Source organism: Flavobacterium sp. SP2, from assembly GCF_057626655.1.
The window spans coordinates 115,343-173,013 of record NZ_JBVHBT010000003.1 but is presented as its reverse complement, the minus strand read 5'-3'; the positions used below and the strand labels follow the sequence as shown (position 1 = coordinate 173,013).

At 32.9% G+C, this 57,671-nt stretch carries 55 protein-coding genes and 1 tRNA gene (2 of these 56 running past the window's edge); 26 read left to right on the top strand and 30 right to left on the bottom strand.

Going from position 1 to position 57,671, the window contains the following annotated elements:
- The 3 genes in view from ACZ098_RS08705 to ACZ098_RS08695 are tightly spaced (at most 8 nt apart) and all read right to left on the bottom strand, a layout consistent with a single transcriptional unit that may run on beyond the window.
- Positions 1 to 163: the 5' portion of an aspartate kinase gene (locus ACZ098_RS08705; protein ID WP_487311368.1), read on the bottom strand. The gene continues 1,091 nt to the left of window position 1, outside the view; 163 of the gene's 1,254 nt are visible here — the first part of the coding sequence; its start codon is at positions 161 to 163; its stop codon lies off the left edge, out of view.
- An 8-nt stretch (positions 164 to 171) separates the two neighbouring features.
- Positions 172 to 645 (bottom strand): N-acetyltransferase family protein, encoded by a 474-nt coding sequence (locus tag ACZ098_RS08700; protein WP_487311367.1) that lies wholly within the window; start codon positions 643 to 645, stop codon positions 172 to 174.
- Entirely contained in the window at positions 645 to 1,493 is an 849-nt protein-coding gene (locus tag ACZ098_RS08695; protein WP_487311366.1) for a M48 family metallopeptidase, read from the bottom strand. The genes ACZ098_RS08700 and ACZ098_RS08695 overlap by 1 nt, the downstream gene beginning before the upstream one ends.
- A 123-nt stretch (positions 1,494 to 1,616) precedes the next feature.
- Between ACZ098_RS08695 and fbp the strand changes: the two genes are divergently transcribed.
- Positions 1,617 to 2,621 (top strand): class 1 fructose-bisphosphatase, encoded by a 1,005-nt coding sequence (fbp, locus tag ACZ098_RS08690; RefSeq protein ID WP_487311365.1) that lies wholly within the window; start codon positions 1,617 to 1,619, stop codon positions 2,619 to 2,621.
- A 54-nt stretch (positions 2,622 to 2,675) separates the two neighbouring features.
- Here the strand turns inward: fbp and ACZ098_RS08685 are convergent, their stop codons facing one another.
- Positions 2,676 to 3,107 (bottom strand): tellurite resistance TerB family protein, encoded by a 432-nt coding sequence (locus tag ACZ098_RS08685; protein ID WP_487311364.1) that lies wholly within the window; start codon positions 3,105 to 3,107, stop codon positions 2,676 to 2,678.
- 157 nt (positions 3,108 to 3,264) lie between these two features.
- Between ACZ098_RS08685 and ACZ098_RS08680 the strand changes: the two genes are divergently transcribed.
- The 6 genes from ACZ098_RS08680 to ACZ098_RS08655 all read left to right on the top strand — a co-directional run bounded on the left by ACZ098_RS08680 (position 3,265) and on the right by ACZ098_RS08655 (position 8,456).
- A complete protein-coding gene (locus tag ACZ098_RS08680; protein WP_487311528.1) occupies positions 3,265 to 3,879 on the top strand; it encodes a HupE/UreJ family protein in 615 nt (204 codons plus the stop codon).
- A 183-nt stretch (positions 3,880 to 4,062) separates the two neighbouring features.
- Positions 4,063 to 4,491, top strand: a complete 429-nt coding sequence (locus tag ACZ098_RS08675; RefSeq protein WP_487311363.1) for a deoxycytidylate deaminase — start codon at positions 4,063 to 4,065, stop codon at positions 4,489 to 4,491.
- A 9-nt stretch (positions 4,492 to 4,500) separates the two neighbouring features.
- Complete coding sequence (locus ACZ098_RS08670) at positions 4,501 to 5,604, top strand: helix-turn-helix domain-containing protein (protein WP_487311362.1); 1,104 nt, start codon at positions 4,501 to 4,503, stop codon at positions 5,602 to 5,604.
- 96 nt (positions 5,605 to 5,700) lie between these two features.
- Positions 5,701 to 6,207, top strand: coding sequence for a hypothetical protein (locus ACZ098_RS08665; protein ID WP_487311361.1), 507 nt, complete (start codon positions 5,701 to 5,703; stop codon positions 6,205 to 6,207).
- Between the two features lie 73 nt (positions 6,208 to 6,280).
- Positions 6,281 to 6,799 carry a hypothetical protein gene (locus tag ACZ098_RS08660; protein ID WP_487311360.1) on the top strand — a complete coding sequence of 173 codons (519 nt, stop codon included), beginning with the start codon at positions 6,281 to 6,283 and terminating at the stop codon, positions 6,797 to 6,799.
- A gap of 79 nt (positions 6,800 to 6,878) precedes the next feature.
- A complete protein-coding gene (locus ACZ098_RS08655; protein ID WP_487311359.1) occupies positions 6,879 to 8,456 on the top strand; it encodes a S41 family peptidase in 1,578 nt (525 codons plus the stop codon).
- A gap of 203 nt (positions 8,457 to 8,659) precedes the next feature.
- On the opposite strand, the gene ACZ098_RS08650 is transcribed toward ACZ098_RS08655, so the two are convergent.
- From ACZ098_RS08650 to ACZ098_RS08640, 3 genes are read right to left on the bottom strand one after another with little or no spacing between them, the layout of a single operon-like run.
- On the bottom strand, positions 8,660 to 9,268 hold the full coding sequence (locus ACZ098_RS08650) for an FAD-dependent oxidoreductase (protein WP_487311358.1): 609 nt from the start codon (positions 9,266 to 9,268) through the stop codon (positions 8,660 to 8,662).
- A gap of 26 nt (positions 9,269 to 9,294) precedes the next feature.
- Entirely contained in the window at positions 9,295 to 9,492 is a 198-nt protein-coding gene (locus ACZ098_RS08645; RefSeq protein WP_487311357.1) for a hypothetical protein, read from the bottom strand.
- 38 nt (positions 9,493 to 9,530) lie between these two features.
- Positions 9,531 to 10,109 (bottom strand): MarC family protein, encoded by a 579-nt coding sequence (locus ACZ098_RS08640; RefSeq protein WP_487311356.1) that lies wholly within the window; start codon positions 10,107 to 10,109, stop codon positions 9,531 to 9,533.
- Positions 10,110 to 10,280: 171 nt separating this feature from the next.
- Between ACZ098_RS08640 and ACZ098_RS08635 the strand changes: the two genes are divergently transcribed.
- The 4 genes from ACZ098_RS08635 (at position 10,281) to ACZ098_RS08620 (ending at position 13,076) form a co-directional block, all read left to right on the top strand.
- The gene (locus ACZ098_RS08635; protein WP_487311355.1) at positions 10,281 to 10,853 is read left to right on the top strand and encodes a DUF3109 family protein; all 573 of its coding nucleotides are present in this window, start codon (positions 10,281 to 10,283) and stop codon (positions 10,851 to 10,853) included.
- A 780-nt stretch (positions 10,854 to 11,633) separates the two neighbouring features.
- On the top strand, positions 11,634 to 12,116 hold the full coding sequence (locus tag ACZ098_RS08630; RefSeq protein ID WP_487311354.1) for a glycosyl-4,4'-diaponeurosporenoate acyltransferase CrtO family protein: 483 nt from the start codon (positions 11,634 to 11,636) through the stop codon (positions 12,114 to 12,116).
- A gap of 129 nt (positions 12,117 to 12,245) precedes the next feature.
- Positions 12,246 to 12,443 (top strand): hypothetical protein, encoded by a 198-nt coding sequence (locus tag ACZ098_RS08625; RefSeq protein WP_487311353.1) that lies wholly within the window; start codon positions 12,246 to 12,248, stop codon positions 12,441 to 12,443.
- Between the two features lie 66 nt (positions 12,444 to 12,509).
- Positions 12,510 to 13,076 carry a hypothetical protein gene (locus ACZ098_RS08620; protein ID WP_487311352.1) on the top strand — a complete coding sequence of 189 codons (567 nt, stop codon included), beginning with the start codon at positions 12,510 to 12,512 and terminating at the stop codon, positions 13,074 to 13,076.
- 367 nt (positions 13,077 to 13,443) lie between these two features.
- Here the strand turns inward: ACZ098_RS08620 and ACZ098_RS08615 are convergent.
- Positions 13,444 to 13,517: transfer RNA gene (locus ACZ098_RS08615), tRNA-Ala, on the bottom strand.
- A gap of 106 nt (positions 13,518 to 13,623) precedes the next feature.
- Between ACZ098_RS08615 and ACZ098_RS08610 the strand changes: the two genes are divergently transcribed.
- The 3 genes from ACZ098_RS08610 (at position 13,624) to ACZ098_RS08600 (ending at position 15,941) form a co-directional block, all read left to right on the top strand.
- Entirely contained in the window at positions 13,624 to 14,391 is a 768-nt protein-coding gene (locus ACZ098_RS08610) for an enoyl-CoA hydratase/isomerase family protein (RefSeq protein ID WP_487311351.1), read from the top strand.
- Positions 14,392 to 14,418: 27 nt separating this feature from the next.
- The gene (locus ACZ098_RS08605; protein ID WP_487311350.1) at positions 14,419 to 14,868 is read left to right on the top strand and encodes a 6-pyruvoyl trahydropterin synthase family protein; all 450 of its coding nucleotides are present in this window, start codon (positions 14,419 to 14,421) and stop codon (positions 14,866 to 14,868) included.
- Positions 14,869 to 15,176: 308 nt separating this feature from the next.
- Positions 15,177 to 15,941: a UDP-2,3-diacylglucosamine diphosphatase gene (locus ACZ098_RS08600; protein ID WP_487311349.1), complete on the top strand. Its 765-nt coding sequence runs from the start codon at positions 15,177 to 15,179 to the stop codon at positions 15,939 to 15,941.
- A gap of 3 nt (positions 15,942 to 15,944) precedes the next feature.
- Here the strand turns inward: ACZ098_RS08600 and ACZ098_RS08595 are convergent, their stop codons facing one another.
- The 6 genes from ACZ098_RS08595 to ACZ098_RS08570 all read right to left on the bottom strand — a co-directional run bounded on the left by ACZ098_RS08595 (position 15,945) and on the right by ACZ098_RS08570 (position 22,915).
- The gene (locus ACZ098_RS08595) at positions 15,945 to 17,726 is read right to left on the bottom strand and encodes an alpha-amylase family glycosyl hydrolase (protein ID WP_487311348.1); all 1,782 of its coding nucleotides are present in this window, start codon (positions 17,724 to 17,726) and stop codon (positions 15,945 to 15,947) included.
- 159 nt (positions 17,727 to 17,885) lie between these two features.
- Complete coding sequence (locus tag ACZ098_RS08590) at positions 17,886 to 19,154, bottom strand: MFS transporter (protein ID WP_487311347.1); 1,269 nt, start codon at positions 19,152 to 19,154, stop codon at positions 17,886 to 17,888.
- A 3-nt stretch (positions 19,155 to 19,157) separates the two neighbouring features.
- Positions 19,158 to 20,849, bottom strand: a complete 1,692-nt coding sequence (gene recJ, locus ACZ098_RS08585; protein WP_487311346.1) for a single-stranded-DNA-specific exonuclease RecJ — start codon at positions 20,847 to 20,849, stop codon at positions 19,158 to 19,160.
- Positions 20,850 to 20,920: 71 nt separating this feature from the next.
- Positions 20,921 to 21,271, bottom strand: a complete 351-nt coding sequence (locus ACZ098_RS08580) for a HopJ type III effector protein (protein ID WP_487311345.1) — start codon at positions 21,269 to 21,271, stop codon at positions 20,921 to 20,923.
- A complete protein-coding gene (gene rsmI / locus ACZ098_RS08575; protein WP_487311344.1) occupies positions 21,261 to 21,965 on the bottom strand; it encodes a 16S rRNA (cytidine(1402)-2'-O)-methyltransferase in 705 nt (234 codons plus the stop codon). The genes ACZ098_RS08580 and rsmI overlap by 11 nt, the downstream gene beginning before the upstream one ends.
- Positions 21,965 to 22,915 carry a hypothetical protein gene (locus ACZ098_RS08570; protein WP_487311343.1) on the bottom strand — a complete coding sequence of 317 codons (951 nt, stop codon included), beginning with the start codon at positions 22,913 to 22,915 and terminating at the stop codon, positions 21,965 to 21,967. The genes rsmI and ACZ098_RS08570 overlap by 1 nt, the downstream gene beginning before the upstream one ends.
- Before the next feature lie 203 nt (positions 22,916 to 23,118).
- On the opposite strand from ACZ098_RS08570, the gene ACZ098_RS08565 reads away from it, so the two are divergent.
- From ACZ098_RS08565 to ACZ098_RS08540, 6 genes are all read left to right on the top strand, one after another.
- Entirely contained in the window at positions 23,119 to 23,745 is a 627-nt protein-coding gene (locus ACZ098_RS08565; RefSeq protein WP_487311342.1) for a thymidine kinase, read from the top strand.
- A 61-nt stretch (positions 23,746 to 23,806) separates the two neighbouring features.
- Positions 23,807 to 24,067, top strand: coding sequence for a DUF6364 family protein (locus tag ACZ098_RS08560; RefSeq protein ID WP_487311341.1), 261 nt, complete (start codon positions 23,807 to 23,809; stop codon positions 24,065 to 24,067).
- Positions 24,064 to 24,474, top strand: a complete 411-nt coding sequence (locus ACZ098_RS08555) for a type II toxin-antitoxin system VapC family toxin (protein ID WP_487311340.1) — start codon at positions 24,064 to 24,066, stop codon at positions 24,472 to 24,474. Before ACZ098_RS08560 ends, ACZ098_RS08555 begins: the two co-directional genes overlap by 4 nt.
- 10 nt (positions 24,475 to 24,484) lie before the next feature.
- The gene (locus ACZ098_RS08550) at positions 24,485 to 26,956 is read left to right on the top strand and encodes a bifunctional UDP-N-acetylmuramoyl-tripeptide:D-alanyl-D-alanine ligase/alanine racemase (protein ID WP_487311339.1); all 2,472 of its coding nucleotides are present in this window, start codon (positions 24,485 to 24,487) and stop codon (positions 26,954 to 26,956) included.
- A 78-nt stretch (positions 26,957 to 27,034) separates the two neighbouring features.
- Positions 27,035 to 27,412: a large conductance mechanosensitive channel protein MscL gene (gene mscL / locus ACZ098_RS08545; RefSeq protein WP_487311338.1), complete on the top strand. Its 378-nt coding sequence runs from the start codon at positions 27,035 to 27,037 to the stop codon at positions 27,410 to 27,412.
- A gap of 162 nt (positions 27,413 to 27,574) precedes the next feature.
- Entirely contained in the window at positions 27,575 to 28,564 is a 990-nt protein-coding gene (locus ACZ098_RS08540) for an aspartate-semialdehyde dehydrogenase (RefSeq protein ID WP_487311337.1), read from the top strand.
- Positions 28,565 to 28,617: 53 nt separating this feature from the next.
- Here ACZ098_RS08540 and ACZ098_RS08535 read toward each other — a convergent pair whose 3' ends face one another.
- From ACZ098_RS08535 to ACZ098_RS08525, 3 genes are all read right to left on the bottom strand, one after another.
- Positions 28,618 to 29,286: a response regulator gene (locus tag ACZ098_RS08535; protein WP_487311336.1), complete on the bottom strand. Its 669-nt coding sequence runs from the start codon at positions 29,284 to 29,286 to the stop codon at positions 28,618 to 28,620.
- A gap of 4 nt (positions 29,287 to 29,290) precedes the next feature.
- The gene (locus tag ACZ098_RS08530; RefSeq protein WP_487311335.1) at positions 29,291 to 31,333 is read right to left on the bottom strand and encodes a tetratricopeptide repeat-containing sensor histidine kinase; all 2,043 of its coding nucleotides are present in this window, start codon (positions 31,331 to 31,333) and stop codon (positions 29,291 to 29,293) included.
- Between the two features lie 694 nt (positions 31,334 to 32,027).
- The gene (locus ACZ098_RS08525; RefSeq protein WP_487311334.1) at positions 32,028 to 33,020 is read right to left on the bottom strand and encodes a LytR/AlgR family response regulator transcription factor; all 993 of its coding nucleotides are present in this window, start codon (positions 33,018 to 33,020) and stop codon (positions 32,028 to 32,030) included.
- Positions 33,021 to 33,618: 598 nt separating this feature from the next.
- Here ACZ098_RS08525 and ACZ098_RS08520 point away from each other — a divergent pair.
- Complete coding sequence (locus ACZ098_RS08520; protein ID WP_487311333.1) at positions 33,619 to 33,936, top strand: ArsR/SmtB family transcription factor; 318 nt, start codon at positions 33,619 to 33,621, stop codon at positions 33,934 to 33,936.
- A 74-nt stretch (positions 33,937 to 34,010) separates the two neighbouring features.
- On the opposite strand, the gene ACZ098_RS08515 is transcribed toward ACZ098_RS08520, so the two are convergent.
- A complete protein-coding gene (locus ACZ098_RS08515) occupies positions 34,011 to 35,555 on the bottom strand; it encodes a glycine--tRNA ligase (RefSeq protein ID WP_487311332.1) in 1,545 nt (514 codons plus the stop codon).
- Positions 35,556 to 35,690: 135 nt separating this feature from the next.
- Between ACZ098_RS08515 and ACZ098_RS08510 the strand changes: the two genes are divergently transcribed.
- A complete protein-coding gene (locus ACZ098_RS08510; protein WP_487311331.1) occupies positions 35,691 to 36,374 on the top strand; it encodes a ComF family protein in 684 nt (227 codons plus the stop codon).
- Between the two features lie 81 nt (positions 36,375 to 36,455).
- On the top strand, positions 36,456 to 38,054 hold the full coding sequence (locus ACZ098_RS08505; protein ID WP_487311330.1) for an Ig-like domain-containing domain: 1,599 nt from the start codon (positions 36,456 to 36,458) through the stop codon (positions 38,052 to 38,054).
- A 60-nt stretch (positions 38,055 to 38,114) separates the two neighbouring features.
- Here the strand turns inward: ACZ098_RS08505 and ACZ098_RS08500 are convergent, their stop codons facing one another.
- The 8 genes from ACZ098_RS08500 to ACZ098_RS08465 all read right to left on the bottom strand — a co-directional run bounded on the left by ACZ098_RS08500 (position 38,115) and on the right by ACZ098_RS08465 (position 48,471).
- Positions 38,115 to 38,885 (bottom strand): nitrilase family protein, encoded by a 771-nt coding sequence (locus ACZ098_RS08500; RefSeq protein ID WP_487311329.1) that lies wholly within the window; start codon positions 38,883 to 38,885, stop codon positions 38,115 to 38,117.
- 45 nt (positions 38,886 to 38,930) lie between these two features.
- On the bottom strand, positions 38,931 to 39,809 hold the full coding sequence (locus ACZ098_RS08495; RefSeq protein WP_487311328.1) for a hypothetical protein: 879 nt from the start codon (positions 39,807 to 39,809) through the stop codon (positions 38,931 to 38,933).
- A 40-nt stretch (positions 39,810 to 39,849) separates the two neighbouring features.
- Positions 39,850 to 42,690 carry a GH92 family glycosyl hydrolase gene (locus ACZ098_RS08490; RefSeq protein ID WP_487311327.1) on the bottom strand — a complete coding sequence of 947 codons (2,841 nt, stop codon included), beginning with the start codon at positions 42,688 to 42,690 and terminating at the stop codon, positions 39,850 to 39,852.
- 84 nt (positions 42,691 to 42,774) lie between these two features.
- The gene (locus ACZ098_RS08485; protein WP_487311326.1) at positions 42,775 to 43,521 is read right to left on the bottom strand and encodes a succinate dehydrogenase/fumarate reductase iron-sulfur subunit; all 747 of its coding nucleotides are present in this window, start codon (positions 43,519 to 43,521) and stop codon (positions 42,775 to 42,777) included.
- 50 nt (positions 43,522 to 43,571) lie between these two features.
- Entirely contained in the window at positions 43,572 to 45,572 is a 2,001-nt protein-coding gene (locus ACZ098_RS08480; protein ID WP_487311325.1) for a fumarate reductase/succinate dehydrogenase flavoprotein subunit, read from the bottom strand.
- Positions 45,573 to 45,576: 4 nt separating this feature from the next.
- Positions 45,577 to 46,410 carry a succinate dehydrogenase cytochrome b subunit gene (locus ACZ098_RS08475; RefSeq protein ID WP_487311324.1) on the bottom strand — a complete coding sequence of 278 codons (834 nt, stop codon included), beginning with the start codon at positions 46,408 to 46,410 and terminating at the stop codon, positions 45,577 to 45,579.
- Between the two features lie 161 nt (positions 46,411 to 46,571).
- Positions 46,572 to 47,444, bottom strand: coding sequence for a hypothetical protein (locus tag ACZ098_RS08470; protein ID WP_487311323.1), 873 nt, complete (start codon positions 47,442 to 47,444; stop codon positions 46,572 to 46,574).
- 175 nt (positions 47,445 to 47,619) lie between these two features.
- Positions 47,620 to 48,471 carry a ChaN family lipoprotein gene (locus ACZ098_RS08465; RefSeq protein WP_487311322.1) on the bottom strand — a complete coding sequence of 284 codons (852 nt, stop codon included), beginning with the start codon at positions 48,469 to 48,471 and terminating at the stop codon, positions 47,620 to 47,622.
- A 77-nt stretch (positions 48,472 to 48,548) separates the two neighbouring features.
- Here ACZ098_RS08465 and ACZ098_RS08460 point away from each other — a divergent pair, with 77 nt between their 5' ends.
- From ACZ098_RS08460 to ACZ098_RS08450, 3 genes are all read left to right on the top strand, one after another.
- Positions 48,549 to 49,145, top strand: coding sequence for a Crp/Fnr family transcriptional regulator (locus ACZ098_RS08460; RefSeq protein ID WP_487311321.1), 597 nt, complete (start codon positions 48,549 to 48,551; stop codon positions 49,143 to 49,145).
- 238 nt (positions 49,146 to 49,383) lie between these two features.
- The gene (locus tag ACZ098_RS08455; RefSeq protein WP_487311320.1) at positions 49,384 to 50,676 is read left to right on the top strand and encodes an aminopeptidase P family protein; all 1,293 of its coding nucleotides are present in this window, start codon (positions 49,384 to 49,386) and stop codon (positions 50,674 to 50,676) included.
- A gap of 189 nt (positions 50,677 to 50,865) precedes the next feature.
- Entirely contained in the window at positions 50,866 to 51,648 is a 783-nt protein-coding gene (locus ACZ098_RS08450; RefSeq protein ID WP_487311319.1) for an alpha/beta fold hydrolase, read from the top strand.
- Here ACZ098_RS08450 and ACZ098_RS08445 read toward each other — a convergent pair.
- The 4 genes from ACZ098_RS08445 to kbl form a co-directional block, all read right to left on the bottom strand.
- The gene (locus tag ACZ098_RS08445) at positions 51,645 to 52,319 is read right to left on the bottom strand and encodes an ATP-binding cassette domain-containing protein (protein ID WP_487311318.1); all 675 of its coding nucleotides are present in this window, start codon (positions 52,317 to 52,319) and stop codon (positions 51,645 to 51,647) included. The genes ACZ098_RS08450 and ACZ098_RS08445 overlap by 4 nt on opposite strands.
- 337 nt (positions 52,320 to 52,656) lie before the next feature.
- Entirely contained in the window at positions 52,657 to 55,419 is a 2,763-nt protein-coding gene (locus ACZ098_RS08440; RefSeq protein WP_487311317.1) for a PD-(D/E)XK nuclease family protein, read from the bottom strand.
- A 63-nt stretch (positions 55,420 to 55,482) separates the two neighbouring features.
- Entirely contained in the window at positions 55,483 to 56,886 is a 1,404-nt protein-coding gene (locus tag ACZ098_RS08435) for an OmpA family protein (RefSeq protein ID WP_487311316.1), read from the bottom strand.
- Positions 56,887 to 57,016: 130 nt separating this feature from the next.
- A protein-coding gene (kbl, locus tag ACZ098_RS08430; protein ID WP_487311315.1) for a glycine C-acetyltransferase crosses the window boundary here: on the bottom strand, positions 57,017 to 57,671 show its 3' portion. It continues 536 nt past the right edge of the window; 655 of the gene's 1,191 nt are visible here — the last part of the coding sequence; its start codon lies beyond the right edge, outside the window; it ends in the stop codon at positions 57,017 to 57,019.

Here is a 57,671-nt window from a genome sequence, read left to right as displayed (position 1 = left end):
CAAAATAGTTTTTAATCACAACTTCCAAAGCGTTGGTTGTTTTTCCCATTGCCGAAATTACCATCAAAACCTCATCATGACCAACTGTTTTTAAAACCTGTAATACATTTTTAATACCATCGGCATCTTTTACCGATGCACCACCAAATTTGAATACTTTCATTTTGTTACTTATCTATTTTTTAAAAATTCGTTAATTCCGTGTTCATCCATTTGAACCACATCCCAATCAGCAAGAATTTTGGCGCCTGTTTTTTTATAAAAATCGATGGCTGGTGTATTCCAATCAAGAACATTCCACTCAATTCTTCTTACATTGTCACGTTTTCCTTGCTTTATGATTTCAGAATACAAAGCAAAACCAGCGCCAGTTCCACGAGAAGATTCTTTTACAATTAAATCTTCTAGGTGAATTGTTTTACCTTTCCAAGTAGAATAACGGTAGTAATAGAGTGCAATTCCTATCACTTCGTCATTTACTTGCGCTACAAAAGTATAAAACAAAGGTTTCTCTCCAAATCCGTCTCGTACTAAATCTTCAACTGTAACAACAACAGCTTCTGGCTCTTTTTCAAACGTTGCTAACTCTTGAATCAGTTCTAGCACTTTGGGCATATCATTGGCTGTAGCCTTTCGTATAATCATTATTTCTTTTTCTTTTTTACAACCTTTTTAGCCACAACAACTTTGTTTACAATTGGTTTTTGAACATACGGTTTGTACAATTTATCGGCTTCAGCACGTTTTTTAGCTTTCTCAGCTCGCTCTTTCGGATCGGGATGCGAACTCATCATTTTAGTTAAAAAATCGGCAGTAGTGCCGCCACTTTTAGAAGCTAACAATTCGAATGCTGATGCAACCGCATTGACATCATAACCGTTTCTTTTCATAAAATCATAGGAGAAATCGTCGGCTTCGGATTCTTGTTTTCTGCTGTGTTTACTATCAATCATTGCGCTTCCTAATTGACCGAGCTGACTGTCGGTAAGTGTTGCAATTTTATTAGATTGTGACGAAACTGCACCAATTAAAGCCTCTTTTCGCAATGCCGCTTTCATAGCATCTTTAGTATCTTCGTTAGCCACGTGACCAATTTCATGACCAATTACTGCCAACAATTGATTGTCGTCCATAATATCCATCAAACCTGAATATACTCGAACACTTCCATCTGCTGTTGCAAATGCATTGACATCTTTGGTCAGATATACTTTATAGTTCAACGTTAAACCATTTTCGCTTTTATGTTTTCCAAATACTCTATTTAGTCGCACTGTGTATCCATCAGTCGCACTTGCAACCGTATTGGTTGAATCCATTTTTCGTACCGCATCTTTAGACAACTTGGCTGCATCTTCGTTAGAGAAAGTAAAACTTGCTACACCATTTTGCAAAGCTCCAAGGGCTTTTTCTCCTAAATTGATTTGCGCATTTGCAGTAGAAATCCCTAAAAAAAAGAGGCAAATACTTACTATTTTAAAATTAATTTTCATGATTTTAAGCTCGTTTTAAGTTAACGCAAATATAAAATAAGTTTGCTAAAAAGTTGTACTTCAAAACAAGCTTCTTTTAATAAAAAAAACGATATTTGCACGATTAACTACAACGATTTCGTAATGGAAACACGCAACACTACATTAGGTGAATTTATCATCGAAAACCAAAATGCTTTTCAGTATTCTTCAGGTGAATTGTCACGCATCATCAACTCAATCAGATTGGCCGCAAAAGTGGTAAATTACAAAGTAAACAAAGCGGGTTTAGTTGACATAGTTGGCGCTGCAGGCGAACAAAACATTCAAGGTGAAGACCAACAAAAGCTCGATGTTTATGCCAATGAAGTTTTTATACAAACATTAATCAATCGAGAAATTGTATGCGGTATAGCGTCCGAAGAAAACGATGATTTTATAACCGTTGCCGGTTCAGATAAGAGTCATAATAATAAATATGTCGTTTTGATGGATCCTTTGGATGGTTCGTCCAATATTGATGTGAACGTTTCGGTTGGAACTATTTTTTCGGTTTTCAGAAGAGTAACACCAATTGGAACTCCAGTACAAAGTGAAGATTTTCTTCAAAAAGGTATTCATCAAGTTGCTGCTGGATATGTAATCTATGGCACTTCAACTATGTTGGTTTACACAACGGGTCATGGTGTAAATGGTTTTACCCTAAATCCTGCAATCGGTACATTTTATCTTTCGCATCCTAACATGCAATTCTCTAAAGATGGAACTATTTACTCTATAAACGAGGGTAATTATGTTCATTTCCCGCAAGGTGTAAAAAATTATTTAAAATACTGTCAGTTGGAAGAAGGCGACCGACCATACACATCAAGGTACATTGGAAGCTTGGTTTCTGACATTCATCGAAACATGATCAAAGGTGGCATTTATATCTATCCAACAAGTTCTAAAGCGCCCAACGGTAAACTAAGATTATTATACGAATGCAATCCGATGGCTTTTATTGCCGAACAAGCAGGCGGAAAAGCTAGCGATGGTTTCACGAGAATCATGGAAATCGAACCTACTGAACTGCACCAACGCGTTCCGTTTTTCTGCGGAAGCTACAACATGGTCGAAAAAGCAGAAGAATTCATGAAAGCAGAATAAGTAAAAAAGGCTCGAAATCAAAATTTCGAGCCTTTTTCTATATTACAAATTTGATTATTTATTCATATGTGTCATTTCGTATACAAATGTATCCGAATCTACCCCCAACATTAGTAATGACAAGGCTTTATCAACAATAAAAGGTACATTTCCAGGTGTAAAACCTAACGCCAGTGCAAACTTGGTAAGTACTTCTTTTTGTTTTGGTCCAAGAACGTGATCTACATACACCATTCTAGACAAATCATACAAACGCTCCAAACGTTGCGAATGCAAATACGGCGGATTGATTGGATATTTCTTCGGATTTTCAAGAATCTCTTCATACTCTGCAGTCGATATTTCCAATCGTACCGCAAGTTTATCTAAAAACTCTTTTTCCTCACTACTCAAATCACCATCAGAAAGTGCCACACGCACAATTGCCGAAAAATGACTTTTATTTCTACTTTTAAATTCGCTATCAAATAAATCTGAAAATGACATAATTATGATTTTTATTCTGCAAATATAAATTTATTTCACCGGTAAATCAAGTACTCAATTCTAGAATTTCATTTTTTAATACATGATAACCAATTTGAACAAGCCAATACTAAACATTTTTAAAATACTGAAATAAATTGTAAATTTACCAACCCAAATCAAGCTAAACAGGTATACAATGCAAGAATTCTGGATATTTTTTAAAATCGGACTTAACCACGTGTTAGACATTCATGGTTACGACCACGTACTTTTTTTAATAGCATTAACGGTACCGTATGCGTTCAAAGATTGGTCAAGAATATTATTGCTAGTTACTATTTTTACTGTCGGTCATACTTTGGCTTTGCTACTATCGGTTTTCAATATTATTGTAGTAAAAGCCAATATAGTGGAATTTATCATTCCCATTACCATATTAATAACTGCCTTTTACAATCTATTTACAGCCGGAAAAGCATCCAAAAAAGAAAGCATCACTTTTATAGGATTCATAACTTTATTTTTCGGAATCATTCACGGATTGGGATTTTCAAACTATTTCAAAACCATACTTTCGGGCGAAGCTATTGATAAATTACCCAATTTATTAGAATTTGCATTAGGTATTGAAGCCGCGCAAATCATAGTTGTACTTGTGGTTTTATTACTTTCGTTTGTTTTTCAAACCCTTTTTCGCTTCAACAAACGCGATTTCACCCTTACCATGTCGGCCTTCGTGATTGGCGTTGTTATTCCGTTAATTATCGACAGTCCAATCTGGAAACGATAAAAAGTAAGCCAAGTTTTATTTTTAGAAGCCAATCAGTAGTTATATTTGCAACTGCAAATCCTACTTTCCGTTTTAGTGCCCATAAAAATTGGCAACTATCACTGTAACCTGCCTGTAGGCAGACAAGTCAGGGCTTAGAAAGTTATCATTTTTGTGAAACTATTTACAAAAAAACAAATTACAATGACCGATAAAAAACAAAACAAATACGACAAAGCTTACCTTAGAATCGCCTCAGAATGGAGCAAACTTTCGTACTGCAAACGCAAGCAAGTTGGCGCAATAATTGTACACAACCGCATGATTATTTCTGATGGCTACAACGGCACACCATCTGGATTTGAAAACTGCTGCGAAGACCACGAAGGATTAACCCATTGGTACGTTCTTCATGCCGAAGCCAATGCGATTTTAAAAGTGGCCAACTCTACCCAATCGTGTCAAGATGCAACGCTCTACATTACGATGTCGCCATGCAAAGAATGTAGTAAATTGATTCACCAATCGGGTATCAAACGAGTAGTTTATAAAGAAGGATATAAAGATACATCTGGATTAGAATTCCTTAACAAAGCTGGTGTTGCAGTAGAGCAAATCGAAGATTTAACCTAAATAGTGTAAATGGAAATTGCCAAAAGCATCTTTAATTTTTTTATGATTGCAGGCGTGCTTCAGGGATTTCTGTTTATCATCATAACTTCTTTTTCCAAGCGCAGTCGCGAAAAATCGCTACTGTATTTGAATGCAGTAGTGTTGTTTTTATCGTTAACTAACCTCCAAATTGCATTTATAGACAACATTTTTACCTCTTCCAATTTCTTTATAAGAAACCTATTAATTCCGTTTTACGTTGTAATAGTTCCTTCTTTTTATTGGTTTTTACTTCACTATCTGAAACTCGAAAAAAAACTGTATTCCTTTTTTTCGCTTACAATTGGTTTATTTGTAATCGAACTTGCCATTAGACTTTTGTTGTTTCCAAAATATTACAATCAAGAATCAAACTACTTTATTGCCCAATATGCGCAAATCGAGGAGATTGTCAATGCGGTATTTTCAGTATTTATATTTTCCAAAGCGGCTATTCTATTATTCAAGAAAACAACTTTGTATGATTACGTACTGAGTTTTGACAACATCCAATGGCTCAAAAATTTTATCTTTTTTGGCAGTGTACTGCTACTGCTTTGGTTGTTTGCAATTATCTTCAACTTAGATTCCGTTGTGAATCCTAAAATAGGCATTTACTATCCGTTACGATTGTTCAGTTCCATCTTGCTGTACTGGATTGCTTATCAAGGTTTTTTTCATTACTATTTACTTACTCAACGTATTGAATTAAGAGAAAGCATTAACAAAAAATCAAGCAAGCCATCAACCGATCCAATAAAAAAGATAGAAAAATTTACCGAAATAGAAAATTACATTCTAGAAACCAGTTGCTACTTAAATCCTACTTTAAGCCTAACAAGTCTTGCTGAAAGTGTCTCGATTAGCAGCAGCTTACTTTCGCAAATAATTAACCAAGGTAGTGGTTGTAACTTTTCCGATTACATTAATCAACTTCGTGTAGCTAAAGCCAAAGAATTCCTAAAAGATCCTACTTTTCAACAATATACTATTGAATCTATTGGTTTAGAATGTGGTTTCAATTCCAAATCCACTTTTTATGCTGCTTTCAAAAAATTTACCAACATTACTCCAGTTGAGTTTAGAAAACAATAATTATAACCTTGTCCCATTTTATTTGAATCGATTTATTTCGCACTTACAAAGTTTCAACACAATTTATTTTTGAAAGGAATTTAAAAAATAAACAATATGAAACTTTCAATCATAGCATTGTGCTTATTCTTTTCAAATAGTATTTTATCACAAAACACATCCAAAAACGAAAGCGAAAATTGGGAAAAATCAATTGCATTGAGAGGAGCAATAGGCGTACATAAATCATTTTTTTCAGAACTAGGAATTTCTAAATTTTACTTTTTAGACACTAACTATTTCCCAATTACTAAATCTTATTATACAACTTTAGAATCTTCTCCAACACTAAAACCCGAATTTGAAAATGATATTTATGGATTAAAAGCTGGCTACGAAATAACTGCTGTATTTCTTTCAATTGGTTTGGAAGCTAAATATCAAACAGATTTTGTTAAAAACGATTTTATAATTTCACCTAGAATCGGTCTCGGTTATATCGGAATACTAAACTTTTATTATGGATTCAATATTTCTACTGCTGGAAAACCGTTTGAACGTATTGGTTTGCATCAGTTTTCTATTGTTGTTAATTTTAATAAAAGTATAAAAGAAAATTTCTAATTACTTAATAAAAAGTTTAACCTTAAATTTTCATTTTAATTCTCCTATATTTGATTTAAAATCAGCAAAATATATGACTTCCATTATTTGTAAATATCAGTTTTTCTTACTTATTTTTCTTTTAACAACGTTCCGTTTATTTTCTCAAGAACAAGGTATCGCCGAAGAAAAAGGAGTTATTTTGCAACGCAAAGACAGTTCGGCAACCACTTTTTTAAAAGAAAACAAACGAATAAAAGTAAAATTACTAAATGGAAAAGTGCATGTTGGCAAATTTATTATTGTAAACGACAGTACCATTTCAATTAGAAACAATGAAATTTCATTAGATTCGATAGCCAAAATCAAACGCCGTTCGGTTTTTAACACCATCATAACTCCTATAATTATCTACTATGGTGTAACATTTACTAGTGTTGGAATCTTACTGATTGCTACCCAAACTTTCACTGAAGTTGGCGTTGTCTTTACTGCACTTGGACTTCCGATGCTTATTGGACCTATTACCTCCGAAAGCCACCGACCTTTAAAATGGAAGTATTCCATAGGTAACAAACCCATTAAAAGAAAACCAATTCGCGTCAAACATTAAGATATGTTTCACTAAATATATCAATCACAATTCATACTTTTGTTTCACTACTGTCGTTATTAATTGAGTAGTTGTAAAAGTGAAAATAGACAAAACCTACATACCGTTATTATTTTTTTCTTGTGTTGCACTAGGAATTTTCATTGGTGGATTTTTGAACTTTCCAGTATCACAGCCTTCATTATCTAAAAATGACTACAAGACCAAGCTCAACCGTCTTATCAATTTTATAGATACTGAATACGTTGACGATGTCAAAACCGATTCGATTGTAGACTTAACCGTTACCAATATTTTAGCCAATCTTGATCCGCATTCGGTTTACGTTCCACCAAGCGAACAAACCGCTGTAGCCGAAAGTATGAAAGGAGATTTTGTGGGCATTGGTGTGAACTTTTACAATTATAAAGATACTATAGCAGTGATAAAACCTTTAGAAAATGGTCCAGCATACAAAGCTGGAATAAAAGAAGGTGACCGTATTTTATATGCCGACAATTTTAAATTATTCGGAAAAAAACTAAAAAATGAAGTGTTATTTAGCAAACTTAAAGGCGAAATAGACTCTGAAGTAACCTTAACAATCTTTAGAAAATCAGAAAACAAACAGCTAAAAATTAAAGTAAAACGCGATATCGTGCCCATCAAAAGTGTCGATGTAGCACTTTTGGTTAATAAAACAACTGGATATGTCAAAATCAATCGCTTTGCAGAAACTACTGGAAAAGAATTTCACGATGCTTTAGTAAACCTTAAAAAAAGTAACATTACTTCTTTGATTATAGATTTGCGTGAAAATGGAGGTGGATTTATGGAAATGGCGGTCGAGGTTGCTGACGAATTACTGAAAGATAGAGAACTTATCGTTTTTACAAAAAATAAAAAAGGGAATATAGACAAAACTTTTGCTACAGCAGACGGTGCATTTGAAAACGGTAAAGTAGCCGTATTAATTGATGAAAATTCGGCATCAGCTAGCGAAATTTTAGCTGGCGCAATTCAAGATAACGATAGAGGTTTGGTTTTTGGAAGACGTTCCTTCGGAAAAGGTTTGGTGCAACGCGAAATGGATTTTGACGATGGTTCGGCAGTACGATTAACCATTGCAAGATACTACACACCAAGCGGAAGATCGATACAAAAACCCTATGTGAACGGTGCAAGCGATGACTATTATAAAGAATCGGAAGCGCGATTTGAAAGTGGCGAATTGTACGAAAAAGATAAAATAAAAATTGCAGATTCCTTAAAATTCAAAACCAAGAAAGGCCGAACTGTTTACGGCGGCGGTGGCATTGTTCCTGATATTTTTGTAGGTTTAGAGTCGGCTCACGGTAGTGAAAATTTAGAATATTTATTACAAACCGGCGTTGCAGGACATTTTGTATTTGAAGTACTAGATAACGACAGAACTGCTTTTAAAGGATTGCGATTTGCAGAATTTAAAAAGAAAATGCAATCGGATTTTTACGTTGATTCCTTTCAAAAATACCTTGCTAAAAACGGATTGGAATTGGATTTAAGTGTAAACAAATCAATTGTAAACAGATACTTAACAGCTGAATTTGCAAGACAACTTTTTGGAGAAAAACAATACTATCAAATACTCTTGAAAGAGGATAAAATGGTAAATAAGGTTTTAACTAAACCACTTTAAATTGAAAATATAAAATTGCAGTAATCCTTTCAAAACAAAAAAAGAAAAGTTTTACTTTTGCAACAATAAATTAATCTAAATGGAAAAAATAGCAAGCAACTTTAGTATAGGGTTGGCTTTATGGCAAGTATTTGTAGGCGTACTGCTTGTAGCAATTATTTATTTTCTAATTAAAATTGCACGAAAAATTCTCAGTAAATAAATTATTTTCTAATAGAATCATGACTTTGTGCCGGAATTCCGTTATTCCAAAGCGTCATGATGTCGGTAGCAACCGAAGCACCACTTCCAGCGGCAATAGCCAGTTGACTTCTCCAACCTGCTAAGGTTCCAGCTACATAAATTCCGTCGGCAACTTTATGGTCTTCATTTTTAAGCTGAATGCGAAGTTTTTCAGCAATAGCTCTTTTATTTGGTTCTACATACTGCAACAAGCCTTCAATCGCAAAGGTGTTGGAAGAACCAACGGCAACGACAATATTTTTAGTTTGATAGGAATTCTTATTCGTAAAAACCGTAAAGTTAGGATATTCACCTTCTACAATCATGACTTTTTCATTGGCAATTTGTAATACATGCGGATATAAATCCTGAAGTTGTTGCGTACTTTCTGTAAGCAATTCAGAACCCAGTTTGCCTGCAGGAATTCCATAGGCATTATTATAAACACCATCTTGCAATGCCGAGCTCTTCTGATGTGTAATAATTCCGATTTTTTTATCGGTCATGAACCATTTTTTCTGAGCCGAACCCAAAACTAAGGCACACGAAACTCCCGAAACGCCACCGCCAATAATTAAAACATCAAACATGAAATCGATTTAAAAGTGAAAACAACTTAGTTATTAAGCTTCTCGTCAATTTTTTTAGACATTTTAAAAATCAACAGAATAAAAACCGCACAAAAAGCTGCTAAAATTCCAATTAAAGCAACAGCACTGTTACCTTCGGTTGGATGTTCAAAATCTAAAAGTGTAATATTGAACACGATTAAACCAACAGCTACAAGAATTAATAAAGTAGTAAAAATTTTCATTACAATAATTTAAGAAGGTAAAAGTACAAAAAAACGTCTTACACAAAAAGACCTTTAACATTAGCAGCAAATAATTTAACAGCAATAGCTAACAGTACTACACCAAAGGTTTTACGAATAACGCCCAAACCATTTTTACCTAGTATTTTTTCGATTTTAGCCGATGATTTTAATACGACATAAACCAAAATAATATTGAGCACAATAGCAATGATGATGTTGATTGTGGCAAACTGAGATCGTAATGATAGTAAGGTAGTCATTGTTCCTGCACCAGCAATTAATGGAAACGCTAACGGAACAATTGATGCCGAACTCGCTTCTTCTTCTTTATAAATTCGGATGCCCAAAATCATTTCTAACGCCAAGAAAAACAATACAAACGAACCGGCTACTGCAAACGAATTGATATCGATACCAATCAATTTCAACAGTTCTTCACCCACAAACAAAAATACAATCATGATAATTCCTGCGGCAATCGAAGCTTTTTCCGACTCAATATGACCTACTTTCTGACGCAAATCAACCACAATAGGAATTGTACCCACAATATCTATAACGGCAAAAAGTACCATACTTATAGTTGCTATTTCTCTGATATCCAATCCAAACATAACTCGTTTTTTAAAATTTTGGCAAAAGTACTGCTTTCTAAAGCGTTACATTCCAAATGATTCGTTAATTTTAAGATAATTCATAGTAAAGATAAAACATCATAAATCATTCGTACCTTTGTAATCCATTTTAGCTTAAAATAAGTTATAATTAATATTAAAAATTTCTCCATGTTCCAATTAGGAAAAACTATAGTTTCAGAAGACATCCTCGAAAAAGACTTTGTATGCAATCTTTCTGCTTGTCACGGCGCATGCTGTGTTGACGGCGATGCTGGCGCACCTTTGAGCGAAGAAGAAACTAAAATTCTAGAAGAAATATACCCTAAAGTAAAACCTTTTTTACGCAAAGAAGGTATTGAAGCCATTGAGCGATTGGGAACTTGGGTAAAAGGAACTGATCAAGATTTAGAAACACCTTTAATAGACGATAAGGATTGCGCCTACGTTATTTTTGACGGAAAAACAGCACTTTGCGGCATCGAACAAGCCTACAATCAAGGCATTATTTCTTGGAAAAAACCAGTATCTTGTCATTTATATCCAATACGAGTAAAAGATTTTACCGAATTTGCAGCGGTAAATTACGACAAATGGGACATCTGCGACGATGCGTGCAGCCTTGGAAAAGAATTGCAAGTTCCGGTATATAAATTTGTGAAAGAAGCACTAATCCGAAAATTTGGTGAAGATTGGTATATGGAATTGGAGAAAGTCGCTGAGGATTTAAAGAATGGGAAGTAAGGAAATGTAACGATTATAATTTCACTGAAAATTATAAATTCTAATAACTTTTGTTTGTAATCTAAAACGAAAAGCACTTAGTGTTTACAAATGATAGTATAAACAAAATTACTTAGATACCTTCAATAGTTAGCAATAATATTCAAAACGTATAGTTTAAAAATGTCAATTAAAAAACGTTTTAATTACTCTCTTTACTTTTCAATTATAATCATTGGAATTTATCTATTGACACTATTCTTAAATATAAAATATGATCCGAATCATATTCCCAAAAATCATCATGACTATGGAGTAAACGGTTTTTTGGTTTTTATTGCTTATACTTTTGGTTGGTTGATTTTTTTTATTGGTTATTATCAAGTAAAGAATTATTTATATGGCAAAGACAATTTACACTTAATAACTTTTATCTTTAGCTCAATATCTGGATACACTCTTTTTTTATTATTTGTTTGCACACCAATAGATACTGTATTATATTAAGGAAGTTTTAAAAAAGGAATGGCTCTATTTATTCCATCAATAATAGTATTACTACTCAGCCATACAAAAAAATTTAAAAGAGTTCACATAGAATCGAAAGCTCAGAATTATGAAAACTTAAAAAAGCGATTAGGAATATAAATACTATGCTAACATCGGTTTCACGAAATGGAATGGCACTAAATTATTAAAGTCGAAAGATTTTAATTTATAGTTTTAATTATATTTGTGTAAGCATAATCTTAATTTTATAGTAGCTCCTGAATCAGTTATACTTTAAGCAACTTTACAAAAATGCTACAAATTCAATACATTTTATCATCAATTTCCATAGTATTTACGTCTATGGTTATAGGAATAGCAATTAATGAATTAATTAAGAAAAGAAAATTTTATAAAAACATCTCCAATATAGAACTTATCAAAAGTAGATTAGTTTATCAAATAATTGGAATATCAATTATAAAATGGCTAGTAACTAAAACATTTTGGAGAAAAATCAACCCAAAACTAATCTTAAAGAAAAAGATTGGATTAACAGAATTAAGAAACTTAAGCACAGAAATGACTTATGCTGAGATAAGTCATTTAATTGGTTTTATTCTCGTAATTTTATTTTCTGTAACTTCAATAATTTACGCAGAAATTGAATTCGGAATTATATTAATGATCACAAATGTTATTTTCAATTTATATCCAGCTTTATTGCAACAAAAAAATAAAAGAAAAATTAATGATATAATAAAAACTATAATTAACAGTGATTTAGCTAAATAACAAAAGCTAAATTTAAAATTTTAGATATAAGTACTTTATCTTTGTTTAATACATTCTTTATAATTAAATAGCATACCTAAAAACCAATAAAAGATCATAGTAGTAATCACCTCAACCAAAAAACACAACATGGAAAATAAGTCAAAGAAAAACGTTTCAATTTTTATGATTTTAGGCGGATTAGTAGTTTTAGGCAATTATGCACTTAAACTGGATAACGATAAGCACTATAACAACAACCTCATCATCATAATTTGTGCTGCTATTTTTACACTACTTGGAATAGTATCTCTGATAAACACAAATAAAAAATCTCAAATAAAGTAAGTTCATAAGCTAATAAACCTTTTGAAATAGTGATTTCTGCAAACGGCAAAGCACAATTGTTTAAATATGAATCATACCAAGACAATTCAATACCTGATTTTGGTTATAATTGGAATCCTATTAAGTTATCAATTTCTTCCTATAGGAAATTATTGTGTTGGAATAGCTTCGTTTTTTAAATTTCTATTTTTAGGCCTAATTTTTATAATTACGTTTGTTGTAATTATCTTAATAAATTTAAACCTCAAAATTAAACACAAGCAAAAGTTTGATTTTATTCCAAGTATAATTTTTATTTTTTTCTCTGCAACCGTTTTCTGCTTAATTCAAAATGATTATGAAAAGTTTTGGACTAAAACGATTTTAACCGGAAAAATAGAGCATAATGATATACCTAAAGTTGGAACTTTAAAATTATTTGAAAATGGAACTTTTGAAGTAAGAATACGCTTTGTAGATTTTAGTTGCATTTATAATGGAAATTATATAATTCAAGAAGATTTGGTGAAATTAGAGCATGAGAATTTAGAAAATGAAACCGAAAATTACTTCACAACAGAATACAAAATTTACTCAAAAGAAAATAGAATGAAACCATTGAAAAAAGAGTTTGAAGAAATAGTTATCGAGTAAACTACAACACCAAAATTACATTTTATAATCTAAAAAAACTACATCTCTGCAAGGCTTACAATTGTTAGTAGAGAATACAGGATTCGAACCCAACATTTAATTAATTTTTTATAAAAATTTAAAAGGAAGTAGAAAACACTAGTTTCGAGACCAGCATTTAATTATTCTTAAGTAAAATTTAGAAGGAAAGAAAACGCCGGAGTCGAACCCAACATTTAATTAATTTTTTATTAAAATTTAAAAGGAAGTACAAAACACCAGTTTCGAGACCAGCATTTAATTATTCTTAAGTAAAATTTAGAAGGAAAGAAAACGCCGGATTCGAACCCAACATTTAATTAATTTTTTATAAAAATTTAAATAACAGTGGAGAATACCGGATTCGAACCGGTCACCTCTTGCCTGCCAGGCAAGCGCTCTAGCCAAATGAGCTAATCCCCCAAAAATCTTCGCCAAATATACTATTTTTTATGCTCCAAAAACATTTTCCAAAAACAAAATCTCTAAGTTTTCCAAATAGTAGTATTTTTACATAAAATTACACATTATGTCTATAAACAATTCGCAAGGCTTTGTTCATACCACTATTCAAAACACTATTGCTACCATAACATTTTCACATCCAGCAAGCAACTCATTCCCAAGCTATCTTCTAGAAAATCTAGTTATTGAACTTAATAAGGCAAGTGAAAACAAAACCGTAAATATCGTAGTGCTCCAAAGTGAAGGAACAGGTGCATTTTGTGCCGGTGCATCATTTGACGAATTACTTCCAATTGATAATCTAGAAGAGGGAAAAAAATTCTTCTCAGGTTTTGCCAATGTAATCAATGCCATGCGGAAATGTTCCAAAATCATTATCGGACGCATTCATGGAAAAGCCGTTGGTGGTGGTGTCGGACTCGCTTCTGCTTGCGACTACGCCATGGCAACAACACAAAGTGCTATAAAATTATCAGAAATCGCAATCGGAATCGGACCATTTGTAATCGAACCAGCCGTTTCTAGAAAAATAGGAACAACCGCTTTCACCGAAATGACCTTAACTCCAACCGAATGGAAATCGGCATCTTGGGCAAAAGAAAAAGGCTTGTACGCACACGTTTTTGAAAGCCACGAAGAACTAAATTTGGCTGTACAAGCCACAGCGCAACAACTAGCCACATACAGTCCTGAAGCGCTAGCCGAAATGAAAAAAGTATTTTGGCAAAACACCGAAAACTGGAATACCTTACTTTACGAAAGAGCCGCAATTTCGGGTACATTAGTCTTATCCGATTTTACCAAAAACGCACTCAACCAATTCAAAAAGTAACTAACTTTGCACTCAAAACAAATCGAAATGAGCAAAATCAGAATTACCAAACAATTTAGTTTCGAAACCGGCCATGCACTTTACGGCTATGACGGAAAATGTAAAAACGTTCACGGTCACAGCTACAAACTTTCAGTAACCGTAATCGGAACGCCAATTTTGGATAACACCAACGTAAAATTCGGAATGGTAATCGACTTCACCGATTTAAAAACTATTGTAAAAGAAGAAATCGTAGACAACTTCGATCATGCCACAGTGTTCAATAAAAACACACCGCATGTTGAGTTGGCCAACGAACTTTCTTCTCGCGGTCACCACGTAATTCTGGTAGATTACCAACCAACTAGCGAAAACATGGTTATCGATTTTGCTAAAAAAATAAAAGACCGCTTACCTCACGGAATCGAACTCCACTCTTTGAAACTTCAAGAAACTGAAAGTTCATTCGCCGAATGGTTTGCTTCGGATAATTAGAAGCAATTGGCTTGCGCATTATCAACAATGGCAATTCCGGCTTTACACTCCAATCTTTTTTTTAGATTGATAGATAATAGACGAATAGATAATAGATAATAGACGAATAGATAATAGGTAATGGATAATAGATGAATAAACAATAGATGAATAGATAATAGACGAATAGATAATAGAATCTATTATGCAAAGAGGTATCAATTGTCTATTCATCTATTATCTATTCATCTATTATCTATTCATCTATTATCTTTTAGTCTTTCCATTTCCTCTTTTCATCTCTTAAAAAAAATCACTATTTTTGCCCCATGCAATTACCCAACAATAAAAAAGTCTATTTCGCATCCGACCAACATTTTGGAGCTCCAACTCCAGAAGCTAGTTTTCCTCGCGAAAAAAAGTTTGTAGCTTGGCTAGACGAAGTAAAAAAAGATGCCGAAGCCATTTTTCTTTTGGGTGATTTATTCGATTTTTGGTTCGAGTATAAAACCGTAGTTCCAAAAGGATTTGTTCGTGTTCTTGGGAAACTTGCAGAAATTCGCGATAGCGGCATTCCGATATATTTCTTCGTAGGCAACCACGATTTATGGATGAACGATTATTTCCAAAAGGAATTGAACATTCCGGTTTATCATGACAATGCCGAGTTTACATTTGGAAACAAAACGTTCTTAATTGGACATGGCGACGGAAAAGGTCCAGGTGATAAAGGCTACAAACGCATGAAAAAAGTCTTTACCAATCCGTTTTCTAAATGGATCTTTCGATGGTTGCATCCCGATTTGGGCGTACAACTGGCGCAATATCTTTCAGTTAAAAACAAATTGATTTCTGGCGATGCCGATGTAAAATTCCTTGGTGAAGAAAACGAATGGCTGGTTCAATATTCCAAACGAAAACTAGAAAGTAAGCACTACAATTACTTAATTTTTGGACACCGACATTTACCTATGATTCTTCAAGTTGGAGAAAATGCAAACTATGTGAATTTAGGTGATTGGATTGGGTATTTCACTTATGGTGTTTTTGATGGCGATACCTTTGAATTGAAGACCTATCACACAAAAGCTTAAAATTTATTTAGCTACAAATACCAGTAGTCCATATTCATATATACTTAAACTACTTTTTAAATTTTCAAATCTTATAGTAACCTCACGATTTTTATTTTCATCATCAAATGTATCAGAATCAGAGTTAAGCACTAGTTCCCAATTAGCTTTAAATGGAAATTCAATTTCATAATCGGTATACGCTCTATTTGATAAATTCATTACTATAAAAACGCTGTCACTCGGACCGCCATTTTCAAATCTGTGATAAGCAATAACTTTCGATTCATTGTTTAAATGTTTAATTTCAACATTCTGAGACTGCAATCCATTTGAAAATCCGTTACCATTTCTGCGAAGTACGATTAACTCTTTAAAGAAATTTACAAACTTTCCGTATTTAGCAACATTATCCCAGTTAATTGGCGTTGTATCGTTAAAAAAACCATCTTCCAATAATTCCTGACCTTGAAAAATCATCGGAATTCCGGGAGAAGTAAGTACAAGTGCCGCGCCAAGTTGTGCTCTTTTTTTAGAATAATAGTTATTCACTTCGTCAACCGCAATTTCTTCAGCAATTCTAGCTTGACCATTGGCTACTTCATCGTGTGATTCTGTATAAATTATGCGACTAAAAGCGTCTTCATCATATTTTTTAACCATTGCATTTTCTAAAGAAAATAAATCTCTATCATCATCATTCGCTGTGGTTAAAAGAGCTCTAACTGGATGCACAAAAGCAGCACACCATTGACTTGAATACCCGAAACCATCTTCAGAAACGTTGGTAATTATTTCGTCTTTTGAATGCAAATCCTCTGCTATAATTAACTTGTTATGAAAGTTATTTTTAATATCTTGATTAATGATTTGAAGTAAGGATTTTCCATCTTGCAAATCGTTTTCTGGATTTCCATCAGCATTTACATTTCTGATATACGGAATCATATCCATTCGTAGACCATCACATTTAAACTCATTTAGCCACATCATTGCATTGTCGTAAATGTAACTTCTCACTTCATTTCGTCCGTAATCTGGACGTGTTTCGCCCCAAGGTGTTTTGGCCTTCCAATCATTATAAAAATAAATTCCGCCATTATCGTTTTCATGCCATCCATCAAACTGCCAAATATCCATATCTGAGGGTCCAAAATGATTATAAACAACATCCAAAACAACACCAATGTTACGTTTGTGCGCTTCTTTAACCAAATTTTTAAAACCATCTGGTCCGCCATAAGTACTCTCAACTGCAAAAGGATGCGCCGGATTGTAACCCCACGAAAAATCACCAGGAAATTCAGCAATTGGCATCACTTCTATTACGTTGACTCCTAAATCAACAAGATAATCTAGCTTCTCCACAGCAGAATAAAAATCGCCCAAATTTTGATTTTCTTTCTTATTAAAAGTTCCAATGTGCAATTCATAAATTACAAGTTTATTGAAACTTTCTAATTCGAAATGGTCAAAACCTTCCCAATCAAATTCGTCTTTATAAATTACGCTGTTTCCTATGCTATTAGTAACTTTTCTTGCGTAAGGATCATTTTTTTGTAAAAATTCGCCAGATTGTGTTTTAATAACAAATTTATACTCAGCGTTATCTTTAATATTATCAGAAATAATTCCCCAATTTCCTTCACCAATATCCGCTAATGGCAAACTCGTAGCATCCCAATTATTGAAATCACCAATTAAAAATACGGCAGTAGCATTTGGAGCCCAAACTTTAAAAATTGCGCTATTATTATCTAGTAATGTTACACCCATTGGTGCATTTTGAAAAATTTCGTCTGTCATCGCTAAAAGAAATTAGTTTTAAATCAACAAGAAAAAACTCAAATAAATCCAAAGTGGACTATTTAAAGCAAAACTAATAGACAGAATGCAGAAAAAGTTATATAATAACGGTGTATGGTTACAAAATGTTAAGATTCTAAAAATGTAAACAACTAATTGTTACTCACCATTTTCCAATGCTTCAACATCTTTTTGTAAATCGAGTTTTCTAAAATTGGGCAACGCAATTGCGGTTGTTGTCACCGTTACTAATGTCATAATTCCGCCAAAAACTACGGCATTTACTACGCCCATCAATTTGGCTGTTGCGCCACTCTCAAATGCGCCAAGCTCGTTAGACGAACCTACAAATATTGAATTTACCGAGGAAACGCGACCGCGCATATTGTCGGGCGTATGGATTTGCAAAATCGTATTTCGAATGACCACCGAAACGCCATCGACGATTCCGCTTAAAAATAACGCCATCACTGACACCCAAAAAATAGTTGATAATCCGAAGACAATCATGCAAATTCCGAACAGAAAAATAGCCGATAAAAGTTTGATTCCAGCATTTTTATTTAAAGAAACATAAGCCGACAAAATCATGGTAATTACTGCGCCAACGGCAGGTGCGGCTCTTAAAATCCCGAATCCTTCTGAACCAACTTTTAAAATATCTTGCGCAAAAATTGGTAATAACGCTACTGCGCCACCAAATAAAACGGCAAACATATCTAAAGAAAGTGAACCCAATATGGTTTTGTTTTTGAAAACAAATTTCACACCTTCTTTCAAACTCTGCATTACCGGTTCGCCAATTTTCGGATTCAGAATTGGTTTTTTAGAAATTTGTGAAAGCGTTAATAAAGCAAAAACCGAAAATGCAAAAACCAAACACATCGACCAATGTACGCCGATCAAACTGATTGAAAATCCGGCTAATGCTGGTCCAAACATCGATCCCATTTGCCAAACCGAACTACTCCAAGTAGAAGCATTAGGATAGATTTTCTTAGGAACAATGAGTGATAAAAGCGAAAAAACTGTTGGTCCAATAAACGAGCGAACCAATCCGCCAAGAAAAACCAAGGCGTAAACGATATATAGAATTCCGTTGACCGAAAAACTACTTTGTATGGAAGGTAAAGTGACTAAAAACAAACCCAAACTAACTACCGAAAACCCAAAAATACATTTGATGAGCAGGCTTTTCTTTTCGCTTTGATCGACAATATGACCTGCAAATAATGCCATCGAAACTGCTGGAATAATTTCCATTAAACCAATAATTCCAAGTGACAGCGGATTTTTCGTTAGACTATACACTTCCCATTCAATAATTACAAACTGCATTGACCATGCAAAAACCATTGCAAAACGCATGATTAAAAACAGGTTAAACTCTTTATACCGCAACGCTGCGTAAGGATCTTTTTCTTTCATTTTTTAATTTTTCAAATCTTTCAGTCGTAACTGAATACTTGTTGTACCGTTGTACTCATTTTCATCAATACAATAAACAGCTTCAAAAGGTTTCTGATTCTGTACTAATTCTAATTTGTTTCCGAGTCCAAAACCTATGGCGCCAAAACCTTCAGAACCATTTTGCTTGACAAATAATTTCAAGTGTTCGTCATTTTTGCCTAAAGGCTTCGCATAGCCAGTATCTTTTATATTGTTGGACCTAAAAGTCGGCGTCATATTTTGCGGACCAAAAGGTTCAAACTGATTTAGTAATCGTACAAATTTAGGATTAATATCGGTAAAATTTAATTCGGCATCAATTGAAATTTCTGGAATCAGTAAATCGGGATGAATGGTTTCCGAGACTACTTTTTCGAAAGCATTCTTGAAATTCTGATAATTTTCTTCTTTCAAAGTCATTCCTGCTGCGTACATATGTCCGCCAAATTGCTCCAAATGTTCGGCACAAGCTTCCAAGGCATTGTACACATCAAAATCTTTTACCGATCTAGCCGATGCAGCTAGCTTATCGCCACTTTTAGTAAAAACTAAAGTTGGTCGGTAATAGGTTTCAATCAATCTTGACGCAACAATTCCGATAACGCCTTTATGCCAATTTTCTTGATACACAACAGTTGAGAATCGATCTTTCTCATTATTTTGTATTATTTGCGATAGCGCTTCGATGGTGATTTGCTTGTCTAAATCTTTTCGGTCGGAATTGTGTTGTTCAATTTCGGAGGCAAATTGTTCGGCTTGTTCGAGGTTGTATTCTGTTAATAAAGCAACCGCTTCGATGCCGTGTTTTATTCTTCCTGCAGCGTTTATTCTTGGTGCTATTATAAAAACTACGTCAGTTATGGTGAGCACTTTTTTCTTGACATTTTGGATGAGCGCTTTGATTCCAGGTCTTGGATTGTTATTTATTACTTCCAAACCGAATTTGGCTAGAACCCTATTTTCGCCAGTCATTGGAACAATGTCTGCTGCAATTGCTGTGGCAACCAAATCGAGATAAATTAGTAAATCGTTCAAGGTTTGATTTCTATTTGCTGCTAGCGCTTGTATGAGTTTGAAGCCAATTCCGCAGCCGCAAAGTTCATCGTAAGGATAAGAACAATCGTCGCGTTTTGGATCTAAAATAGCAATTGCATCAGGCAAATTGGTTCCTGGACGATGGTGATCGCAAATTATAAAATCAATGTTTCTTTCGTTTGCGTAGGCGATATGAGCAATGGATTTTATACCACAATCTAAGGCAACTATTAATGAAATTCCGTTATCGTCGGCATAGTCAATTCCTTTGAAGGAGATTCCGTAACCTTCATCGTATCGGTCTGGAATGTACGTTGCAACATTTGGATAATAGCTTTTTAAATAAGACGAAACTAATGAAACGGCGGTTGTTCCATCGACATCATAATCTCCAAAAACTAAGATGTTTTCGTGATTTTCGATTGCTTTTTCAATTCTGGAAACGGCTTTGTCCATATCTTTCATCAGATACGGATCGTGTAAATCGTTTAAACTTGGACGGAAAAATGTTTTGGCTTGGTCGTAATTTTCAACGCCACGCTGAAGGAGTAAGGTGGCAATGGTTTCGTCAACGTTGAGTTGGTTCTGTAATTTTTGAATTTTTTCTTTTTCTGGCTTCGATTGTAATGTCCAACGCATAGGATATTAGATTTTAGATTATAAGTTTTGGCGTGTATAATTACAAATGTAATAAATTGAATTGAAAGTTTTTACTTCAATTCCAAAGCTTCACCATCAAACGTAACCCCATCCCAACCAAAAACCATAAAATTTCTAATATTCTGATGATCATTTCCCTCAGGATTTTTTAAAACATCATCAAAATAGTAGCTTCCGAAAAGAGCTAACGTTTCATCTTTTTCTAAATGATTTAGTTTTGCGAAAGCAAATATTTTACAAGAACCATTATTTTCTGCAGCAACATTCAACTGATTTCCGTTTTTAAATGCGGTTGGCGTGAAAGTAAAATTGGTATCGATGTATTCGATGGTTTCTGCAAAACCAATTGAGGTAGGATTTTCTTTTACTCTAGTAATAAATTCTGAACTTTTATTCGTCATTGTCTTTTCGTTTTTCTTTAACTGCTATTTTTCCAGCAACTACAACCACAATTTCGCCTTTGGCAGGTTTCGCTTCGTAATATTTTAAGACTTCATCTGCCGTTCCACGTGTGGTTTCTTCGTGCAATTTAGACAATTCTCTAGAAACCGAAACTTGCCTGTCAGCACCAAAATACTGAGCAAATTCGGCTAAAGTTTTATTCAGTTTGTGTGGCGAAACGTAGAAAATCATGGTGCGATATTCGTCAGCCAAAGCTAGAAATCTAGTTTGTCTTCCCTTTTTATCTGGTAGAAATCCTTCAAAAACAAATTTATCATTAGGCAATCCGCTGTTTACTAAAGCCGGAACGAATGCCGTTGCACCAGGCAAACATTCTACAGGAATTTTATGTTCTACACAAGCACGCGTCAGTAAAAATCCTGGATCTGAAATTGCTGGCGTTCCAGCGTCTGAAATTAAAGCAATAGTTTCTCCAGCTTGCAATCGCTTAATAATATTTTCAACCGTTTTATGCTCGTTGTGCATGTGGTGGCTGTGCATGTGTGTTGAAATCTCAAAATGTTTGAGCAATTTCGAACTTGTGCGTGTGTCTTCAGCAAGGATTAAATCGGCTTCTTTTAGGACTTTTATTGCTCTAAAAGTCATGTCTTCCAGGTTACCAATTGGTGTAGGAACGATATATAATTTTGACATTACACGAATTTTTTGGCAACAATTTCCATAAATCGTTCTTCGTATTCTTCTTTACCTTTCCACTCATTATAATCTGGTTTTACCATGTCTTCAATAAACTCATGAGCTTCTTGCAACGTATTGAAAGTATTTAATTGCGAAATTACACGGTTATAATCTTCGGTACTGTCGGCGAAAAGATTTTTTACAAATCCAATTCGGTCGTTTAACCCAATATTGATTCCTATGGCCAATTTTTCGTTTAATGAAACTGGTTTAGGTTGTTCAACCACCTCTTTTTTCTCTTCTTCTGTTTTCTTAGGGATAGAAGTCACAATATCGTTAGGTTTCACAAAAACTGGCTCGCTGTAATTTTGACCTAATAAATCTTCAAATGAAATCTGTTTTGGTTCTTGCTTTTTAGATTCAGGTTGTTCTTCGACCTTTTCTTCTATGCTATCCGATGCTACTTCAAATATTGGTGCAAAATCCAAATCGTCTTTAGCATCAACAACCGGAATTTCATCCTCTTCATCATCTTCTAATTCAATGGCTCCTACAATTACAGGAGCATCGTTTTCTTCTTCTGTATCTTCCGAAACTTCTTCTATACTTTCTTCCGAAACCACTTCGGCTTCCTCTTCGGTCGTAATTTCTTCGATTTGCGCCTCTAATTTTTCTTCAGCTACTTGTTCAGTCTTAGCTTCCACGGCTATTTCTTCTTGAACTTCTTGTTGTTCCGGTTGTTCTATTGGCTTTTCGACAAAAGAATTCTCGATTTTTTCTTCCAATTCTTCCGAGGAAACTACTGATTTTAATTGCTCAAAATTGTCGTTATAAAACTTCAAAACCGATAACGTTTCGTATAATTTCTGAGTTTCATGATACAATTGATCGACTTCCGATTTGTTTTTTAATTTTAAAATTCGGTGTGCAATGCTGATTAATTCAGATTCTAATCTTTTCTTCATAACTTTTGAAATTATAGTGGGTAGCTTGTCTTATTTTTATGCTAAATTTTTTCTTTAAGTTTAATCTTTGCCTAAGGAAAGAAAGAACCTTTGATAAATATTTTCTACATTTGAAACGACGTAAATGTATAAAATATTTATGTCGGTTTGTTTTCAATACAAAGTAATTAAATTAATTACTTTTAATGGTTTAAAAATACAAAATGTTTCTCGAAAATACGGTAAATCATAAAGAACAATTTGGCTGGATCGAAGTTATTTGCGGATCGATGTTTTCTGGCAAAACAGAAGAACTAATTCGTAGATTGAAAAGAGCTCAATTTGCAAAACAGAAAGTAGAAATTTTCAAACCGTCTGTTGATACTCGATACGATGAGGAAATGGTAGTGTCTCATAATAAGAATGAAATTCGTTCAACTCCAGTTCCTGCAGCAGCAAATATTAGAATTTTAGCTCAAGGTTGCGAAGTTGTAGGCATTGACGAAGCACAGTTTTTTGACGATGAAATTATTAGTGTTTGTAATGACTTGGCTAATTCTGGAATAAGAGTTATTGTGGCCGGATTGGATATGGATTTTAAAGGCAATCCATTTGGCCCAATGCCCGGACTTATGGCTACTGCCGAGTATGTTACCAAAGTTCATGCGGTTTGTACTCGAACGGGGAATTTGGCCAATTACAGTTTCAGAAAAAACGATAACGACAAGCTGGTAATGTTGGGTGAAACCGAAGAATACGAACCTTTGAGTCGCGCTGCATATTATAACGCCATGCGAGAAAACATAATGGTTAAAGACGTTGAAAATGTTTCTGAGAAAAATAAGAAGTAACATCTACACTCTGTACGGAAACTTTTTGTAATTTTGTACGTATAACTATAAATTACTGTTTATGGATACCAAACTCACCTTAAAATTAGATAAAGACATTATTGAAAAGGCTAAAATTTATGCTGCAAAACAAAAGATTAGCGTATCATCAATTGTTGAAACTTATTTAGATGCAATAACATCATCTGAAAAAAATAAGGAAGCCATCGAAGTCTCTGATTTTGTGAAAAGTTTATCTTTAGAACATGGTTCAATTGCTGCCGATTTTGATTATAAAAAAGACCGTCAGGATTATCTAGTTGAAAAATACAACTCTTTATGAAAATTTTTTTAGACACGAATGTGGTTATTGATTTAATCATCAAAAGAGAACCGTATTATATAGAAATAGCTGAAATCACAACCCGTTCTGAAAAAAATAAAATAAAATTATTTACCTCTTCGTTGTCTTTTGTCAATACATTTTACGTTGCATCGAAGGTAAATCCTAAAGAACTAGTGCTAGAAACATTAAGAAAATTTAGAATTATTTGCAATATTTCTATAATTGATGAATTTAATGTTGATAAGAGTCTCATTTCTGATTTCTTAGATTTTGAAGATGCAGTTCAATACAACAGTGCTTTGCATCATAACTGTGATTTCATAATTACTAGAGATAAAAATGGATTTAAAAATTCGAAAATTACCGTAATGACTCCGACTGAGTTCTTAGCTTCACAACTTTAAATCATTCCTCTTGACACTTTCCATAAGAAAAATAATTCCTATAATTAAAGCCGAATTTATCGGTAAAAACGATATTGCTTTAATCGATTTGGTTTCCATTGATAGTAGGTCGTTGAACAATGGTTCGGGAACCTTATTTTTCTCAATAGTTGGTCCAAATAACGACGGGCACAAATTTATTTTAGAATTAATTAAAAAAGGAGTTACCCATTTTGTAGTACAACACATTCCTAAAAATTTAGAGCATCAGGCCAATTTTTTGGTTGTTACCAATACAGTTGATGCCTTGCAAAAACTAGCTTCGTATCATCGCAATAATTTTGATTTCCCCATCATTGGTATTACTGGTAGTAACGGTAAAACGATAGTTAAAGAATGGCTTCATTTCTTATTGAGTCCCGATTTTAATATTGTTCGAAGTCCAAAAAGTTACAATTCTCAAGTTGGCGTACCGCTTTCGGTATTGGCAATTAACGAAAAAAATAATCTTGGATTGTTTGAAGCTGGCATTTCTACAATTAATGAAATGGAACAACTTCAAAAAATTATCCAACCTACAATAGGCGTCCTTACCAATATTGGAACAGCGCATGACGAAGGTTTTAATGATGTTTCGGAGAAAATTAAAGAAAAATTAAAGCTTTTCACCTCGGTATCGGTTTTAATACTGAACAAAAACAAAACCATAGAAGTTTTTATCAATCCCAAAATTAAAACCTTCACTTGGAGCTCCAACGATAAAAAAGCAGATGTGTTTATTATTGCTAACGAAAAGAGCGATAAAACAGAACTCAAAATCACTTTTAAGGAAATTTGCTTCAAAATAACAATCCCTTTTCAAGATCAAGCATCGATAGAAAATGCAATTCAATGCTTGATGGTTTTGCTTCACTTAAAATACGACGAAACCACCATTCAAGAACGAATGCAATTGCTTTTTCCGGTAGAAATGCGATTGAAAGTTAAGAATGGACTTAATAATACTACGCTAATCGACGATAGCTACAGTTCTGACTATCAATCGTTAAAAATTGCTTTAGATTTTCTTGAAAGTCAAAAACAATACAAAAAGAAAACCTTAATAGTATCTGATATTTTTCAAAGCGGATTAGTATTAGACGATTTATATTCGGCGGTATCACAGTTGATAATATCCAATAAAATCAACAGAGTTATTGTAATTGGAACTACCATTTCTAATTTTAAAAACAAGTTTCCCAACTGCATTGCATTTGAAACTACTGAAAAATTTATTGACAACTTAGATACCATTTCGTTTCAAAACGAAACTATATTGATAAAAGGCGCGCGCCATTTTCATTTTGAAGAAATTGTTGCTGCACTCGAGGAGAAAACCCACGAAACTGTTTTAGAAATTAATCTAAATGCTATTAGTCATAACCTAAACTTTTTTAAATCGAAGTTACAACAAGATTTAGAAACTAATGAACCAGGCAAACCAACCAAACTGATGGTTATGGTCAAAGCCTTTGGTTATGGTAATGGTGGTTTTGAAATCGCAAAGTTGTTAGAACACCATAAAGTAGATTACCTTGGAGTTGCTTTCGCCGACGAAGGAATTGCCTTAAAAAGCGCAGGAATTACACTTCCAATTATGGTGATGAATCCTGAAAGCACCAGTTTTTCGGCAATTATTACGCACGAATTAGAACCCGAAATATACTCGATAAAAGGATTAAATGCTTTTTTAAAGATTGCCGAAACTAAGAAGCTGAAGCATTTCCCCATCCATATAAAATTGGATACCGGAATGCACCGCTTGGGTTTTCAAGAAGCCGATTTGAATGAACTTATTGCGAAACTTAAAAATAACACAACCGTTTCGGTAAAAAGTATATTGTCGCATTTGGCTACAGCCGATGATTTAAACCAACAGGAATTTGCATTTTCGCAAATAGAATTGTTTGAAGAATTATCGACGAAATTAATTGCAGCGTTGAACATAAATCCGATAAGACACATCTTGAATACTTCTGGAATTTCTAATTTTCCACAAGCACAATACGATATGGTTCGACTGGGAATAGGACTTTATGGAATTTCAAATGATGATGAAGAGCAGAAATATCTTGAAAATGTAGGCACTTTAAAATCAATAATTTCACAAATTCGCACCATTGAAGCTGGCGAAAGTGTAGGTTATGGACGACGATTTATGGCTACTAAAACTACTAAAATAGCCACAATTCCTATAGGATATGCCGACGGAATTTCGCGCCAACTAGGAAATGGAATTGGACATGTGATGATTAAGAATAAAAAAGCGCCAATTGTAGGAAGCGTTTGCATGGATATGTTGATGGTTGACGTTTCTGAAATTGATTGTAAAGAAGGTAATGAAGTAATTGTTTTTGGGAAAAATCCGACGGTAAATGAAATTGCAAAGCTTTTACACACAATACCTTATGAAATTTTGACTGGAATATCACAACGGGTAAAAAGAATTTTTTATCGGGAATAGAATTATTATTGAAAAATGAGTGATATGTTAAAATTTTAACTATTTTTGAGTATCTAAACATTTAAAACATTAAAAATTATGGGAATGATTTCTGAATTCAAACAATTCATTGCTAAAGGAAACGCAATGGATTTAGCAGTTGGAGTTATTATTGGAGCTGCATTTGGTAAAATTGTTACTTCGTTGGTAGAAGATGTAATTACGCCAGCATTATTAAATCCTGCTCTAAAAGCTGCAAAAGTTGAAGATTTAGCAAGTTTAAAAACTGATGGTGGAATTTTGTACGGTAAATTTCTTGCTGCTGTAATAGGATTTATTGTAATTGCCTTTGTAATTTTCCTATTGGTAAAAGCAATTAATGGTATGAAAAAGAAAGAAGAGCCTGCACCTACTGCACCAGCTGGACCAACACAAGAAGAATTACTAATTCAGATTAGAGATTTATTGAAAAAATAATTTCCGCTACATTATATATTCTAACTAAACCACTTATTAATTTAAGTGGTTTTTCTTTTTTTAATTTCGTTTAATTGCTGTTTAATTTTATAAATTTTATGTTCAAATCGAATTTCTAACTACTTTTGTATCTCAAGAAAATTAATTTATAAAAAAATAAGTATGAAAGTTGCTGTTGTTGGTGCAACCGGTATGGTTGGTGAAGTAATGCTTCAAGTTTTGGCTGAACGAAATTTTCCGGTTACGGAATTAATTCCTGTTGCATCAGAGAAATCTGTTGGAAAAGAAATTGAGTTTAAAGGAAAGAAGTTTAAGGTTGTTGGATTACAAACCGCTGTCGACTTGAAAGCTGATATTGCACTTTTTTCTGCTGGTGGTGAAACCTCTTTAGAATGGGCGCCAAAGTTTGCAGCAGCCGGCACAACTGTAATTGATAATTCCTCAGCATGGAGAATGGATCATTCTAAAAAATTAATTGTTCCTGAAATCAATGCTTCTGAACTTACTAAAGAAGATAAAATTATTGCCAATCCAAACTGTTCTACCATTCAAATGGTAATGGTGTTGGCACCTTTGCATAAAAAATACGACATTAAACGAATTATTGTTTCGACATATCAATCGATCACTGGAACTGGTGTAAAAGCAGTAAAACAGCTTGAAAATGAATATGCCGGAATTCAAGACGAAATGGCTTACAAATACCAAATTCACCGTAATGCTATTCCACAATGTGATAGTTTTGAAGAAAATGGATATACAAAAGAGGAAATGAAACTGGTTCGTGAAACTCAAAAAATCCTAAACGACAAAACTATTGCCGTAACAGCAACAGCAATCCGCGTTCCTATTGTAGGCGGACATAGCGAAGCGGTAAACGTTGAATTTGAAACTGACTTTGATGTAAACGAGGTTAGAAACATTTTGCATCATACAGATGGTGTCGTGGTTCAAGACAACACCGATACATTTACCTATCCTATGCCTCTTTTTGCAGAAGGTAAAGACGATGTTTTTGTAGGTCGAATTCGCCGTGACGAAAGTCAGCCTAACACGTTAAACATGTGGATTGTTGCAGATAATTTGAGAAAAGGCGCTGCTACAAATACGATTCAAATTGCAGAATATCTTGTGGCAAATAAATTAGTATAACTCCCTATAAATTTAAAAAAGCGATTGAAATAGTGTTTTCAATCGCTTTTTTATTATAATAACATTCCTTTATCTTTTGCTGCTTTTATAAAGTCGGCATCCGAACTTTCGGTCATGCCTAGTTGTTCTTTCATTCTTTCTTTACGCGCTCTTACATTGCTAGAAGAAATGGTGATATAGAGCGGAATATCTTCAGAGTCGATTCCTTTATTTATATAATGTAAAATTTGTTTGTCAATTACATCAACATAGATTTTTTCTTGCTGTAATTGATTTAAAAAAGTAATCACGGCTTCGCTATAATATTTTTCACCTTTTAAAATTGTACCTAACGCTAAAATCATTTGATCAAAAGTCAAGTCGTTTTTTATTACTAATCCTAAAGGGTTTATTTGCTCAATAATGCTTTCAACCTTTAAACTTTCGGAATGCATTGTTAACATCACAATTTTGCATTCGGGCATTTTTTCGATAATAATTTTGGCTAAATCTTCTCCTGTATGAATGTTTTTTTCTTCATACGTTGGCATACTAATATCTAAAAAGGCTATATCAAAATTTATTTCTGAATTGATAATTGTTTCGTAACCCGATTTACAATCTATCGCTTCGGTGTAGGTAAAGCTGATTTTTTTATTAGGAAACAAGTTGATTACATTTTTATATCCTTGAATAATAAAAGGATGGTCATCAACTATAAGCACATTAATAACTTGGGACATTATTTTATGTTTTTAAATTTTTACTTTCAAGTGGAACGGTAATATTGATTAAAGTACCTTTATTTTTTCCGGTAACAATTTCAATTGTACCAAGACTTTCATGTACTCGTTCTATAATATTATTTAGGCCTATACCTTTGCTCTTTACAGCTTCATCAAAACCAATTCCATCGTCAAATATAGTTAGATTTAGATTCCCTTTAACGTCTTTCTTAAAAGTTACTCTAACCGTTTTTGCTTTTGCATATTTGTTAGTGTTTTGAAACGACTCTTGAATAATTCTATATAAATTGATTTTGGTGGTATTGGATAATAAATCCCAATCAATCGAATCGTCAATATTGGTTTCAAATTTAGATTTACTAACCGCAATTTGTTGATCGAACAAGCGGTTAAGAATGGCAATAAAATTGTGAATTAGCATTTTCTTTTCTCTGCTCAACTCATGAGAAATTTCTCTAAGATCTTGTTCAATTAATTTTAATTCATTCAAATAATTCTCTCGTTCTTCATTGACAAGACTATCATTTCGATGACTCAACCCATCAAGATTTAATCGCAATCCAAACAATCGTCCAAGAATACCGTCGTGTATTTCTTTGGCAATTCGGGTTTTTTCTAATAACTTTCCTTCTTCGACTTTATCTTGTTGTGAAATTATTAAACGATAAATATCCTCGTTAGCTTTTTGCTGCGCTTGTTCAAGAATTAAATACCTGTTTTTAGCACGTTGGCTTCTCATGTACATTAGAAAGCCAAAAATAATTAAAGATCCGAAAAAATAATTGAGTATGGTGCGATTTTCCTCCGCTAAAAAACTGTTTTCTCTTTTTAATTCATCGGTTTCTAACTGAATTCTGGCAAACCGATCTTTGGAATTTCGTTCCACTATTTGAAGACTGTCGGAAATCCTGATATAATCTTTGGTATATGCAGCAGCGTTTTTACTGTCGACATTCGAAGCTTGCTTTAAAGCCAAAATTACATTGATTGGGATTTTAGAATTTCTTGCAATCTTTACTGCTTCGTTTGAAAATTTCATTGCCAATACAGCATTCTTCTTTTCGTTGTAATATTCAGAAAGATGAATATAACTACCAACAATAACGGTATAATTGTCTAGCTTCTTTCGAACTTCAAGTGCATCAAAAAAAAGTTTAGGCAAACCTCTATCGTCCTTTATTTGGAATCGACAATAGGCTAAATTATCAATCAAACTTGAATATAACTCAGGATCATCGTTTAGTATCGTCTTGTCTTTGAGTCCAAGTTCAAAATATTCACTTGCTTTTTTGTAATTTTTTTGTTTAATGTATAAGTAACCTAAATTATTGTAACACACCGCTTCCTGATGTTCTTCACTTTGTAAATTAAATTCTTTAACAACTGCCAAAGCTTGTAAATGATAATCGGCTGCTCTTTCATATTCTTTCAATTCGTTACAAACTAAACCCAATTGATTTAAAGTTCCGTATAATTTATTTTTATCTTCCGAATCTTTAAAAATGTAATAGGCTTTGGTTAAAGAAAGTTCAGCGCCTAAGTATTCATTAATAATATGTTGAACTATTCCTTTATTAAGTAAAATTATAGCTAAATTTATTTTATCATTTCTCTTAGAATAAATTTTTTCAGCCTTTAAATAATAATAAAATGAACTATCATACACTTCAGTTCTCTTGAAATAATTGGCCTTATATCTATACGATTTTACAATATTAATTGAATCATTAGCTAAAATAGAATTTTTCAGCAAGAGTTTTGAAGATTCTTGAAAATTTGGCCAATCTTTTTTTTCATAATATCTAAAAACTATACTGAAGAGTGTATCCCTATTTTGAGAATTATTTTTGGAAAACTTAAGTAGTCTAAATCCATTTTTAATAGCTTTATCTTTTTCAAATTCTGAAATTGTATTACTGTTCGCGTAACGCATGTATTCTAATATACTATCAGTAGATGATTTAGCAGATATTTCAACTTCCTTATTTTTGGAACAACTGAAAAGTATAATTATAATTGAAAATATTAAAGTAGTTTTTTTCAATGAAATAGTAAGTTTTTTTTCAAAAATACTAAAAATAATACCAAAAAAAAACTATCAATAAAAATTGATAGTTTTTGTAGATATAAGATCTTTAATTATTATTCACCTTGTGTATTTCTTCCACCAATTTCTGAATAAACTTCACCTTGGGTATTTCTTCCACCAATTTCTGAGTAAACTTCACCTTGAGTATTTCTTCCACCAATTTCTGAGTAAACTTCACCTTGAGTATTTCTTCCTCCTATCTCAGAATAAATTTCTCCTTGAGTGTTTCTTCCTCAATTGGTCACTACGCTTCCGTTTCCTCCAATTTCATTTGGAGATGTAAATGATGTTAAAGAAACCATCATTAAGAATAATCCGAAAATTGCAATTGATTTTTTCATAATTTCTAAAATTTTATTTAGTAGGGTTTAATATCCATTTTAAAAGCCATGTTTTTTGGGGCTTTCTACGTTGTAAAATTACTAGAAGAAGAAAGGTCAATTGATACCGTTTTAGGTGTATATGGTAGAATGACGTAGTTTGATAGTGAATGAACCTCAAATTTGGGTAAATGATAGTTTTTCACAAAACAATAGTAATTTTTAGCAAAATCAAACTCAAATACTTGATTTTCAATTATTTAAATAAAAATAATTGTGAAAACAATCATAAATAAGACCTCTAAAAATCGATAAGAAATAGATTACTATTAGATTTCCAAGTAATTTCCCGATGCAATTGTGGCAATTATAGCATCTATGTTTTCCTTGTAAGATTTAGAAAACGGCAGTTTAGTGGTGGTATTTTTAATATGGCAAACTGTATTTCCTGTATGAATTCTCGATACATAATCAATATTGACAATATAACTGTTGTGAATTCTAACAAATGGATACGACAGTACACCTTCAAAATGTTTCAGCGTTTTAAATGCCGTAATCATTTCACCAGTATTCAAATGTATGTCGGTAGAGTTGTTGTCGGCTTGGAGATAGCAAATGTCTTTTGCATCAATATAGCGGTAATCTCCATAGGATTTTACGCATATTATTAACGGTTTACTTGACGTATCATCAGTATGTAAAAACGAAACTTCTTTTGAACTTGCTGATTTATCTTCGGTACTACTAATTTCCTCTTCAAGCACTTCTTGCTGAACAGATTGATCAGTTTCTACAGCATTACTATTCGCAACTAACTCCTCATTGTCAACATCATCTACTTTATTTTCTAGGACTGAATTAGAATGATAATTTACTACTGTACTTGCATTCGATCCACTATTATGATCAATCGTTGTACTAAATTGGTTGTTAGCCGTTGGAGTTTCTTTATCCAATCGAAACAGCGATTTCCTAAGTTCTTTAGTTTCTAGCGGATGTATAAAATAATCGAAAACCCCATATTTAAATGCATTTAAACACAGCGTATCATTTTTTGTAGTAACAAATACTTTGGGAATAACGGTTAAATATCGGTGCATTTCATTAATTAACGCAAGCGAAAGATTAGAATCCTTATCCGAAGGATCAATTTCTAAAAAGACAATATCTGGATTGTATTCTAAAATGCAATCCAAGCCATCTTCATACGTAGTTGCCGACGCCAAATAATGCAGGTTTTGAAAACTTTCTGCGATTGCACGAGTTTTCAACCCATTATTATGGCTTTCATCGATAATTACGAATGTAAAATTCTTCAATTTGCCTTACTTGTTTAGAGGTAAAGCATTAGTTAATTGTGGTTAAGTTGAATAGCTTGGGACTATTGTTAAAGAAAGTAAAAGAGTCACCTTTTTTAACTGTACTAAAATAACCTATTTGAATCTGATTTTTAAAAAATGCATCTGCGAAACCAATACAATAACAACATTTTAGTTGAACGGAAAATTTAGTCGATGAAACACATTGCAAATAAGGTTATTTCCTACAATTTTGAACTTTTAAAAAATTTAAATCTCAAAATAATTTAAAATTACTATATTGCAATATAGAATACTAAAAAAACGCAGTAAAAGCCTGTTTATAAATAATTTAAGTAGAAAAATAAATTTTAACAGAATAAAATATTACTAATTTATTGGAATAAATAATTATCAAAATTATGGTAGATTGTTCTAATTTAAGAGCATTTGTAATACAAACTTTAAAAAAAGATTTAAGAATTTTCTATCAGGAATTAATCAAGGTATGAACTAGTATAAATTACATCATTAAAACTCAATTTATTGTTTTTTTGAGTTTAAAATTTCAAAAATCAAAAGAAAAAAATAGTAAAAATTAAAAACTATAAATAGCAATATGGGAATTACAAAAACATTTGGTTTCGCCTTTAAAATCAATGAAATGTCAGAAATTTTAAAAGCACTAGGAAATCCTGCAAGATTAAAAATAATTCAGTTTTTAATGGATTCGCCATCGTCCAATTGTGGCGACATGCAAATTGTGCTTCCGTTGGCACAATCTACTGTATCAAAACATCTTTCAGAACTTAAAAGAGTAAAGCTTATTCACGGCAAAATGAAAGGAAACAACATCTACTATTCCTTGAATCAAAAAACGTGGCAGAAAGTAAAAGATTTTGTGCTAACAGAAATTAATTTACCTAAAGAAGATTAATACAACAAAGAATTAAATGACAAAAAAATCCCGCTATATTCTAGCGGGATTGTAATTTATATCTAGTAAATAAATTATACTGTTTTCATCAACCAATTTCTCATAGAAACTTCTTGATCTATAATATCTTTTAATTCAGTAATCGCAACACGATCTTGCTTCATCGTGTCTCGATGACGAATAGTTACTGTTTGATCTTCTAGAGTTTGGTGATCAACTGTAATACAAAATGGAGTTCCCAATGCATCCTGACGGCGGTAGCGTCTTCCTACGGCGTCTTTTTCGTCGTAAGCAACATTGAAATCCCATTTTAATTCATCAATAATGCTCTGAGCAACCTCTGGCAAACCATCTTTTTTAACTAATGGTAAAACAGCAGCTTTTGTTGGTGCTAAAACTGATGGCAAACTTAAAACTGTTCTTGTAGAACCATCTTCTAGCGTTTCTTCTTTCAATGACGTTGCAAAAACGGCTAAAAACATTCTGTCTAATCCAACTGATGTTTCTACAACATACGGAACATAATTTTTATTCTCTTCAGTATCAAAATATTGTAGTTTTTTACCTGAAAATTTTTCATGTGCTTTCAAATCGAAGTCAGTTCTTGAGTGAATTCCTTCTAATTCTTTAAATCCGAATGGAAAATTGAATTCAATATCGGCAGCAGCATTGGCATAATGCGCTAATTTATCATGATCGTGAAAACGGTAATTGTTTTTTCCTAAACCTAGAGACAAATGCCAGTTTAAACGCGTAGTTTTCCAGTATTCGTACCATTTCATCTCTTCGCCTGGTTTTACAAAAAATTGCATCTCCATTTGTTCAAATTCACGCATACGGAAAATAAATTGTCTTGCCACAATTTCATTTCTAAAGGCTTTACCTGTTTGTGCAATTCCAAACGGAATTTTCATTCGACCCGATTTCTGAACGTTTAAGAAATTCACAAAAATTCCTTGAGCCGTTTCGGGACGTAAGTACAAATCCATTGCATTTTCAGCGGAAGCACCTAATTTTGTACCAAACATCAAGTTGAATTGCTTCACGTCAGTCCAATTTCTTGAACCCGTTTCGGGATCGGCAATTTCTAATTCTTCTATTAATGCTTTCACATCAGCCAAATCGCCATTTCCTAAAGAACGACCTAAACGTTCTCTAATTTCTTTTTCTTTGGCTAGATATTCTACAACTCTACCGTTTGTAGTTATAAATTCTTGTTCATTGAAGGCGTCTCCAAAACGAACACTCGCTTTTTCGATTTCTTTTTTAGCTTTCAGATTTAATTTTTCGGCATAATCCTCAACTAAAACGTCGGCTCTGTATCTTTTTTTCGAATCTTTATTGTCAATTAATGGATCATTAAAGGCGTCAACGTGACCGGATGCTTTCCAAGTAGTTGGATGCATCAAAATTGCAGCGTCAAGACCAACAATGTTTTCGTGCATTTGCACCATTGCTTTCCACCAGTATTCTCGGATGTTTTTCTTTAATTCAACTCCATTTTGAGCGTAGTCATACACTGCGCTTAAACCATCATAAATTTCGCTTGACGGAAAAATAAATCCGTACTCTTTTGCATGCGAAATTACGTTCTTAAAATTATCTTCTTGTTTTGCCATAATGATGCAAAAATATAAAAACTAAAATAAAACTGCATTGAAAGATTGATTTTTATATTTTTATGAAATAATAATCGGTTTCGAATCTATTTTTTTAAATTTTAGCCTTGATAATTAACTATTTGCAAACTAATTATGTTTAAAAATTTACTCAATTTATTTTTTCCTAAAGCTTGCGCTGGCTGCAATTCTTTTCTATTGGAAAACGAACTGGTTATTTGTACCATCTGCCGGCATGAAATTCCGCTTACCAATCACCATTTAATTGAAAATAATGAATTTGTAAGCCGTTTTTACGGTAGAATTCCATTAGAATTTGGAGCTGCCTTATTTTATTTTCATAAAAAAGGCATTTTACAGGAAATGATTCACAAACTAAAATATAAAGGTCACGAAGAAATTGGCGAAACCATAGGTTTTTGGTATGCCGAAGAATTAAAAACTATTGCTGCATTGCAAGAAATTGATATTGTAATTCCTGTTCCGCTGCATAAAAAAAGATTCAAACAACGAGGATACAACCAAACTTCAAAATTTGGAAATGCCATTGCCAAAGAACTAAATATTGCTTTTGATGAACGCATTTTGCAAAGAAAAATCTATTCGGAAACGCAAGTACGAAAAAATTTAATGCAACGCAGTGAAGTTACAGAAAACATATTTGCAATTATCAATAGCGACAAACAACTGCAAAACAAACATTTTTTATTGGTAGACGATGTCATCACAACTGGCGCAACACTTGAATCTTGTGCTAAAGAATTACTAAAAATTCCAGGATCAAAAATTAGCATTGTATGTATGGCAATGACACAGTAGCGTTTTTAGTTAATTATAAATAAAAATATTTCGTTTACACAAAAGATAGTTGTTATTTTGCGACAGTTAAAAATTATTTTGATGCTAAAAATTATTATAAAATACGGTCTTATAATTCTAGCTATTGCTAGTATTGGTTGTGCCAAAAGAGGTTCGATAACTGGTGGTATGAAAGATACTTTAGCGCCAGTTTTAACCAATAGTTTTCCAAAAAATTTCTCAACAAATTTTAAAGGAAACGAAATCAAATTGTATTTTGATGAATATGTTAAGATGAAAAATGCAACAAAACAACTCATCATTTCACCACCACTAAAAAAACAACCCGAAATTTTACCTTATAACGCTAGTAAAATTATTTCAATAAAATTTACCGACACCTTACTTGAAAACACTACTTACAGTTTCAACTTTGGAAATAGTATTACAGATAATAATGAAGGAAACGTGCTACAACAATTCAAGTATGTTTTTTCAACTGGAAGTTACATAGATTCACTTCAATTAAACGTAAAAGTAAAAGATGCTATAAATAAAAAAGAAGACAACTTTGTTTCAATCATGTTGTATGAGCTGAACGATAAATATTCAGATTCAGTTGTTTACAAGCAAGCGCCACGCTACATTACCAATACTTTAGACAGTTTAAAAATCGTAAAACTTGAAAATTTAAAAGAAGGGAAATACCAACTTGTTGCCATAAAAGATGTAAATGGCAACTACAAGTTTGATCCAAAAACAGACAAAATTGGCTTTCAAAAAGATCCAGTAACCATTCCAAACGATACTGTGTATGTGATGGAACTGTTTAAAGAAGAGTTGCCTTTTAAAGCATTAAATATTTCACAAGCATCTGGTTCAAAAGTTGTTTTAGGTTATGAAGGCAATGCCAAAGATGTAAAAATAAACATCAGAAAAGGAACCGAAATTATTCCACACTACATCAGTGAAATTGAGAAAAAAGATTCTATAAACGTTTGGTTTAAAGCTATAAAAGGCGATTCATTAGCCATAGACGTTGCTAAAGATAAGTTTAGCAAAACATTTTCATTAAAATTTAAAGACCAAAAGAAAGACAGTTTAAATTTTGATCCTGTACAACGAGGTACTTTAAATTTCAGAGACAAGTTTGCCATCAACTCCAACACGCCAATAGCTAAGTTTGATGTGTCTAAAATCAAGTTAATTGATAAAGATTCAACTGATGTAAAATTTACAGCATCGTATGACGAATTCAAACAGCAATTGGTATTTGATTTTGAAAAAGAACCGCTCCAAAAATATGCGATGCGCATTCTTCCCGGTGGCATTACCGATATGCACGATAAAGTAAACGATACTTTAAATTATAAATTTGCTACACAAAACACTTCCGATTATGGGAATTTACGAGTTAAACTCGAAAATGTGAAACGATTTCCAGTACTAGTAGAACTTACAAATAAAGATGGAAAAGTGCTTGCTACTGGTTATTCAGAAAAAGAAACCTTACTCTATTTTGACTTAGTAGAACCTGCACTATTCACTTTAAGACTTATTTACGATGACAACAAAAATAAGATCTGGGATGCTGGAAATTTTCTTGAAAAACGTCAAAGCGAAGAGGTTATTTACTTTCCAAAAGAAATTGATGTACGAGCCAATTGGGATGTTGAACAACCTTTCAATGTTGGGCAATAAATTTTAACACGAAAGGCACAAAAAGATTTTTTTTGTGCCTTTTGTGTTTTTCAATGGTTTTTAGAGAATTTGAAATTCATCTTTATCGTTTAAAAAAGCCAATTTACTTCTAGTCTCTAAAAGTGCTTTTTTATCCAATTCTACTACAAAAACGCCTTCAATTTCTTGCGGTTCCTGAATGTAATTTCCAAGAAAATCTACTGCTTGTGAGTGACCGACGTATTCGTGGTTGTTCTCATCCAATCCAATTCTGTTGACGCCAATTACATAACTCATATTTTCAACAGCTCGCGCTTTTAGCAAAATATCCCAAGCGTTTATGCGAGGCTTTGGCCAATTGGCTACATAAATCAATACATCATAATCTTCTACATTTCGTGCAAAAACTGGGAAACGCAAATCGTAGCAAATTAGTGGACAGATTTTGAATCCTTTGTATTCGACAATTAATTTATCTTTTCCAGCAGTATAAACTTTGTCTTCACCAGCTAAGGTAAATAAATGTCTTTTGTCATACGATTGAATTTCACCTGATGGAAATACAAAAACCAATCGGTTAAAATAGTTACCGTTTTCTTCGATTACTAAACTTCCTGTTATGGCACAATTTTTAGCTTTTGCAGTTTCTTTTAACCATAAAATGGCTTCACCTTCCATAGTTTGAGCCACTTTTTTTGGATTCATTGTAAATCCAGATGTGAACATTTCGGGCAAAACTATCAAATCGACATATTGCGAAATAGTATTTATCTTTTCTTGAAGTAAAGCTTTGTTTTCATTGGGATTTTCCCAAGATAGTTCGGTTTGGATTAAAGCTAAATTTAAAATCATTTTAATTACAATTAAGATTTTGATTGTTGAAAATCAAAAGATTATTTAGAACTGCTGTTTGTTTAATACGGCCTCATATTTAATATCTTCTTCAGACATTTTATACTTAATTAATATATCTTTACTTACTTGATTTAATGAAGCATCGATAATTTTTTGTCTAGTTACATCAGTATTATCTTTATTAGTATCTATGTTTTTTGAAATTTTCTGTTGAAATTCGCTGTTAAAATTATTCATAGACATCTGAAATACTTCTAATGTTATATCGGTTGCCTTAATTAAATAAGTACATTCATCAAAGTCTTCTAATTTATTATATTTTAAAACTGGATGAATACCGTTGACTCGATGAGATTTAATTGAGAAGATAGATGATCCCATGCTTAAATCTAAATTTGTTCCTGACCGATCATTAATTGATTCAAAAATTATATCTTTAAAATATATATTTAAAAGGTATAATGCTCCTAAACCACTTAATAAGTTTTTTAGATTCCCTTTTTTTAAATTTTTAACTCGATTATGTTTTATTGCTTGATAAGCTTTTTGCCATTCAGAAGAACTTGATCCTCTTCTATTAGCTTTTTTCAAAGGAGTAAGTACTTTGTTGTTTTCATTAATCAAATAAAAATTAAAGGCTGAAACAAATATTTTCTTCTTGCTTAATTTCCAGTTATCCTCTAAATGTTGAATGCAATCGGTATCAAAAAATAAGTTATTGTCATCTGCTTTATTTCCACCTAATATATAATAAAGTTCCTTAGAAATAGATTCAATTTCTACAACTGTTCTAATAATAAGCTCAGTAATTTTAACAGAGTAAACGTTTAATTGATTATCATCAATATGTATTTGTGTTGACAGCTCAACTAATTCCTTTTCTAGATTTTTAAAAACGGACCAATATAAATTTTTATTCATTTATTAAAAGTGATAAGTTGTATAAATTAAATAATATTGATCATTTTATTGTTATCTCGTCTATAAAAATATAAGCTTCACCTTTATCATGATAGCCAATATGCCAATCTGGAAGTTTTCCAAAATTATAGGCTTTAACTTTTATATATCGTGCATTAATTGGTTTTGATGATTTGAAATTGAAATCTTTAATGGTGTTTTCCTCTTTTTTTGGATCGACATCATTGGCAACAGAAGTGATTAATGTAAAATTGATATTATCTGTCGAACTGTAATATTCTACTTTGGTTGGCATTAAAATCCAGGAACGTTGGTCTTGTAGGAAAGTTGCATTAAAATTGGTTACTTCTTTTACACTTTGCAAATCAACAATTGCTTCAAAATCTTGACTTTGATACCCTTGCCAATCGCCTTTTCTCCAGTTGGTGGAACCATTAATTCCATCAATCAAACCTTCATTTCCTCCAGCATGGTATTGCGGATTGTAAGTAGATTTTATGTTGATGGTGTAATTGTTTGGTTTTTTGAAGAATGTTGCGGAGATTGTGTCACTATTTACGAAACGAGAAGTTGTTAAACAAAAATTATAATACTTTTTAGCCGTGTAAGCATAAATAATACTTGATTTCTTGATTGTTAGTGGCTGTTTATACTCTTTAAATTTTCCATTTTTTTTAAATGCGTAATAAATTTTGTCTTCTTTGTTATTTTTTATAATTTTAATGTCCAATTTATCTGTAAACGAATTACTGTAACTTTCTATTACAGGCATTGAATGTATATTATAATACAATATCATTCCAAAAGTTTTTTGTGAACTAAGTTCTTTAGAACCCAACATTCCAAAATCTATAAAATATCCGTCTTTTGTTAAATCTGGAAATTCATACAATTTGTTTTCGTAAAGTTTTAATTTTGCATTTTTAAAAATAGGTTTTACAATATTTAGTAAATCTAGTCCTGGAGTTACTTGATATAAACCAATTGAACTCAACACATACCAAGCACTCATTTGTCCGCAGTCTTCGTTTCCTATTAATCCATCTGGTGTGTTTTTGTAAAAATTATTTAGAATAAAATGTACTTTTTCAGCTGTTTTTTCTGGTTTTCCAACATAATTATACAAATACGCCATGTGATGACTCGGTTCATTTCCGTGTGCATATTGTCCGATTAATCCCGTAACATCAACTTGTTCTCTTCCTGTAGTTTTACTTTCGCTGTTGAACATTTCATCAAGTTTGGCCTCAAATTTATCATTCCCACCATATGCTTGAATCATTCCATAAATATTTTGTGGTACAAAAAAAGAATACTGCCAGGAATTTCCCTCGGTAAAACTATTATTGATTTCTCTTGGATCAAATGGTTTGTTCCAACCACCATTTTTCTTCGGTCGCATGAAACTAGTATTCCAATCAAAAATATTTGTCCAATTTTCAGAACGTTTCATGAAATAATTATAATCATCAGTTTTTCGCAAAATCTGGGCCATTTGTGCAATACACCAATCATCATAAGCATATTCCAACGTTTTAGAAACGCTTTCGTGTTCATCGTCCATCGAAATAAAACCTTGTTTTTTATAAGCATCCAATCCTAAATGATCTAACATAGCCGAATGTTTAGCTGCAGCAAATGCTTTCTCATAGTCAAAACCCTTGATTCCTTTTGCCATAGCATCTGCCATAACCGATACCGAATGATACCCAATCATACAATCGGTTTCATTGGAAGCTAATTCCCAAACAGGCAATCTTCCACCTTGTTCGTATTGTTTTAGAAACGTATTGATGAAATCGGCAGTACGTTTCTTTTCGATTAACGTATATAATGGATTTGCCGCACGAAACGTATCCCAAAGAGAGAATACCGAATAATAATCGAATCCTTCGCCATTGTGCACTTTGTTGTCTCTACCACGGTATTTTCCATCAATATCTTGCGCAATATTAGGTTGAACCATTGTATGATATAAAGCCGTGTAGAAAACCGCCAATTTATCTTTATCGGTTTCTGTAATTTCTATTTTAGATAATTGTTTGTCCCAAAGTTGCTCAGCTTCCTTTTTCACTTTATCGAAATCCCAGCCTTTTATTTCGGACATATTCAATTTTGCACCTTCATAACTTGTTGGAGAAATTGAAACTTTAACTGAGATTTTTTCGTCTTTTTTTACTTGTTTGGAAAAACTTATTTTCACGATAGTTCCAGAATAGAAGTCTTTTTTGTTATCTCGATTGGCTTCAACTTTACTAATTATCATAGGAACACTGAACTCAATTCGAGCATAAACGTATTGATCTTTTGCCCAAGCTTCACTTCTTCTTAGAATTTCAATAGTTTTATTATCGATGATTTTCACATCGCCATATAGCAATTTATCTCTATGGTTTAAATCGAGAATTATATTGGCTTGACCATCTTTATTAAAGACATATTCATGAAATCCAACACGACTTGAAGCGGTTAAACGCACATCAATATTATGTTTATCTAACTTCACTGAATAAAATCCAGCACTCGCTTTTTCATTAGAATGCGAGAATTTAGAACCGTATTCTTTTGGCTCAAAATTGGATTCGCCCATAGTTGGCATCAGCATGATATCACCATAATCGGTGCAACCAGTTCCGTTTAAATGCGTATGAGAAAATCCATAAATTATTGAATCATCATAATGATAACCCGAACATCCATCCCAACTGCCATCAATTCTAGTATCCGGAGAAAGTTGTACCATTCCAAACGGAACTGTTGCGCCAGGATACGTATGACCGTGACCGCCAGTTCCTATCATTGGATTAACATGTTTATACAAATTTTGTCCGATTGAAATTATGGATATGAATAGAAATAGTAATGAAAGAATTTTTCTCATTGTATAGTGATTTGACTTTCAAAGATAAAAAAAACGCATCCAAATTAATGAATGCGTTCTTTAAATTATTTTGAAAGTGGTAAATTATTTAACCAAACTTGCTTTTAAATATTCTCTATTCATACGAGCAATATTTTCAAGTGAAATTCCTTTCGGACATTCTACTTCACAAGCGCCAGTATTGGTACAATTTCCAAATCCTTCGTCGTCCATTTGTTTTACCATGTTCAATACACGATCAGTAGCTTCTACTTTTCCTTGAGGCAACAGTGCATATTGAGAAACTTTGGCAGAAACAAACAGCATCGCTGATGAGTTTTTACAAGTTGCAACACAAGCACCACAACCAATACATGAAGCAGCATCAAAAGCTCTATCCGCATCGTGTTTTGGTATTGGAATAGCATTTGCATCGATAGTATTTCCAGAAGTATTTACAGATATAAAACCTCCAGCGTGTTGAATTCTGTCGAAAGCACTTCTATCAACAACCAAATCTTTAATTACTGGAAACGCTTTAGCTCTAAAAGGTTCAATATAAATAGTGTCACCATCTTTGAACATTCTCATGTGCAATTGACATGTTGTAACACCGCGATCTGGTCCGTGAGCTTCTCCATTTATAAATAAAGAACACATTCCGCAAATTCCTTCACGACAATCGTGATCGAAAGCTACAGTATCTTCTCCTTTTGAAGCCAATTGATCATTTAAAATGTCAAGCATTTCTAAGAATGACATATCTGGCTCAATTCCGTCTACGTTATAGTCGACTAGTTTTCCTTTATCTTGGGCGTTTTGCTGACGCCATATTTTTAATGTAAGTTTCATTCTTTATTAGTTTGAAAGACATTTAGCCTATAACTAGGCTACAGCCTTTGTTATTTATAGCTACGTTGTACCAGTTTCACATTGTCAAAAACAAGTTGCTCTTTGTGTAAAACAGCATCGCTTGGTTTTCCTTTGTATTCCCATGCAGCTACGTAAGCAAAGTTTTCATCATCACGTTGTGCTTCACCATCTTCTGTTTGATATTCTTCACGGAAGTGACCACCACAAGATTCATTTCGGTGTAAAGCATCTTTAGCAAATAACTCTCCTAATTCTAAGAAATCAGCAACACGAAGTGCTTTTGATAATTCAGGGTTTAAGCCATTAGCTGTTCCAGGAACCATCACGTTTTTGTAAAAATCTTCACGAATTTCGGCAATTTCTTGTTGCGCTTCGGTAAGTCCTTTAGCATTTCGTGCCATACCTACTTTATCCCACATGATTTTTCCTAATTTCTTATGGAAATAATCAACTGGTTTCGTTCCGCCAGCATTCATTAAGCTCTCAATTTGAGAACGAACATTTTGTTCCGCTTCTTCAAACTCTTGCGAATCTGTAGAAATTTTTCCTGTACGAATATCTGTAGATAAATAGTCACCGATTGTATAAGGAAGTACAAAATAACCATCAGCTAAACCTTGCATTAATGCAGATGCACCTAAACGGTTAGCACCGTGGTCAGAGAAATTGGCTTCACCAATTGCAAAACAACCAGGAATTGTAGTCATTAAGTTATAATCAACCCACACTCCACCCATTGTATAGTGTACTGCTGGATAAATCATCATTGGAGTTTCATATGGATTTTCATCTACGATTTTCTCGTACATTTGAAATAAATTTCCATATTTACTAGCAACAACTTCTGTTCCTAATTTTTTAACCAAAGCTTCATCATTAACATCTAAATGTTTGATCTTAGCTTGATCTTTTCCATATCTTAGGATCGCTGCAGCAAAATCTAAATATACTGCTTCACCAGTTTTGTTAACTCCGAAACCTGCATCACATCTTTCTTTAGCTGCACGTGAAGCAATGTCACGAGGAACCAAGTTTCCAAATGCTGGATATCTTCTTTCTAAGTAATAATCTCTATCGGCTTCTGCAATTTGAGTAGGTTTTAATTTTCCTTCACGTATTGCTTGAGCATCTTCTAATTTTGCTGGAACCCAAATTCTACCGTCATTTCTTAATGATTCTGACATTAAGGTTAGTTTGGACTGGTGTTCTCCAGAAACTGGAATACATGTTGGGTGAATTTGCGTATAACAAGGATTTGCAAAATAAGCTCCTTTTTTGTGAACTTTCCACGAAGCAGTTACATTACTTCCCATGGCATTAGTTGACAAGAAAAATACGTTTCCGTAACCACCTGAAGCAATTACAACTGCGTGAGCCGAATGTCTTTCGATCTTTCCTGTTACTGAGTCACGAGCAATGATACCTCTAGCCTTACCATTCACAATTACCAAATCTAGCATTTCGTGGCGGTTTAGCATTTCAATTTTACCACGACCTATTTGACGATTCATGGCAGAATAAGCACCTAAAAGCAATTGCTGACCTGTTTGACCTTTAGCATAGAAAGTTCTAGATACTAAAGTTCCTCCAAACGAACGATTGTCTAATAAACCACCATATTCTCTTGCCAATGGAACACCTTGAGCCACACATTGGTCAATAATATTAGTAGAAACTTCGGCTAAACGGTGAACATTAGCTTCACGAGCACGATAATCTCCACCTTTTACAGTGTCATAAAATAAACGGAACGTTGAATCTCCATCACCTTGATAATTTTTTGCAGCATTGATACCTCCTTGTGCAGCAATTGAGTGCGCACGTCTTGGAGAATCTTGATAGCAAAATGCTTTAACATTATATCCTAATTCTGCTAGTGTTGCAGCCGCAGAACCTCCTGCAAGTCCTGTTCCAACAACAATAATATCGATATTACGTTTGTTTGCAGGATTTACAAGATTGATATGATCTTTATAATTTGTCCATTTATCAGAAATTGGACCGCTAGGTATTTTTGAATCTAATGCCATAATGTTATGCTTTTAGAAAAAAATGAATAAATATTGGAATGATTGCGAATAATAAAGGAACTAGTATTGCGAAACCTTTTCCAAACCCTTTTATCAATGAATTGTATTTTGGATTGTTTAAACCAAGTGTTTGAAAAGCGCTACTGAAACCGTGCAATAAGTGAAACGATAATGTAATCATCGCTATTACATACAAAATTGTAGCTAATAAACCAGTTTTAGGATCTTTAAAGAATGTAACTGTAATTTTGTGTAAATCTTTATAACCTTCTTTAATTTTTACTTTTGCATTAGCATCAAAAAACTCCGTTCTATTTTCTATAGTGATCATTTTCTGATCAACTTGTGCCTTTGGTAAATAACCGCCATCAGTTGTAAGGTAAAAATCTTGTTTTTGCCCTTGAGATTCAATAGTAACTGTTTGCAACGGCATGTTTTTGTCAAAATGCATTACAGCCCAAAAGTTGACCATGTGGGTTGCAATAAAAACTAAAATAACAGTTCCTAAAACCGCCATGTTACGAGATGCAAATGCAGAATTTGAAGAAGCATTTTCTTTTGCATAACGAATAGGTCTTGCTTTTCTATTTTGGATGGTTAATAAAATACCATCAATAGCATGAAAAATAATTGAAATGTAGGTAAGATAAGATAGAATTTTTACGGCTGGATTGGTAGTCATAAATAACGCATATTGATTGAAGTGCAATGCGTCACTAAAAATGAGTTGAAGGTTTCCAGCTAAGTGTCCTGATAGGAACAAACATAAAAATAAACCTGTTAGAGCCATCCAATATTTCTTTGCAAGTGATGACTTTAAAATTGCAGATTTTGCCATAAGTGTGTATAATTTATTTAAAAAAATCACACAAAAATACAGCTATTTCATATTAACTACAACCTTTTCGAGCTAATTTATAATGAATTTAAAGTGGGTTTAACAATTGTTGATTTTACAGCCATAAAACAGCTGAATATCATAATTTTCATTAAACAAAACTACTTTTTGTAAGACGGAATTAAGCCTCGCAAACCCATATCAACTACTTGATCTCCTAATGCAGGATCATATTTTGAATTATTAGAAACCTCTTTCCATTCAAAACTTTTATTAATTGATAACGATAACGTAATTGTTACATCCTTTTTTTCCTGACCAGTAAGCACCAATGGTTTTGAGAACTTACCAGTTACTACACATGAACCTGCTGGAATTGGTGATGTAGTTGCTAACGGATTTGGAACCGTTGTTGAACCTGCTGGCGCTTGTCCTGATGACATAAAAGGATTATTGTTTAGCGCAAAAGCCCAATATCCTTGTGGTTTGTTTCCGTTTACTTCAAAAAAGCTATTTCCAATTGAATGGGTTTCGATATACGTATTGAATCCTACAAAACTTGCTAAAGTACCTTGGTATTCGGCTCCTTGATGACGAACAGTTATTTCAAAATTTTGATATGATAATGACACACGTGTCCATTCAAACGTTCCAACACCAACATCTTTCAATGGAATTGCTATAAAAGTTTCGCCTTCGGAAACAATTTTTGCTTGACTAAAATCGATAGCATTTTCACCTCCTAGGTTAGTTTCAGGCGCGTGATATAAAATTGTTCCTTGACCAAGTTGTGTGTTTGCATTTGGAGCTAACTCGATATAATGCGACGAAATTGAATTAAAAATTGGTGTTTGTGCAGCATTTCCTGACGGAATTACAGCAGGCTGACCTAAATTATTGAGTCGCTCTTGCGTTGGATCAAATTTGAATTTAATGTACAACATCGGATTCGGATTAGTATCGTCCAAGTCTTCACAAGAAACGAAACTAAAAGCGTATGCTAAAATAAAAAATGATAAGACTAATTTTTTCATGCTCTGATTGATTGATTAACTCTGATTTCCAAACACTTTATCTTTCATTACTCTTAAATGAAATTTTTATTCAGTGATTGAAGTACCAACTTTTTAAAAGAACTACTTCAATAGATTTCAGAAATATGATTTTTTTTAAATTTTAAAAATCATCTGCTTCTAATAATTGACGAATTTAATATGTTTTTGTCACATCTTCATCTATAACGAGAATAAAGTTGGCTTTAGTATAATTTTCTTTTTCTAATTTAGAAATATCCTTCTGTTCCACAGTAGAAATAGTAATTATTTGAATGTTGGGATTGTACTTTTTTAAATACCAACCGATACCTTCGAAATTATCAGAATGATACGAACCGTTATAATGCATAAATGTTGCGTCATCTTTTAAATTCTTATTAATAAAATAGGCCATCGTTGCATCTTTACTTGCTTGCGCTTTTGGCATATTTGGACTGGTATGTTCGCCCATCATTTTCATCATTTCAACATAACCCGGCAAATTGGCATCATACGGAATTGGCTGTGGTGCTATCCATAATTTCTCTTCAGATGAAAGCGTTTCTAAGGCTTCGAATCCTTTTTTTGAAACCATCGATGCAAAACGTCTTGGAATATTTGTTGCTATAAAAGGTACTTTATTTTCTTTGGCAAAATCAACTAAAGGTTTGTAATCGGTTTTGTAATTTGGCCACAATCGTGCTGTCGAATCTAATTTTTTTTGATCAATTTCGCCATTTACATATTGATTTAACTGCTTTTGGTTGTCGGCTTCTAGCATTTCAGCACCTAAAACGATTGCCTTTTTTTCTGAAACATCTTTGGTTAATTCAAGTTGCAACCAATGAACAACAGAGTTATTATGATATTCTCCAAACAAAACCACTTGAGTGTTTAAAGAAGACTTTAATAGTTTATCATAAGTAACTTTTTTTCCGTTTCTATCATACAATTGATACGCTTTTTTGTCTTGAGCTTGAAAGCTAATGGTAAAAAGAAAAAGTATTGAAAAAAATGTAGTTTTCATTGTGAAAATTTTTATAAAAATATAGATTTTAATCTGAGTTGAAAACTATTTGGATATTTTTGTTGAAAGTTTTACTGATGGCAGTTTCAAAATCTAAAGATGCTTTTCTTGATTATTTATGTCAATTTATTGATGTGAATGAGCAATCTATGGAAGAATATATTATAAAAGCAAGAGCAACTTTTCAAGTTTTACATTTGAAGAAAAACGAATTCTTTGTCAAAGAAAATGAAGTGTGCTCGTATTTTTGTTTCGTAGAAAGTGGGATTTTACAGCATTCAATTGAAGTTTTAGGTGAGGAAAAAACGACCTATTTAGCGTTAAGAAACTCAGTTACTTCTTCCTTAAGCAGTTTTTTATTTGGAAAACCTTCAAGAAAAAGCATCAAAGCTATTGCTGATTGCAAATTGTGGATTGTTGATTTGAAAACGTTCAAGGATTTAATTGGACACAACAAAGCATTTCATCAGTTTTACTACAATGTAATTGAGAAACAAATTTGCTTAATCGATGATTATCGAATTGATTTACTAACGTTAACACCTGAAGAACGTTACAAAAAGCTATTAGCTACTGAACCAAAATTGCTCCAAGAAGTTCCGTTACATTATTTAGCTTCTTTCCTTGGAATTTCGTCGCGACACATGAGTCGTATTCGAAAAAACATCTTGTAGAATAGCCACTGATTCACAGATTTTTTATGTTTAAAATTAATAAAGAAATCTGTGGCTAACATAAAATAACGCCATTTGGCTACATCTTGAACTCAATTATTCATTAATTTTGATAAATAAAATTATCGAATTGTCTAACAAGCCAAAAATCTAACAATCCAAAAATCTAACAATCCAAAAAATGACATGAGCCATCACGCGATTGCATATGACCATTAAAAAAAATAAAAACTTACATATGAAATACCATCAAATAGACCGTGATTTGTTCATAAAAAACAGAGCTAAATTCACAGCACAAATGAAACCCAATAGTGTTGCCGTTTTTAATTCGAACGATATTTATCCAGTTTCAGCCGATTCTACGTTGCCATTTGCACAACACCGTGATATTTTTTATTTATCGGGCGTTGATCAAGAAGAAAGTATTTTGTTGCTTTTTCCAGATGCACCTTATGAGCATTTGAAAGAAATTTTATTCCTAAAAGAAACTAACGAACACATTGCCATTTGGGAAGGTGAGAAGTTGACTAAAGAAAGAGCATTTGAAGTTGCCGGAATTAAAAGTGTAATTTGGTTGCAAGATTTTCATAAAACGTTGAAAGAAGTGATGACTTATGCCGACACGATTTACATCAACACCAACGAGCATTATCGTGCCGTAATTGAAACCGAAACTCGTGAAGCGCGTTTTATCAAATGGTGGAAAGAAAATTACCCTGCGCATAAAGTAGAAAAATCGAATCCTATTTTGCAACGTTTGCGTTCAGTGAAAGAAAGCGAAGAATTGGATTTGATTCAGAAAGCCTGCGATATTACTGAAAAAGGATTTCGTAGAGTTTTAAATTTTGTAAAACCAAATGTAACCGAATATGAAATCGAAGCCGAATTTGCGCATGAATTTCTAAGAAATCGTTCTAAAGGTTTTGCTTACACGCCGATTATTGCTTCGGGAAATAATGCGAATGTGTTGCATTACATCGAAAACAACCAACAATGCAACGCAGGTGATTTGATTTTGCTTGACGTTGGTGCCGAATATGCCAATTATTCAAGCGATATGACTCGAATGGTTCCTGTTTCGGGACGTTTTTCTGACAGACAAAAAGAAGTATACAATGCAGTTTTACGTGTAAAAAACGAAGCTACAAAAATGTTAGTTCCAGGAACTTTATGGAAACAATATCATGTAGAAGTTGGTAAAATAATGACTTCAGAACTTTTAGGTTTAGGATTGATTGACAAAGCCGATGTTCAGAACGAAAATCCAGATTGGCCAGCATACAAAAAATATTTCATGCACGGAACATCGCATCACATGGGATTAGACACGCACGATTATGGATTATTGCACGAACCAATGCAGGCTAATATGGTATTTACGGTTGAACCAGGAATTTATATTCCAGCAGAAGGTTTCGGAATTCGTATTGAAGACGATATGGTAATTCAAGAAAAAGGAGAAGCGTTCAATTTAATGCGCAATATTCCTATTGAAGTGGAGGAAATTGAATCGATAATGAATTCTTAATTTAGAAAAAAGAGAATAAAATATAGAAAATAGACAGTTTAGCATCGCTCCGATCGCCTTTCAGGCTTGGGTGTGAAAGCGAGTAGTTTTTTAACACAAAAGGCACAAAAGTTTTATCTTCTGTGCCTTTTGCTTTTCTTTTGTGACTTTTGTGTTTCAAAAAAAAATTAAAGTTATAGTTTTGCATCAATGAAAACTATCATTTACAAAAACACTACTGTTGCGTACACCGACCAAGGAAAAGGAACGGCTGTTGTTTTATTACACGGTTTTTTGGAGAATCACTCGATGTGGGATTTTTTTGTTGTCAATTTATGCCATAAATACAGAGTTATTACTATCGATTTGCTTGGTCATGGTGCAACCGACAGTTTAGGTTATGTGCATGCTATGGAAGACAATGCCGATGCGGTAATGGCAGTATTACAACATTTAAAAATTAGAAAATCGGTTTTTGTTGGACATTCTATGGGCGGTTATGTGGCTTTGGCTTTCGCCGAATTATATCCCGAAAACGTGAAAGGAATTGTACTGTTAAATTCCACATCACGTGCCGATAGCGAGGAACGAAAAACCAATCGCAATCGCGCAATAAAAGCGGTGAAACAAAATTATTCTGTATTCATAAGTATGAGTATTGCCAATTTATTTAGCGAAAAAAATCGCGAGAAATTGACTGTTGAAATTGAAAATGTTAAAAAAGAAGCCTTAAAAACGCCTTTGCAAGGCATTGTTGCGTCATTGGAAGGTATGAAAATCCGAAAGGATAGAGAAGTACTTTTGCATTTCGCTACCTATCCAATTCTTTTAATTTTGGGCAAACAAGATCCTGTTTTGAATTATGAAGAAAATAGTGCTCAAATAAAAAACACTACCACCGAATTGGTTTCTTTTAATGATGGCCATATGAGTCATATTGAAAATCAAGAAGAATTACTTGAAGTTTTATTACAGTTTTTAAAGAAGGTTTAAATCCTATCTGCTTTTAAATATCCTTTATCTACCAATTCATTTTTATCTTTTAAATGATATGTTTTTCCTTCCTTCATCAATACTAATCTATTGGAAATTTTAATCACATTTTCATAGTTATGATCGGTAATTATGATTCCTTTTCTAGATGCATTTTCTAGAATCAAATTGTTGATATTGTCAATCATAATTGGTGATAATCCGTTGTAAGGTTCGTCTAGCAAGACAAATTTTGACTGATTGAAAAGTATCAATTTTATTTCCAAATAACGTAACTCTCCACCAGAAAGATGCTTAATTTGTTTCTCTTTTATCGAATTAATCATGGGATCATCATAGAATACTTCCATAAACTTAGTAGGTACAGAAAGTGAAATGGCTTTTTTTACAGATAAATTAATTGGAATAAAATTGTCTTGAGGCAAATAACTCACTTCATCAAACAAATTACTTGTTTTACTTTTTATGACTCCATCAATTCTAACAAATTTAAAATCGGCATCGAGGATTCCGAAAATAATTTTTAGTAATGTGGACTTTCCTGAACCATTTCTTCCTAATAATCCAATTATTTCGCCTGTTTCGCATTTTAAATAAACGTCAGAAAGCACCAATTTGAAATCAAACTGCTTTTGAATACTGTCCAATTCTAAAGTATGTTTAACCAACATAATAGCGTATTAAATTGTACATAAGAAGGAAAATTATCAAGGCTAAAAAGTTGATGATATAACTGAAAAACCAAAGTTGTATTTTGGAAATTCCATTATTATAGTAAAAAAGATAATAATTGGTATTTCTGAATTCTTTTACAAGAAAACTAGCAAAAAAACCAACAGAAATAAACATATACATAAAACTTTCTACACCGCCTAAAAGTAAAGGCAGCATACCTATTACAAGATTTACAACGATTGTACTCTTGTAGAACTCCAAGATATTGTAAAATTTTTTGATCTTTTTTTTATAAAGTTATTCAAAATCAAAAACTACTGTAACAAAAATTTGTTAAATCTTCTCTTCAAAAGCAACTTCACTATTTAATATTTCGGCTAATAATACTGCAATTTGATCAAGATAATCATTCATAGTATCTGCATTTATAGTTGTTGACACTTCTTTTTCTTGTTTAAAACCGAAAGGTAAAAATCCAGATTTTAAGTTTTTAAACGATATAATTCCGGCCTCAATTTCTAAACCTTCCGCCTGTTGTTCATACATAAAAGCATAGGCTAAAACCTGAATTATTTTATCATATTTAATATCTTCTATTAAGCCGCTCCAACTTTTTAAAGTAACACTTGTAAGTTCTACTTTACCGGTTTTATAATCTACAATTCTAATTTTTCCGTTGCGCTGTTCAATTCGGTCAACGTTTCCTTTTATCAATACTGGAAAAGGTAATTTAGGATGCTGCAAAGTGCGTTCAAAAGTTTCTTCCAACGCAATGATTTTAACGGCATCGCCTTTTTCGATATCAACTAATTCTAATTTTAGAAAATTCAGCACGTTTCTTTTGGCTACTTCAAAAGCTAAAAGGTTTCTTCCTTTTTTGATTTCGCCTTCCTTATAAACCAATTTAAATTGTTTTAAAACCTCATCATCAATCTTAGAAATGCAGGATTTGATATCCTCAACCGACAAGAATTTCCCAATTAACGGTTTATACAATTCTTCTAAAGTTCCGTGAATAATAGTTCCAAGTGTATTGACGGCAATATTTTCTTCAACCTCATCTGCTTCAGAAATGCGCAATATTCGTTGAAAATAAAACTGTATCGGATTTCTAATATAAGTTGTTAATGACGATGGTGAAAATCCTTTTTCTGCAATTTCCTTCAAGCGTTGCATAACACTTTCCGATTTTGGAATTACTAAAGGTTTATAGGCAATTTCTGGAACGTCGGCGTTAAAGACTCTATTGGTAAGTGTGTGATTTGGTTGTTTTTCAACTTCCAATTGGGTGATGAATCTACTTTTTTCTCCAGCATCGATACCTTCGCTTTCGGTATTATAAATTAAGAAAATAGTTTTGGCACGTTGCAACAAATGATAAAAATGATAGGTATAAATAGCATCTTTTTCTTTGTATGTTGGTAATCCTAATTCTCGTTTTACATCGTATGGAATAAACGAATTCATGCTTTTTCCAGCAGGAAATTTACCTTCATTTACAGAAGTGATTATTACAGTTTCAAAATCCAGAACACGGCTTTCCAAAACTCCCATAATCTGTAATCCATTCAATGGTTCCCCTTCGAACGAAACTTCGGCAACATCAATAATTTGCTTATAAATAGCGTGTAAGGTTTCTATTTTATCAATAGTAGTATTTGAAGCATAATACGAAATAAGTTTGTTTATGACTTTAAAAATCGAATATACAAAGGCGTTGGTTATCTTGTCTTCTTGATTGTCGTGATTAAGATTGGATTTTATTAGCAACAAAATTCGTGACACAATTTCTAAAACTGCAATCGAATTCGAATCCCATTTTTGAAACAATAATTGAAACAATTCCGATCCATTCGGATGAAGTTCTAGGATTTTTTTATGTGTTATAAAAGTGAAATTATTCTTGTTTATAATGTACACTAAATCGCTTGCATTTGCATAAGGTTCGATTAATGGATGTGTAAGAATATCTAAAACATCTTTATAATAAAAAACATAGCTAGAAGCGTTTCTCGACAAAGCATTGGTGTGGGTTTTAAACAATTTGGCGATTAAAATTTGTGCCGGATTGTTCTTACTAGAATATCCCATTGTTATGTTTAAGGCATCAACATTTGCTGGAAGCGAATACAAGACAGGAACTAAAAGACTTTCCTCTCCAAGCACAACCGCGACATTTTTTAATCCTTCACCATTAGTTGTTTCGATATGTTTTTCTATCAAATCGCCTACAATTTTGGCTTGACCAATAGACTTTGGTGTTCCAATTATTTGAATGTTTTTTTCTTGCGAATAGTCATTGGCAATCCATTGAAACGGATTTGACTTATAATACGACCATTCGTTTTTAAATCTTCTAGTAAACAATCCAGCATCATGCTGAAAGTCTTTAAGAAATACTTCATCAATATCCCAATAAATTTTAGCTTTATCTAATGCTAACAAATGCTGGACTATTCGTTCTTCTGCCTGATTCAGTGCATTAAAACCGGCAAAAACAAAAGATTTATCTTTTATAGTTTCAGAAAAATGATTGAGATTGGCCACAGCTTCTCGATATATTAACCCTTGGTAACCTATTCCTTTATCAAATAAATAACTATAAAGCGCGTGATAGTAAGTAGGTAATAATTTCCAAAAAGCAAGATAATTATCAATTAAATCGGTTCTTTTGTCTGCATCGACTGACCAATGTTCTATTTCTTTAATGTTTTCTAAATACTTTAAAACCTTATCTGGTTCTAATAAATAGCGATCAATTTCATTAAAATCTTGCAATAGTGTTTTTGCCCAATTGGCAAATGTTTCAAAAGGTTCTTGTTTGTTACTATCAGTTATAGAAAGGTACACTGTATAGAACTCGAACAATAATTCAATACTATCCACAGAACGAATTCCTGCAATTTCTTGTACAAAATCTTCAATACTAACAATATCTGGAGCAAAAACAGTGTTTGTAATTTCCTTTTTTAATTCGTCAATAAGAAAAACTTTGGCTCTTTTATTGGGAAGAACAATTACAATATCTGAATTGATTTGAGGGTAATCAAGTACTATTTGCTGTGCTAGTTTATTTAAAAATGTACTGTTTGTCATTTTATAAATATAAAAAAACGTCCCGAATATTCGGGACGTTTCTTAAAAATATTTTGGAGGAAACTATTTTACTAATTTCACTTCAGTTCTTCTGTTGTTAGCTTTACCAGCTTTAGTTTTGTTTGAGTCAATTGGCATTTTCTCACCGAAACCTTTAGATGATAATCTAGAAGAAGAGATTCCTTTTTCGATTAAATAGTCTTTAACTGCTGCAGCTCTGTTTTCAGACAAAGTTTGGTTTGAAGCATCAGAACCATCGCTATCTGTGTGACCTTCTATAGAGAAGTTAGCGTTTGGATATTCTTTTAAGATTGCAGTAATTGCTTCTAAAACTGGGTAAGTTTGTTTTTGGAAAGAAGATTTTCCTGAATCAAACAAGATAGTTTTAGCGTAGTCATTCAATCTTTTTACAACTTCGTCAGAAACTTCTGGACAACCTTGATTAGCAACTGTACCTTTAACATCTGGACATTTGTCATCTTTGTCAAGAACTGAATCTCCATCTCTATCTGGCCAAGGACAACCTGCGTTTTCTTTTGGACCTTTAACATCTGGACATTTGTCAGCTTTGTCAGTTACACCATCGCCATCAGCATCAGGACAACCGTTTAAAGATTTTAATCCGAATACATCAATACATGCATCATCTTTATCTTGAACTCCATCTCCATCTTGGTCTGGACATCCATTAAATTCTGGTAAACCAGCTTCTTCTGGACAAGCATCTTTAGAATCTTCAATTTTATCTCCGTCGGTATCAGGACAACCATTGAATTCTTTTAAACCAAAAACTTCTGGACAAACATCTTCTCTATCGTAGATTCCATCTCCATCTGTATCTTTAGCTCCAAATTTGAAGATAAGACCTGCAAAATGTTGTAAGTGAGTTGGTACATCAAAAGAAGGATTTCTTGTATCATCAAACGAATATTTGTAAGTAGACGTTAAAGAAAGACCTACATTTTCAGAAAACCATAATGTTAATCCTAAACCACCATTTACAGTTCCAGCAGAAGCATCACCAAAGAAAGTATAACCTCCACCAACGTGAGCAGAAGGATCAATAACTTTAGAACCGATAGCATTCATGAAACTATATTTGATGATACCATCAACTGCATAATAGTTTAAATCTCCTGGATTTACAACTTCATACTCTGAAATTGGAGCAAATCTTTCATTAACAAATTTGTCAATTTTATTGATCGATCCTGTAATACCAAAAGAGAAATTGTCTCCAACATATTTTGAAACGTTAATGTAAGATACTGATGGAAGAATATTCCAGTATCTTTTAGCGTCAAAATATTGAGAAAATTGATTCTCTAATTTTTTTGCAGCGCTTACTCTGCCTCCGTCCACTGCGTTTGCACCAAACGAAATAGCCCACTTGTTGTTGCTGTCTTGAGCTTGAGTGCTTAAACTCAAAAGCATCAATAGAACAAATAATTTGTTAAGATGTTTCATACTTATTTTTGTTAGATTATAAAAATATAATAGGTCAAAAGTAATACGTTTAAATGAATTGACAAAACGAAAATGTTAAAATATGGTAATTATATAACAATTCGTACTAAAATTATAAACATAAATTTCCTTAAATAACCTTCAAAGCCTTAGCCACGCTTTCAAAAGCTTGAATGGCTTTATCCAAGTGTTCTTGGGTGTGTGCAGCAGAAAGTTGCACTCGAATTCTAGCTTTATCTCTTGGCACAACTGGGAAAAAGAATCCAATTACGTAAATTCCTTTTTTCAATAATTCTTCTGCCATTACTTGCGAAAGTTTGGCATCATAAAGCATAACCGGTACAATTGCTGAATCACCATCTATAAAATCGATTCCTGCTTTTCTTAAACCCTCTTTAAAATAGTTGGTATTCCATTCTAATTTATCACGAAGTGTAGTATCTTTTTCTAATAATTCAAAAACTTTTATCGAAGCTCCAACAATTGCCGGTGCTAATGAGTTTGAGAATAAATAAGGTCTAGAACGCTGACGTAAAATTTCAATTACTTCTTTTTTGGCAGTTGTATATCCGCCCATTGCGCCACCAAGTGCTTTTCCTAATGTTCCTGTTATTATATCAACTCGTCCCATTACGCCTTTGGCTTCAAGTGTTCCTTTACCAGTTGCACCAATAAATCCTGCCGCGTGACATTCGTCAACCATTACTAAAGCATCATATTTATCAGCTAAATCACAAATTTTATCTAAAGGCGCTACTAATCCGTCCATTGAGAAAACTCCATCG

What these genes read in the sequence shown, in the direction of transcription:
- ACZ098_RS08605 (WP_487311350.1), top strand. Translation starts at nt 14,419, where the DNA reads ATGAGCAAAATCAGAATTACCAAACAATTTAGTTTCGAAACCGGCCAT.
- ACZ098_RS08590 (WP_487311347.1), bottom strand. Translation starts at nt 19,154, where the DNA reads ATGAAAGAAAAAGATCCTTACGCAGCGTTGCGGTATAAAGAGTTTAAC.
- ACZ098_RS08660 (WP_487311360.1), top strand. Translation starts at nt 6,281, where the DNA reads ATGACTTCCATTATTTGTAAATATCAGTTTTTCTTACTTATTTTTCTT.
- ACZ098_RS08485 (WP_487311326.1), bottom strand. Translation starts at nt 43,521, where the DNA reads ATGAAACTTACATTAAAAATATGGCGTCAGCAAAACGCCCAAGATAAA.
- mscL (WP_487311338.1), top strand. Translation starts at nt 27,035, where the DNA reads ATGGGAATGATTTCTGAATTCAAACAATTCATTGCTAAAGGAAACGCA.
- ACZ098_RS08490 (WP_487311327.1), bottom strand. Translation starts at nt 42,690, where the DNA reads ATGAGAAAAATTCTTTCATTACTATTTCTATTCATATCCATAATTTCA.
- ACZ098_RS08635 (WP_487311355.1), top strand. Translation starts at nt 10,281, where the DNA reads ATGTTCCAATTAGGAAAAACTATAGTTTCAGAAGACATCCTCGAAAAA.
- ACZ098_RS08600 (WP_487311349.1), top strand. Translation starts at nt 15,177, where the DNA reads ATGCAATTACCCAACAATAAAAAAGTCTATTTCGCATCCGACCAACAT.
- ACZ098_RS08435 (WP_487311316.1), bottom strand. Translation starts at nt 56,886, where the DNA reads ATGAAACATCTTAACAAATTATTTGTTCTATTGATGCTTTTGAGTTTA.
- ACZ098_RS08645 (WP_487311357.1), bottom strand. Translation starts at nt 9,492, where the DNA reads ATGAAAATTTTTACTACTTTATTAATTCTTGTAGCTGTTGGTTTAATC.
- ACZ098_RS08650 (WP_487311358.1), bottom strand. Translation starts at nt 9,268, where the DNA reads ATGTTTGATGTTTTAATTATTGGCGGTGGCGTTTCGGGAGTTTCGTGT.
- ACZ098_RS08560 (WP_487311341.1), top strand. Translation starts at nt 23,807, where the DNA reads ATGGATACCAAACTCACCTTAAAATTAGATAAAGACATTATTGAAAAG.
- ACZ098_RS08640 (WP_487311356.1), bottom strand. Translation starts at nt 10,109, where the DNA reads ATGTTTGGATTGGATATCAGAGAAATAGCAACTATAAGTATGGTACTT.
- ACZ098_RS08500 (WP_487311329.1), bottom strand. Translation starts at nt 38,885, where the DNA reads ATGATTTTAAATTTAGCTTTAATCCAAACCGAACTATCTTGGGAAAAT.
- ACZ098_RS08630 (WP_487311354.1), top strand. Translation starts at nt 11,634, where the DNA reads ATGCTACAAATTCAATACATTTTATCATCAATTTCCATAGTATTTACG.
- ACZ098_RS08620 (WP_487311352.1), top strand. Translation starts at nt 12,510, where the DNA reads ATGAATCATACCAAGACAATTCAATACCTGATTTTGGTTATAATTGGA.
- ACZ098_RS08685 (WP_487311364.1), bottom strand. Translation starts at nt 3,107, where the DNA reads ATGTCATTTTCAGATTTATTTGATAGCGAATTTAAAAGTAGAAATAAA.
- ACZ098_RS08665 (WP_487311361.1), top strand. Translation starts at nt 5,701, where the DNA reads ATGAAACTTTCAATCATAGCATTGTGCTTATTCTTTTCAAATAGTATT.
- ACZ098_RS08700 (WP_487311367.1), bottom strand. Translation starts at nt 645, where the DNA reads ATGATTATACGAAAGGCTACAGCCAATGATATGCCCAAAGTGCTAGAA.
- ACZ098_RS08555 (WP_487311340.1), top strand. Translation starts at nt 24,064, where the DNA reads ATGAAAATTTTTTTAGACACGAATGTGGTTATTGATTTAATCATCAAA.
- ACZ098_RS08595 (WP_487311348.1), bottom strand. Translation starts at nt 17,726, where the DNA reads ATGACAGACGAAATTTTTCAAAATGCACCAATGGGTGTAACATTACTA.
- ACZ098_RS08670 (WP_487311362.1), top strand. Translation starts at nt 4,501, where the DNA reads ATGGAAATTGCCAAAAGCATCTTTAATTTTTTTATGATTGCAGGCGTG.
- ACZ098_RS08475 (WP_487311324.1), bottom strand. Translation starts at nt 46,410, where the DNA reads ATGGCAAAATCTGCAATTTTAAAGTCATCACTTGCAAAGAAATATTGG.
- ACZ098_RS08440 (WP_487311317.1), bottom strand. Translation starts at nt 55,419, where the DNA reads ATGACAAACAGTACATTTTTAAATAAACTAGCACAGCAAATAGTACTT.
- ACZ098_RS08695 (WP_487311366.1), bottom strand. Translation starts at nt 1,493, where the DNA reads ATGAAAATTAATTTTAAAATAGTAAGTATTTGCCTCTTTTTTTTAGGG.
- ACZ098_RS08520 (WP_487311333.1), top strand. Translation starts at nt 33,619, where the DNA reads ATGGGAATTACAAAAACATTTGGTTTCGCCTTTAAAATCAATGAAATG.
- ACZ098_RS08455 (WP_487311320.1), top strand. Translation starts at nt 49,384, where the DNA reads ATGAAATACCATCAAATAGACCGTGATTTGTTCATAAAAAACAGAGCT.
- recJ (WP_487311346.1), bottom strand. Translation starts at nt 20,849, where the DNA reads ATGCGTTGGACATTACAATCGAAGCCAGAAAAAGAAAAAATTCAAAAA.
- rsmI (WP_487311344.1), bottom strand. Translation starts at nt 21,965, where the DNA reads ATGTCAAAATTATATATCGTTCCTACACCAATTGGTAACCTGGAAGAC.
- ACZ098_RS08515 (WP_487311332.1), bottom strand. Translation starts at nt 35,555, where the DNA reads ATGGCAAAACAAGAAGATAATTTTAAGAACGTAATTTCGCATGCAAAA.
- ACZ098_RS08580 (WP_487311345.1), bottom strand. Translation starts at nt 21,271, where the DNA reads ATGACGAATAAAAGTTCAGAATTTATTACTAGAGTAAAAGAAAATCCT.
- ACZ098_RS08675 (WP_487311363.1), top strand. Translation starts at nt 4,063, where the DNA reads ATGACCGATAAAAAACAAAACAAATACGACAAAGCTTACCTTAGAATC.
- ACZ098_RS08610 (WP_487311351.1), top strand. Translation starts at nt 13,624, where the DNA reads ATGTCTATAAACAATTCGCAAGGCTTTGTTCATACCACTATTCAAAAC.
- ACZ098_RS08565 (WP_487311342.1), top strand. Translation starts at nt 23,119, where the DNA reads ATGTTTCTCGAAAATACGGTAAATCATAAAGAACAATTTGGCTGGATC.
- ACZ098_RS08505 (WP_487311330.1), top strand. Translation starts at nt 36,456, where the DNA reads ATGCTAAAAATTATTATAAAATACGGTCTTATAATTCTAGCTATTGCT.
- ACZ098_RS08570 (WP_487311343.1), bottom strand. Translation starts at nt 22,915, where the DNA reads ATGAAGAAAAGATTAGAATCTGAATTAATCAGCATTGCACACCGAATT.
- ACZ098_RS08480 (WP_487311325.1), bottom strand. Translation starts at nt 45,572, where the DNA reads ATGGCATTAGATTCAAAAATACCTAGCGGTCCAATTTCTGATAAATGG.
- ACZ098_RS08495 (WP_487311328.1), bottom strand. Translation starts at nt 39,809, where the DNA reads ATGAATAAAAATTTATATTGGTCCGTTTTTAAAAATCTAGAAAAGGAA.
- ACZ098_RS08535 (WP_487311336.1), bottom strand. Translation starts at nt 29,286, where the DNA reads ATGTCCCAAGTTATTAATGTGCTTATAGTTGATGACCATCCTTTTATT.
- ACZ098_RS08470 (WP_487311323.1), bottom strand. Translation starts at nt 47,444, where the DNA reads ATGAAAAAATTAGTCTTATCATTTTTTATTTTAGCATACGCTTTTAGT.
- ACZ098_RS08625 (WP_487311353.1), top strand. Translation starts at nt 12,246, where the DNA reads ATGGAAAATAAGTCAAAGAAAAACGTTTCAATTTTTATGATTTTAGGC.
- ACZ098_RS08450 (WP_487311319.1), top strand. Translation starts at nt 50,866, where the DNA reads ATGAAAACTATCATTTACAAAAACACTACTGTTGCGTACACCGACCAA.
- ACZ098_RS08465 (WP_487311322.1), bottom strand. Translation starts at nt 48,471, where the DNA reads ATGAAAACTACATTTTTTTCAATACTTTTTCTTTTTACCATTAGCTTT.
- fbp (WP_487311365.1), top strand. Translation starts at nt 1,617, where the DNA reads ATGGAAACACGCAACACTACATTAGGTGAATTTATCATCGAAAACCAA.
- ACZ098_RS08510 (WP_487311331.1), top strand. Translation starts at nt 35,691, where the DNA reads ATGTTTAAAAATTTACTCAATTTATTTTTTCCTAAAGCTTGCGCTGGC.
- ACZ098_RS08445 (WP_487311318.1), bottom strand. Translation starts at nt 52,319, where the DNA reads ATGTTGGTTAAACATACTTTAGAATTGGACAGTATTCAAAAGCAGTTT.
- ACZ098_RS08460 (WP_487311321.1), top strand. Translation starts at nt 48,549, where the DNA reads ATGGCAGTTTCAAAATCTAAAGATGCTTTTCTTGATTATTTATGTCAA.
- ACZ098_RS08540 (WP_487311337.1), top strand. Translation starts at nt 27,575, where the DNA reads ATGAAAGTTGCTGTTGTTGGTGCAACCGGTATGGTTGGTGAAGTAATG.